Origin of the sequence: Vibrio sp. 1-2 (7-a) (assembly GCF_013048515.1) — a bacterium.
In the GTDB taxonomy this organism is placed as follows: Bacteria; Pseudomonadota; Gammaproteobacteria; order Enterobacterales; family Vibrionaceae; genus Vibrio; species Vibrio diabolicus.
The window spans coordinates 57,672-115,342 of record NZ_VHSQ01000004.1 but is presented as its reverse complement, the minus strand read 5'-3'; the positions used below and the strand labels follow the sequence as shown (position 1 = coordinate 115,342).

Sequence of the window (57,671 nt, the reverse complement as noted above, 5' to 3'; positions counted from 1 at the left end):
AATTGTTTCAAGCAATAATACAGCTATTGCAGCAATAATAAAATATATTATTAAGTTGACACTGAATATTTTTCTTAATTCAAAATCATCCGATTTTCCCAATGCAAACGAAAAAAAACGTTGGGTTGTAGATGCCATGCTCGTAGCTAAGACAGAACAAAGAGCAACAATACCTGCGACTACGCTATAAATACCATAATCGACAACGCCTAGCCCGTCTAGCACAACTCGCATACTGTATAGAGTAATTAAGACGATCAGTATTTGTCTGACATACAAGTATAATGTATTCTTTGCTATTGTTTTTTTGTCAGTTTTGTATGTCATGGTGTTATTAATCTTTCATGCTAAGTATAAGTTCATTAATCTATTAACTTTCAGTTAAAACATAACTTTTAAGTCATAGCTCTTACAATATCAATAACACTATGCAGTGAATCTTCAATCCTATCGAGATCAGTTTTCTTCAAAGATGACAAACTTTTTTTTATATCTGTTGTAGATATATCTTCGGTTCTAGGCAGGTAAATAACATTACAATAATCTGTTAAGTAATCAAACTTCCCTTTCCAATCATCGCCCATTGCAAACACATCAGCTTGAAAATGCTTAACATCATTAAGCTTTTGCTCCCAGTTGTGTTCAGGAAATACTTCATCTACATACCGACAAGATGCAACTATCTCAGCTCTCTCATTATATGAAAAAAAAGACCTCTTCCCCTTTAATTCATTAAACTCATCAGATGATATACCAACAACTAGTTTATCTCCGAGTTTACTCAATCGCTTTAATAACCTAACATGCCCAACGTGAAATAAGTCAAAAGTTCCATATGTAATTACTGTTTTCATTTTTAAACCCAAATATAACTTGTTCTGTTGGTGTATATTTATTTTTTAGTGTTGAATGAAAATCGTGCCAACACAATAGCCGATCCTAATAGTCCTCCAAACAACATTCCTAAGATACAAATCAAAGCTCTTTTGGGACTATCTTTTAACTCAGGAACAACTGCAGGATCTATTACACGAAAAACAAACTCTTCTTGTACTTCTGCTAACATTAAGCTCTTTGTTTGTTCTTCAATTAACTTGTAAAACGTGCTTTGCATATCTGCGACAGCAGTTTTTTGCAACTGTTTGTTTAAATAGGCAAGATTCTGCGACGTTTCTTTAATTGTTCTCTCTCTCATGACTTTATTAATATCTTCTATGAGCCAATTAACCCACTGCTCGGCGACATAAGGAGAGTAATATTTTATTGAAACTGTATATAATCCACTTTCTTCATTTTGATTAATGCTAAAAATTTCTTTACTAAAAACTTCAAATGCTTCTTGATACGTTGGTTTAGCTCCACGAAGCCCATCAGGCTTTCTAAGCCATTTATTATCAATGGAATCATAGACATCCTCATCTACTATCAATTGATTGGTGTTAATATCCCAACCCTTAACCGCCATCAGAGGCACTAACAAATCATGTTGACTTATAAATTGCTCTATAAACAACCTTGATTTCATCACCTGCACTGCCAACTCTGTTTGCGAACTTTCTCCACTACCTAAATTAACACCAGCCAATGCAGCAAGCCCACCTAGCTGACCAGCCATTTTGGATAATCCACCACCATTAGTGCTTTCTGAAGGAGCCAATAAAGCATCAGCTTTATAAATATTCGGCAAACTTAACGCTAGAACCAAAGCTCCAATTGTAAATAAAAGGGTTACTGAAAGAACAATCCACTTGCCCTTCCACAATGCATTAAACAATTCACGAAAATCAACTTCATTATCCAATTTAGAAGCATGATACTGAGGGAAAGCCGGATAACTGCTATTTCGTTCTTTTTGTGATTCCATTGTGTTCCAAATCCTAAGGTACTACGCATAAGTCTAAAGCAAACTCAACTTGGCAGGTTAAAAACTGACGTAGTATCAATGTAAATTAGGTGAGATAATCAGAGCCTGAGACTATAACCTCCCAAGCCCTAACTACTATTACTTCAACGCATTAATCGCAACACCAGTTTGGTACAAGATCTGCGTTGCTGCAGTCCACGTGCTTAATGCATCACGGTAATCGGTATCAATTGGCACAACGATAGTATCGCCAGCTTTTAATCCCTCTTGGTTGTTCCCGAACCAATAACCAGAAGAAGGCTTGTAAACAGAACCGTCTGCACGCACAACAAAAATACGATCTTCGTCTGCTTGTTTTTTAGCACCACCCGCTTTGTTTAGGTAATCGTCCACATCGAGTTTGTTGTCTAACAAGTAGGTAATTGGAACCTGAACTTCGCCCATGATTGATACCGTGTTGCGGAAGGTCGGAACAAAGAGGAAGTCTCCGTCCTCGAGCATAAAGTCCGCTGAACGCTCACCCTTTAAGATACGGTTTAACTGTACCACCATACGGCCAAGTGCTTTGCTGCGACTTGCTTCCTCAACAAATGCTAACGTTTTTTCTGGGTCTGAAATTACAGAACCTATATTACTATCTGCTCGAAACGTTTTCTTAGCGGTTTCTTTACGCATATCCGCTGCGTATTGATTTAAGAGCTTCTGCTCTTGTAAGCGTAATGCTTCACGCGTAAATATTGCTCCTTGAGGGTGAGCAAACTCGGTTAGACCGCCCGCTCGCTCCAATAATTCATTCAGAGTTTCCCCTTGACGCACGGTATAGGTTCCAGGGAAACGAACTTCACCCTGTAAAGTGACTGTACTTTGTAGCTTCACATTTGGCTTTTCTAGGATGTTCAAACGATCTCGGCCTACGATAATTACATCGTCCGAAGCACTGCCTTGGATTGCTTTACGCAAATCAATACGTTCAACATCAATATACGCACGCTCATCCGCACTATTAATCGCGGTTCGCGCTAGTTCTGCATTAATTGTGAATGCGTTGTAAGTCAAACCACCGGCTGCTTCAATAAGCGTTGATACCGTCATTCTTGGAGTGATCGGGTAGCGTCCTGGGTGCTTCACTTCACCAAAGACTTCAGCAATTTGAGGGGCTAGCCCCAAACGAGACTGTTGCTGAAGTTGTAACAACACTGGGGCAAGTAAAGTGCGACGAGTATTTTGCTTCAGCTTTTCAAAGTCTTCCTCTGTAATCTCTTTACCACGGAAAATGATTTTAGCTGGTTTCGCCTGCTCTGTGGCGTTCTGGTTGTTCAGCATACCGTTTTCTGAATGCGAAACGGCAACAGAAGAGCTCATCACTTCTTGCTCTTTCTGTTGTTCCAGCTCAGCTTGCTCTTGCGCTTGCTCCAATGTTTTTGCTTTTGAAACAGCCTCTTGTGTTGCCAATGTATCCAAATCTTCGTTATTAAAGCGGTTGAAAACCAATATACGATCTCGTGATTGTAACTGGAGGTTGTCTTGGCTACCTGGTGATAGAATTGCGTTGGCTAAACTTAGTTGGAACACTTCAATATCACGCTGTGGATTAATCTCTCTTACCACAACGGCATAGTTAACATCAGCTGTAGAATTAAAAGCTGAGTCAACAGATTTGAAAAGATCGGCAACACGAAGGCCATTGCGCCATTCCACATAGCCAGGATGACGAACATCCCCCTCTATCTGCACGTAACGAGTAAGCTCTTCGCTTTTTTTCAAGATCTTGATGGCGTCGCCATTTTTAACTTTACTCTGTCGATCTTGCGTTTTATTGAAATCAAGCGTCAAAGCCTCACGAGCGCCATGTGAAGCGTAGCGTTTTATCTCCAACTGCTCGACATGAGCATTCGCAGTAAAACCACCTGCCATCTGAATAAGTTGTTGGTAAGTTTCACTGGCCTTGACTTCATAAATTGCCGGACGGTTGATCTCGCCTTCTATAGACACGGTATCGTTAACGGAACCAATTAAAACAACATCATCCGGTAGTAAGCGCACATCATTACTTGCATCACCTTTTAGTAACAGGTCATACATATCCAATTTACGAATGATTTTACCATCACGCTTTAGCTGGATATCTCTCAGCGCCCCACTTTCACCAAAACCGCCGCTGTAATAAATAGCTTGTGAAATTGTCGTTAATGCGCTAACCGTGTAGGCTCCTGGTTTATATGCATCACCCATGACAAACACTTGCATGGTGCGTAATTCACCCAATGAGATATCACTGCGCACACCAATCATTTGCTCTTTTACACGTTGCGTCAGAGAGTCTCGAACATCAGAAAAGTGCATGCCAGCAACATTTACCGGCCCAAGTGAGGGAAAGTTGATTGTGCCCGCACGATTTACGCGTAAACGATGCGTTTCATTCTCCTTACCAAACAACTGCACAATGATTTCATCACCTGCACCCACGGTGTAATTTGCTGGCACAGGAACATCACTGATCGGAGCAAAAGTGCTTGGAGAACCAGCAAAAAGATCTAAACCAAAACGTTTAAGCTCTTCCTGCTCACCTTTTTTGAGCCATTGTTCTTCGATATTGGAAGATACAGCGCCACTAGATTCAGCTCTAGGTTTGATTACTTGCGGGTTTTCGTAAGGAGACTTGTTTGAAGATGAACTAGAAGGAATGGAGAAACCATATTTACTCGCCAAGGCCTGTTGTTGGTCGGCGGGTAGATTTTGAAACATTTTTATTTGTTCTGGAGTGGGTGTTTGTGCCATTGAATAAGACGCAAACGTACTTGCCAATATAAAAGCGGCAATAGAGAAATATCCTTTAAACATGGTATGTCACTATAATAATTGAATAAAAGACCCTAGCCCCAAGTTTGAGCTCTAGGTATTTAAATTAGAAACGGTGCTGAAAACCCAATGTAATCGAGTTAAGGCGAACTTGGTCTTCAGAGACGTTATCAACGAACTCAAATATCACCGCGCTTTGGTTATTTAAAGCGTAGTGCATACCTAACCCAAAACTAAATCCTTGTTCTTTGTGAGAACCTACATTTTGTAGATCAAGCTGAACGCTTGAATACCCAGCTAAACCATAAAGTGCAACTCGCTCTGAAACCGGCATATTCAACTTAACAAAGCCGCTCAAAACGCTATCAACGGCAAGACCACTGTCACGTTGAACTGATGTCCCATAACGTCCTTCGAGACCAATGTAGTCATTAAAGAAGTACCCGGCTTGCGCACTAAGAAGAAAAGGGCTTCCCTCTTTCACGGACTCAGAAGGTGAGCTTTTCAATTCGGCATTTGAGTAATTTACTAAAGCACCAGCGTAAAAATCTGCAGATGCTGAAAAAGAACTCAGGCTTAAGCCCAGTACACTAAGTATTCCTAAACAATGCTGTTTTCTTATCACGTAAAAGTTCCTAGTACTGGTAATAATATGGGCTGCCAAAGCAAAGTTAAGCGTGCTATGCAGGCCATTAAATACTGAAGAGTTGGCACGCTACCGCCCTGAGGCGTTGAGCGTAAGCCACTGTATCGCTTTCTATATGGTGTAAGTAAAAACGACCTATTGACTCCAAGCCTCTAGTGCTGGAGGAAATAGACCGACAAATTATGCACTCTTGATAGTTTATCAGCAAGCAAGGGAGCAAGATAACCGCACAATGTCACGCTGGTGTTAGAAATGAGATCGTAAGCCATAGCAAAATAAGAAACTATTTACATGCTAAGGCTTTTTTATCTAGAATATAATTTGGAGCATTTTTTATGCTACCAAACATCGATGTTTTTATACCGGATATACAAGGATTAATAATGAAGAATACAGCTCTAGCTATTCTTATGGCTCTAAGCGCATCAACTGCATTTGCAGCAGAAGAAGCAGGTTCAGCAGGCGCAGCTTCTGCATCTGCAACAGGCACAACAGCTGTAGCAGTAGGTGCAGCAGCAGCAGTAACTGTAGTAGCAGTTGCAGCGTCAGATAGCGACTCAACATCTACTTCAACATCTACTTCTACTTCTACTTCTACAAACTAATTTCGTTTTGTAGATAGAAGATAATCGCCCTGAATGACTCAGGGCGATTTTATTTGTAAGAGGGAATAATGAATATCTTCCGAACGTTTAAATGGATACAACCACTCCTCACTCTTCTGCTACTAAGTTTACTCTTTGGCTGCACACAGAAATTCAATGATGTTTCAGCAACCGTCCAAGAAGCTTACGGTAACTACATTGATGTAGAGATGACACCAGAAGAAATAAATGCTGTTCCATATGCCAGTGCCTACTTGAAACTTGGAAATCAAAAACAGGTGTTTGTTGTTTTAGCTTTCGCGGAACGAAACCCACTCAGTGGTAAAAAACAACTAAAATGGGTAAGCGCCGATAAAGCAATGATCGTTACGGAAAATGGACATATTGTCAAAACGATTGGTCTACAGAGTGGGGACTTAGCGGGCGTTTACGGTGACGTTCCAGATTTTTCTTTAGATTCAACCTCTGTCAACTACGCACTCTCATACGATTGGGCGACACAATACCGTTATGGCTTTCCAGCAAATGTAACGCGCTCTTACTCAGGCCAAGAAACGTTAACAACACCTATTTCTAGCACTATAACCAACGTATATAGAGAAGTTGTTGAGTTTAGTAGCCTTTCTCAAGCGGTCGAAAACTACTATTGGGTCAATGAACAAGGTCAGGTCGTTAAAACCTTACAACACTTAGGGCCAAATATGATTCCGGTTGAGTTAACTATTTTGAAGGGATATAGCAAATCATGAGCAAGCAACTACTCACATTATTCGGTTTGGTCATGCCGCTTTTGAGCATGCCTAGCTTAGCTCAAACAGAAACCTCTGCTATGCAACCATTAAATGTTGAATTACTAGAAGCAGGCAAACAGCTACAGTTCCAAGAGCCGGCTCGTCTAGAAAATGTGTTAGCACTAGCTAAGGAGCAAAACACCTCGCTGCAATACTCTCTTGGTACGACTTTGTTTGATAAATCAGAACGCGCCGAGAAAACCTCTACCGCTTTAAAAAACTCGGTGCTCAATCAAATGATTCAACACAATTTGGTTGCACACCCATTCTACAAATTCATTAAGAAGCAAAGCTTTGCTCCACGCTTACTGTCCGCGATCGATGTTGATAAAATTCGACTAAATAAATTCGACAACCCACTGTTGCGCGGCAATTACCTACTCGCAAGCCCTCTACGCGAGGAGAAAGTATATTACTTAGGAAACCTAAGTAGCGTGTATTCCGTTAAGGCGCAAGCAGGTATCCCTTTACAAAGACAAATAGAGAATTTGAAAAGTAACATTGGTGCGTTATCAACACCGCCAGTGTTGATCTACCCAGATGGTCATGTAGTTAAGCCGCATCATGGAGCTTGGTTAGCAACACAATATTACTTACCACCTCTGACATTGGTATATATCCCATTTGGTGAGCTTGAATACTCCGAAATGGACCAAGATATTGTCCGCCTACTCACTCAACTGATACCAAATGCTACAAAGAGACCATAATGATGCCAATTAGAAAAAGCTTAACCCTTTCTTTAATGGGCCCAGCATTGGTTTGGGCTCAAGAGATGCCGTTTGAGGCGCCCCCTTTACGACCATCCCAAACAGACTTCGGTGGCGTTGGTTTAATGCAAATGCCAACCGGACGTATGGCTCCTGAAGGGGAATTCAACTTTTCTGTCACTGGAAGTGATGAATACCTTTTTTATAATGCAACATTACAAGTTATGCCTTGGTTGGAGACGACTATTCGTTATACTATCGTTCACGACGTTCTTTACAGTGACCAATCAAGCTTTTCAGGTGACAGTGATTACACAGATAAAGGCATCGACTTTAAAGTTCGCCTATTAGAAGAATCCAAATACTTACCTGAGTTGTCTTTCGGCATCCGTGACTTTGCAGGCACTGGCTTATTTGATGCAGAATTTATTGCAGCAACCAAACGTTACTCAAACCCAAACTTAGGCACTTTTGATTTTACTCTTGGTATGGGCTGGGGGTACTTAGGTACTCGAGACAACATTTCCAACCCGGTCTGTAAAGTATCAGACAGATACTGCGAACGCCCGTCCGATTTTAAAAATAATGGTGGCAGCGTGGATTTTGAACGTATGTTTAAAGGCCCAGCAGCATTGTTTGGTGGTATTGAATACCAAACCTTACACGCCCCCCTTCGCTTTAAGCTGGAATATGACAGTAATGATTATAGTGAAGACTTTCCGGTTAACTCCTCTTGGGCGAAAACGAAAGTAGATATGACCCCCCATACACCATGGAACTTTGGTGTGCTCTATCGTCTAGGAATGGTCGATTTTCGTTTAAGTTATGAACGTGGAGACACGCTGGTCGCGGGCTTAACGCTAAACACTAATTTCAATGACATGCCATCATTCTGGCGAGACACACCAACACCAGAAGTAGAAAGCAATCAGCCAGAAGAACTGTCTGATGTTGACTGGGAACGTGTAACAGAAGATTTAGACAAAATTGCAGGTTACCAAAACACGCGCATTTATGTTGATGACAACACCGTAACTGTCGTTGGTGAGCAGAAGAAATATCGTGACCGTACAGAGGCACATGAAAAAGCGGCAGCTGTACTCCATAATGAAATGCCTGACGATATTGATACCTATGCGATCAATGAACGCAGCCGAGGCTTAGTCGGCGAACAAACGATTATTTCCAAAGAGAAATATCGCGACTTTACACAAGTTAATTACATCAATCCGAAAATAGAAGATGCAACCGAAAAAGCTAGCAATAAGCCTAGTGGAGAATCTGTCTATGATGGTTTTGAACGTTTTGATTGGGGTTTTGCACCTAAGCTTGTTCAAACTCTCGGTAACGCAGAAGATTTCTACCTCTTTAGTGTAGGGCTAAGCGGTAATGCCTCATACTGGCTGACGGACAACCTTGAAATTGGCGGTTCGTTATACTGGGATTGGTATAACAACTACGATAAGTTTATCTATGTCACTCCACCTGATGGCACTACCGTTCCTCGTGTTCGCACCATGTTCCGCGCTTACCAAAATGAACATGCTGTAACCATGTCAAACCTACAATTGACTTGGTTCCAAGAGTATTCCGATACCATGGATCAGCAATTCTACGCGGGTTATCTGGAGAGCATGTTTGCTGGAGTCGGTACCGAGTTTCTTTACCGACCACAAGGAGCTAACTGGGCGATTGGCGCTGACGTCAACGTAATTTCTCAACGTGATCCACAAAGTTACTTTGGTGTTTACGATGAGAAATGGCAAAACGTGCCAGAATATGGACGTCCGTTCCAAGTTATTGATAAAGGCTTCACTGGTTTTGTATCTGGTTACTACTACCCTCAATGGGATTTCCTACAAGATTTGATGATCCAAGTCGATGTTGGTCAGTTCCTAGCTGGTGATATAGGTACACAAATCAATATTTCTAAGCAGTTCAAGAGTGGCGTAATTGCTGGCGCCTTTGCCTCATTTACAGACTTGTCTGCGGACGAATTTGGTGAAGGTAGCTTTACTAAAGGTTTCTACTTGTCGATTCCGTTTGACATCATGACCGTTAAGCCAAGTAACAATCGTGCGAACTTTAGTTGGCAGCCTCTTACTCGTGACGGAGGGCAGAAGCTCGGCCGCAAATACAGCTTAATTGAGTTAACCGACGAACGAAATCCTTGGTATCAAAGGCCTAACCGTTCGGATGTGGAATAATAAAGTAATCAAGGGAGCTGCGGCTCCCTTTTTCATATCTAGATACTGAGCAATAGAAGACTCAAACCTATCTTCCTGCTTCCAATAGCGCTACTTTTCGTTTCTTGCTAGAATTCCTGAGAAAATTTTAATCTATGGTGGAAGTTCTATGATCATCGTAACTGGTGGCGCTGGCATGATCGGCAGCAACATTGTTAAAGCACTAAACGAAGCTGGTATTAACGATATCCTGGTTGTCGACAACCTAAAAAATGGCAAAAAGTTTAAGAACTTAGTTGATCTGGACATCACAGATTACATGGATCGTGACGACTTTCTGACCCAAATTATGGCGGGCGATGATTTTGGTCCGATTGAGGCAATTTTCCATGAAGGTGCTTGTTCTGCAACGACTGAGTGGGACGGCAAGTACATGATGCTAAACAACTATGAGTACTCAAAAGAGTTGCTTCATTACTGTCTAGATCGTGAAATTCCATTCCTATACGCTTCTTCAGCAGCCACTTACGGCGATACAGATACTTTCGTTGAAGAACGCGAATACGAAGGCGCACTGAATGTATACGGTTACTCGAAACAGCAGTTTGATAACTACGTTCGTCGTCTATGGCAAGACGCTGAAGAACATGGTGAGACTCTTTCTCAAATCACCGGCTTCCGCTACTTCAACGTATATGGCCCACGTGAAGACCACAAAGGTAGCATGGCATCAGTTGCGTTCCACCTAAACAACCAACTTAACGCAGGTGAAAACCCTAAATTGTTCGCGGGCAGCGAATCATTTAAACGCGACTTCGTTTACGTTGGTGATGTCTGTAAAGTAAACCTGTGGTTCTTAGAAAACGGCGTATCAGGCATTTTTAACTGTGGTACTGGCCGTGCTGAATCTTTTGAAGAGGTAGCAAAAGCGGTTATCAAGCATCATGGCAAAGGCCAAATTGAAACCATCCCATTCCCTGAGCATCTAAAAGGCGCTTACCAAGAATTCACACAAGCCGATCTGACCAAACTGCGCGCCGCAGGCTGTGATGTTGAGTTCAAGACGGTTGCAGAAGGCGTTGCCGAATACTTAACTATCCAAAACCGTTAAGCACCACAAGGTGGCAGAACCATAACCTGCCACCTTTACTCAAGTGCAATAGCCTGTATCATTCCTTAATATCTTTTTTCTCATTTAAACCACTTCGCCAGTACACGAATAGGTAACTAGACACGCCATGACCATAAAACGTGATGACTTCGACCCTAAAGCATATAACCCTGAGTTTAAGCGCCACTTCCTGTCGCCTAAGTACTGGGGCACGTGGTTAGGTGTTATCTTATTTTTACCTTTATCATTAATGCCACTAAGTTTACAAAAGTGGTTGGCGAAAACCATTGCCAAAAAACTGTCTAAATCCCACAAAGGGCCAGCTCACCGAGCGAGGGTTAACTTTGAGCTGTGTTTTCCAGAAAAGTCGTTCCAAGAACGTGAAGCTTTGATAGAAAAAACACTCTACACAGCGGCCATGTTCTTTTTTCGCTTCGGGTTACTAAGTTTACGCTCACCAAAGTGGCTTCAGAACCGTTGCCAAATTCGCGGCCTAGACATTTTACGACAGCACATTGATAACAACGAAAATGTGATTTTAATGGTTCCCCACTCTTGGGCAATTGATGTGCCTGCTATCTTGCTCGCTTCAATGGGAATGCCAGTTTCTGCAATGGCGAAGAAACAAAAGAATGATGTTGCTGACTGGCTGATGCACAAGCAAAGAGTTCAATACGGTGGCCGTGTTTATGAACGCTCCGGTGGTATTAAACCTTTTCTGAAATCCATTCGAGATGGCTACATAGGGTATTACCTACCAGATCAAGATCACGGCCCAGAGCATAGTGTGTTTGTCGATTTTTTTGCCACACGTAAAGCAACGCTACCTGGTTTAGGCAAAATTGCAAAACTATCACGCTCAAAAGTATTGCCTCTATTTGCGTCGATGAACACAGAAGACGGTACGTTTGATATTGAGATTTTACCGGCGTTTGAGTTGGATCAAGGCGAAGAGCAAGACGCTCGTACCTGTAATGAAGCCATTGAATATTTTGTCGGTGATAAACCCGAACAATATATGTGGGTACTGCAGTTACTGCACTCTCAAGAAGACGGCAATAACTATTACAATATCTTTAAGCCTAGATATGATACTGATTGGCAAGTAAATAAATGAAAAATATTTTAATTATTGGCCCTGCGTGGGTCGGCGATATGGTAATGTCGCAATCGTTATATATCGTATTAAAGCAACGTCATCCAGATAGCCAAATTGACGTTATCGCTCCAGGATGGTGTAAACCGATTCTTGAGCGTATGCCAGAAATCCACCAAGCGATTGAAATGCCTATCGGTCATGGTGAATTTAACTTATTAGGCCGCAGGGAAATTGGTAAATCATTACGCGAAAAGCAATATGACCACGCCTATATCTTGCCTAAGTCAGCGAAATCAGCACTGATCCCATGGTTTGCCAACATTCCTCTTCGTACTGGCTGGAAGGGAGAAATGCGCTATGGTTTATTGAATGACTTACGCCCTAACATGAAGTCTTTTCAGTACATGGTAGAGCGCTATGTAGCGTTAGCTTATCCAAAAGCAGAAATGGTGGACTCTAATTCTCTTGGCGGGCTTGAAACCTTACCTCGCCCACGCCTTGCAATCAACGCGGCAGAGCAACAAGCCACGCTCAAAAAGTTCAACTTAACGCAAGACCAACCAATCATTGGACTGTGCCCAGGAGCAGAGTTTGGTCCTGCCAAAAAATGGCCCGAAACACACTACGCTGAGGTTGCGACGCAAATGGCTCGATCTGGGCATCAAATCTGGTTGTTTGGTTCTCAAAAAGACTTAGAGACTTGTAACAATATCCGCGCACTTGTCCCGACGCAATTCCATAAGAACATTCATGTTCTAGCAGGACAAACCAGCTTAATTGAAGCGGTCGATCTACTTGCTGCATGCAAGACTGTTGTCGCGAATGACTCTGGCTTAATGCATGTGGCAGCTGCGGTTGGTTGCAATGTTGTTGCCGTGTATGGCTCAACTTCACCGAAGTACACACCCCCACTCGCAGAAAAAGTGGAGATTGTTCATACCGATATTGATTGTCGCCCTTGTTTCCAGCGCGAATGTCAATACAAACACCTTAAGTGCTTGACAGTACTTTCGCCTAAGCAAGTGCTAGATAGCATCCAAAAACTTGACGCCATTACGATAAGCTCATGTTAGTTCGTATTGTTTATACCTTACTACTCGCCCTAGCGTCACCGCTGCTTTTATTTGGTTTGTACAAGAGCAAACCAAATAAGCCTCAGTTTGGCTCTCGCTGGAAAGAGCACTTTGGCATAACTCCCAAGCTAAAAAGCAACGACAAACCTATTTGGATACATGCCGTATCTGTTGGTGAAAGCATAGCAGCGACACCTTTAATTAAAGCCCTTAAGGAACAAAACCCCGAACAATCTATTCTAGTTACTACAACAACGAGTACGGGAGCTGAACAGATTGCTAAGTTGGGTGATTTAGTTGAACACCGCTATATGCCAATTGACTTTGGGTTCGCTATCAAAGGTTTTCTTAAAGCAGCACAACCAAAACAGATGTTGATCATTGAGACTGAGCTGTGGCCAAACACGCTTCACAATGTTCACAAAGCGGGTATCCCTATAACTGTCGTGAATGCGCGCCTATCTGAAAAATCGTGTAAGAACTACGCCAAAATACAGCGGCTTTTTAACCAACTTCATCCATGCCTAACTCAAGTACTCTGCCAAACAGCTTCAGATGCCGAGCGCTTTGAACGCTTAGGCGTCGAGAAAAAGAAACTATCCGTTACCGGTTCTATTAAGTTCGATATTCAAATATCAGAGCAAGTGAAACAGCAAGGACAGCAGCTTCGAGCCCAGCTTGGAGACGATCGTCCGATTTGGATTGCCGCTAGCACCCACAAAGGCGAGGACGAACAGGTATTAGATGCACATAGACAAGTTTTAAAATCTCATCCAAATGCTTTACTCGTTTTGGTTCCTCGCCATCCAGAACGATTTGATGATGTATTCACGCTTTGCCAACAGCAAGGCTTTAACACTGTGCGTCGTACTTCAACGCATGCAGTAGAGACAAATACTCAAGTATATCTCGGCGATACTATGGGTGAGATGCTAACGTTGATGGGTGCAGCAGACATCTGCTTTATGGGTGGCAGTCTAATCGGAGATAAAGTCGGTGGACACAATGTGTTAGAGCCAGCAGCTCTGGGAGTACCTGTAATCACCGGACCAAGTTATTACAATTTTACAGAAATTGTTAATCTTCTTAAAAAACATTCGTTCTGCAATATCATTACAAAAGTTAACGAACTCAGTAACTTGATAGATAATCACTTTTCATTAAGTACAAACTCTATAAGTTTGCATAGTGCAAATTTCATCGCTAATTATACAAATGTTGTGAATAAAATAGTAACAATAATCTTTGAGAAAAAATAATGAAAAACATCATTACGTATAAGAGAATTCAATCTAATTATGAGAACGTATGTTACGTAAACTCAATTTTCGCACTTTTTTTATACTTATATATTAATAAAGGGGGCCATAATACACTGTTCGTTAGCCATATTGACTTCCAGGCTCTGTTAGCGAATAGTAAGTTAGATAACGTAGTCATTGTTAACACTAAGCTCAACAAAAATTGGGACTCTTTTCTTTACAAAATGGGACTTCTACAATATGACATTACAACTCTAATTAAAAAGAAAAAGTTTTTTGGTCACGATCACCTAACCTATGCGTTTCTATTCGATTTATCTCATGGCTCAGTTCTAGAAGATGGTGCTGGAAACTATAATGGCCCAATACCATTCAAAAAAAGAGTAAAACGCGCTTTAAAAGGCAGAGTTGTCTCTCCTTTGGGCTATGGAAATAAAATAACTAGCATCTATTTATCAAAACCAGAACTTGTAGACTCTCAATTACAAAGCAAAACAAAAGTCTTCGATGTTGTTGATATGTTGGACTACACCAGAAATTTTAGTTTGCAGATGATCCTAACGCACAGCTTCGAGTCTCTTAGTGGAAAAAACATTTTATTTACTCAACCTATCAGCGATCTGGTGACGGAAGATGGAAAAATAGAGCTGTACAAAGAAATTGCTGAGAAATATAACATTACAGTAATAAAGCCACATCCTCGCGAATGTACAGATTATACTAAGCACTTTTCTTGTTTGGTTCTAGATAAATTTATACCAGCTGAAGTTCTTATTTCTCCAGATGATAAAAATATTCATCTTTATACTTTGAACTCAACCTCTGTACTGAACCTAAAAGAGGTCAATGATAATATACAAGTTGATTTACTTGCACAGGATCTACACGATTTCCTTACTCAATGGAAAACAGACAAAAACCTGAAATAAGAAAATTTGAACCATTAAGTAATATAATGCCTTGTAACAAGGCATTATATATCAGTTCGTTTTGCCCATAAAAAACTCAGCCAATTCAAAATCCAACTTCTGATCGATATCAAAAGAGACTCGGTTATCCATGACATAGGCGTATGACTTAGCGGTATAATGAATTTTTTTTTGTTCCAGCAGATCTCTGGCATCAAAAATGTATATCGCTCCATTTAGTCGGTAAAACTCTCCGAGGTCTTGTGAACGATTAAGTGCTTCTGGCCTCAAAAATCCCCCCATCGAACCATCTTCCGGAAGCGTGTTCGACCATAGCGGGGAGTGCTCACATGGTGTAACAGAAACCACTGACAAAGCTTGCTTTTCTATGAACAACTCCAGAGCTTCATTAATGTGCTGAGTGGTGCGTAAAGGGGATGTCGGTTGTAACAAGACAAGTATCTCATCACCTTTACCAAACTTTTCAAGCGTGTAAATCAACACACTTTCTGTTTTCGCTGTATCAGAAGCCAAATGTTCCGGCCGCAATTCAGGAACTTCAGCCCCGAATTGTAATGCAATATCTGCGATTTCTTGATCATCAGTACTCACCAAGACTTTGTCGATGTATGGGCAATTATTCGCAGCATCAATAGACCAAGCAATTAAAGGTTTACCGTTTAGCGGTAACACATTTTTTCTAGGCAAGCGCTTACTACCCCCACGAGCAGGAATGAGCGCAATTACTTTTTTACCATCGATCACTACAGTACACCTAACGTATGAATATCTGCTTGAGCGCGATTAAAATCATCCATTCTACCAATGTCAAGCCAGTACTCGTGAATTGGAAACATGAGTACATTTTCACGTTCATTCATATGTTGCTCAAGTAAAGTCGGCATATCAATATGATGATTTTTCGGTACGGATTGGATGACTCTCGGAGATACAACGTATATTCCGGCATTAACAAAAAAACGTTGGATTGGTTTTTCTACCATGCTGGTAATTCTATTGCCATCGCCATTGATGACACCATACGGGATCTGATAATCATATTCACGGACACACATCGTTGCATCAGCTTGATTTTCTGTATGGAACTCCAGAAGTCTCTGAAAATCAACTTTCGTTAAGACATCGCCATTCATCATTATTAATGGCAGGTCTGCTGGTAAGTCCTTAGGTAGCAAACCCAAAGCACCGCCAGTACCTAACGGAGACTCTTCATAAACGTAGGTGATATTTACCCCGAGCTTAGAGCCATCACCAAAATACTGCTCAATCTGCTCCGGCATGTAATGAGTAGAAATATAGAAATTAACAAAACCAGCCTTAATGAAGCTTCGAATAACCGTTTCTAAAATAGGCTTACCACCAATTTTGAGCATTGGCTTAGGACATGTATCAGTCAGAGGTTTCAACCGAGTCCCGAAACCACCAGCCATGAGAAAAACGGGATTTTGATAGGTTGGTTGGCGTAGCGCACCGTGCAAAGTTTCTAAACCAACCACTTTTCCGTTTTTTATCAATGGAATAGAAAGAACGCTACGGCTCTCCATTGCTGAAATTAACTCTTCACGAGGGGTGTTAATATTAGCCGTCAATGGGTTAGTGTTCATCACTTGCGCTACATCAGCAGTCAAAGGCAAGTTTTTAAGCAACCCACGACGAATATCACCATCCGTAACGACCCCCAAAAGATGGTCATTATCGTCAACAACTAGCACAACTCTCAACGCTTCATTGTTTATAATTTCTAACGCATCAAGTAATGAACTGGTTGGCTTAATTAAAACATTTTTCCAACAATGACTCATGCTTAACCTATTTTCTAAATCATTTAAAACTTTTCATTGTTACCCTATATGGGTAACAGATCGTATCCATTGGCACATTTTGAGTGATTGTCGCTCCAGCACCTACAATAGAGTTTGTATCTATTCGGACGTTTTGAATCACCGTAGCCCCAGCTCCAATATAAACATTATCGCCAGTCAGAACTTGACCACACAGTGTTGAACGAGGGGCCAAATGGTTAAAAGATCCAATATCACAGTCATGCTCAACTATAACGCCAGTATTCACTATTGTATGGCGACCAATTCTGGCTCCGGCTTGAATAATGGCACTGGAAAGAATTTGCCCCCCCATATGAACTTCCGCAAAAGGAGATACTTGAGCAGAAGAGGCAATCACTGTTTCGAACTGGTACCCACTCGCTGTATAAAACTGAGTTAGCTTGCTTCTTAAGCCCGATTTGGGGAGAGCACCAATGCCATTGACTAGCAAAACTTCGTTACAATCAAACCTAAAGACATCTTCGTCTTTGCGAAAATGGGGTAGCTCGTTAAAAATGCCGCGCTCACTCAGCTCATCCGGGCAAATAACCGCCAAGATCTCTCTTTGCTGCTGTAGAAGTACATCCACTAGTACACTAGCGTGACCACCTCCACCAATAATGACGAGAGGCTTCAAGCTCTTTTTATTCAAAGATTAAATCTCCTGCTTGATAAGCCTTACTGGCTGGCTTATCCAGTAGTTCCCAAAATTTATAAGGAGAAAGGCCCGTGCCAGGGCGTTTTATAGTCAGGTTATCCTGAGTAAAAACTTCACCTACAGCGATGTTCGTCGCTGCAATCAAGCTCTTCCTAGCTACCGCTTTGTTCTTTACCTCAGAAACCGTTGGGCTTTTCACTCCAACACCTAACGCAACTTCCACCTGACGAATAGCTGAAACCATTGCAGTCAACTCGCTCGGCTCGAGCGAAGCTTTATGATCTGGCCCTTCCATATTCTTATCTAAAGTAAAGTGTTTCTCTATTAGTACCGCTCCGCGAGCAACAGCCGCAATTGGGATTGTGATACCTTCACTATGGTCAGAATAGCCAGCGGGTAGTTCAAAGGCGTTAGCAAGAGTATCCATAGCCTTAAGGTTTATCTCTTCCATTGGTGCAGGGTATTCTGTCGTACAATGCAGTAGCGTCACTTTTGCTTTTAAGGCTTTTTGCCCCACTTCAGAGGCATAAGCTTTTTGAAAATTTAGCTCACTTGGCGTGGCATTTTGATCAGCAGTGTAACCAAAAGCAATCACTCCCAAAACAGCTTCTATTTCCGAGAGTGTAGCCATTCCTGTAGAAACAATGAGATCACAACCTGTACGTGCATGTTCTAAAACTAGAGGGGCGTTAGTAATCTCGCCCGACGGTATTTTTAATCGGGTAAGATTCAAATCGTTAACAAGGAAATCTAGACTCTCAGAGTCAAAAGCTGTCGATAGAAACTCAATACCGATTGACTGACAATGCTCTACTAGTTGGTGATGAACATCATAAGAAAGTTCTAACCGACTAAGCATCGCAAGTTGAGACTCTTGCTTTTGCGTATTTGCTACTTGATATTCAGCTTGCTTTGCTTCAGCTGTAACTAAGTTTTTAGCTTTAAAAGTTTGAAACTTAACAATATCAGCACCAGCTTTATGCGCCGCATTGACTAGCTCAAATGCCAACGTCTCATCACCATTGTGATTTACACCAGCTTCAGCAATTATTAATGTCATAGAGTCTCTTTATATCGTCTTTAAATCTACAATGGGATAATTATACATTATCAAAATCTAGGTCGAAAAAGGCTTTACTCGGCTCAAAACGCAAAGTCTTAATCATGTCAATCACCTGCCCGCTTGTATCGCCTTGCCCATAAGGATTTAAGACAACCTCGTTGCTATCGCTTTTGTAAGCTCTCTGCACAGCCGCACTTATTGAAGCAGAAATATCTATCTGATTAGGCTTACAATTTAGGACACTCTTGGCGGCCAAACGCCCTTTTTGTCTTGAACCAATATTAACGGTAGGTACATCAAAAGCAGGCACTTCGATAATCCCACTCGAAGAATTACCAATCACAGCAGCTGCATGCTTTACCGCACTCAAGTAACGTACTTGCCCAAGAGATGGAATAGCTAATACACGTTGTGGGTTAGCTTGAGCATATTGTTCCAAAATAGGGATAATACGTCGTCCTCCATCATCAGCATTCGGATAAGTAAGGATTACTTGATGATTGGGAAATTCATCTAATGCGCCTAAAAGCGCTTGAAAGCTTGCCTCAGGCTTCTCATCACCTAAGGTCACTGGGTGATATGTAACCACAAAAAATGGTTGAGTTAGGTTAAAGGCAAGTGACTTAGCAAGCTCATCTACCGTCATAAACGTTGCGCGTTTTAGGTGGTCTAGACCGATAGCACCCACATTTTTTACTCGGTCGGGCGACTCACCTAACTGAATAACACGCTGCCTGTAATCCTCTGTGGACGTAGCATGCAAATAGCTTAATTTGGTAATGGCATGGCGTATTGCATCATCATACGCTCCTTCAGTGATCTCCCCACCGTGCAAGTGAACAATAGGGATACGCAGTATCATTGCCGTTTGTGCTGCGGCAAGAGCTTCAAATCGGTCGCCTAAAATGACCAATACATCAGGTTGCAGTCTTGAAAGGGCATCAGCAAAGCCAAGTACTCCTAGTCCCATACTTTTCGCGGTCCCAACTGCCGAATCGGATGAAAGTAGAATCTCAATTTTTTCATCAATGACAAAGCCATCTTGCTCTATTTGATGATAAGTTTCGCCAAACTCTGGCGAAAGGTGCATACCAGACACCAAAAGCTGAAGTTTCAACTCAGGATCATCTTGAATATCCTTTAGAAGCCAGTAAAGCAGCCCGTACTCTGCTCTCGTCCCGGTAAACACGGCGACTTTCTTTTGCTGCTGTGTCATGTTTAATCTTGCCTTAACGATTTAGTGCAACTGGAGTGCTTGGTAAGTTAATTAAATGCGCCTCGATGAACTCTGAGTGACTTAAATCACCTCGCAGTGCATTTTCAAACATCGGCAAACGATGCATCAACTTCCAAATTGGACGAGTCATCACGCCCGCGGCATTAGTCTCTTGTAATATCGCTTCTCGCGATTCGATATCCGGACAAATGATCGCATTGAGCCAGTAGTTTGAGTGTGCGTACTCAGGCTCAGTCACAAACTGAACATCGCTACCAGAGAAGAAAGCTTGATACTGCTTTGCTAACTCACGCTTTTGTGCCAAGTACGTTTCTATCACTTCCATCTGCGCACAGCCAAGTGCAGCATTTAGATTTGGCATACGATAGTTAAACCCAGGTTCATCGTGATAAAACTCATAAGGATGAGGTACTTTCGCGGTCGTAGTCACATGCTTAGTGTGTTGGCCTAACTCTTTGGTCTTACACAACACTATACCACCACCACCTGTCGTAATAATCTTATTGCCATTAAAGCTAACCGCACCAAAATCACCAATCGTTCCAGTGTGTTGACCTTTATAAAAAGATCCTAAGCTTTCTGCCGCATCTTCAACCAAATTAAGCTGCCACTTGTGACAAATCGCAATCAATTCATCTAACTCAACGGGATGACCAAACGTATGCATGGGCACAACAGCCCTAATGCGTTGACCCGTTGTTTGATGAAAACACCCTTCCTCTGTAAGCTTTGCGTGTTCCATTAAGTAAGCATCAACCGCTTTAGGGCACAAACCAAGGCTAACTTTTGAAACATCAACAAAAATAGGCTCGGCCCCCATATGATAAAGGGCATTGCAGGTAGCCACAAAAGTGAGGGCCTGAGTGATCACCAAATCACCACGTAGCACACCTGCCATATACAGCGCAGCATGCAATGCAGCAGTACCATTAACAGTTGCTACCGCTTTTTCACTGCCAGTGTATTGCTCTATTTTCTGTTCGAATTGATCAACAAACTTACCGACGCTTGATACAAAAGTACTGTCAATAGTCTCCATCACATACGCTTTTTCATTGCCTTGGAAAGCTGGCGCGTGTAATGGAATAAAGTCTTCGGTTTTATACGTATCTTGCACAAATTCAACAATCGATGTTGGATTCATCATTCGCTCCGCTTACATCTTGCTGTCTAGGTATTTTCCCGTTTCTTTGTGGCCAAAGTCGGGAATCATGGTAAAGAACAATTCTACAATTTGCTCCTTGCTCCACTCACGTTTATCTTTCATCTCAGCAATGCTTTGCTCGAACAAAGTCAAAAGAGCTTGTTCGAAAAGAGGTTCATTTTTGATGATGCCTAAGTTTTCAAAGCGTTCCATATCAAGGACTTCTTTATCCGTGAAGAACTCCTCAAAATCTTTCTCACCCGTAGTATCACTTTCTGTAAACAAGCAAGGCCATTTACCTTGCTCAGGTAAAGTTTTCGCCAGTTCACGAGCCTCATCTTCACTGCTACAGAGATATGGTTCATAACCCAATTGCTCTAGATATTTCACTGCAATATCAGCAAATGAAATTAAGTGAAGCGCTTCACTCAATTTAGGGAAAAAGATGTCTCGGTTTTCACCAAAAATACAAGACATCAGGCAGAGCTCACCCGACTCTTGTGGCGTTACGAAATAGCGCTTTATGTCATTAGGAGCAACAATAGGTTGACGCTTTTGAATACGTTGATTGAAGCCGTGCAGTAAAGAGCCGTCAGAAAATGCGACATTGGCAAAGCGAGCGGTTGAAATCGACATTTGCTTACTTCTACGCATCAAGAACATCTCCATAATGCGCTTAGACGCTCCCATCATATTGACTGGATTTGCCGCTTTGTCTGTCGATACACAGAAATATTTCTTCGCTCCAGATTCTATTGATTGCTGGATGGTCTTATCTGTATTGAATACATTCACGTCGATCATACGCATAAGTGTGAAAGGATCTTTTTCACTGCGCACGTGTTTCAGCGCTGACAAGTTCAGCACGTAGTCAAACTGCCCATCCGATTTGATAAACGCATCGTACTCAATGGAACCAATATCCAATGCGAATGTTTGAAAATCGCCATCAATGTAACCAAAAGAGCTACGAATATCACGAACCAACTCAACCATATTATTTTCACTAATATCAACAACATGAAGTTTCTTTGGGTTACGTTTAAAAATCTCTTTCGTGACCGCTTGACCAATAGAGCCCGCCCCACCTAAGACAAGAAAGCGAGATTCAGAGACAATCTTTGACAATTCAACTTCTTGATTTGAGATGTCTTGAGTGAATAAAGCATCGGTACGACCGATAAGAGAGAGAATATTGCTCATATTTAGCCTTGAAAATCTGGGTGTGGCCTAGCTATAAAGTGTAGCTAGCTCTTGAAGTGAACGTTGCTCTTCTGCATTTATTTTAGAGGCATTAGCTTTAACATCAATCTGTTTTCCTAAACTGCTCGCTAGCTCATCAAATGTAGAAAAACTACAGAGTTCAACATTTTGTGCATCTTTAAAGAACAGTTCATTGTGGCTTCCTTTCGCCACATAAACCTTACCTTGCCCCCACTTCATCAGTTGACGGGCGGTACTAGCTCCGCCTCTAGGTTGAAGCACAAGATGGGTGCACGACATCACAACAGCCGTGTAAGCTAGTGGGGGAAGTGAAGTTATGACAGACACATCGACTGTTTGCTTCTTTATCTTTTGCAAATAGGTTAAATAAAGATCTAAAAGAAGACGTTTTCGCCACTGCTTTACAGGCCACATCACAACAAACTTGTATTCCGTGTGCACTCCAGCTTTTATGAATGCACGCAACATCGCTCTAATGTTTTGATATTTAAATGCATTAGGTTTAGTACCTAAAAGGATACTTTTTTTCTTATTTTTTTCGTCTGCATAAACAGAAATCGCCAGAGTCTCAGCAGATTTAGTGGGTAATGTGTCGAAGACAACACTAGAATCAACAAGACAAAAATCACACCTTTCTAATACTTGGCTCAACTTCTCACGAAACGCACTATTTAAAGCAATAAACTGCTCTTGTTGACTTAAAACCCAAAGATCATTCTCTGTAATGTTAAGCTTAACATCTGCAACTAAGCGTCCATGTTTATCTTTGCACCAAAGCCATCTGTCAACCTCATCATCCGTGATAAACATATAACACTTGCTCTTCATTTGTGGACTAAGCTCGAGAACCTCTCGAATTTGAGCAGAGTTAAGTGCACTCAGAGAGAAATAAGTTATCGTTGAAGCGTTCAAAAAAATAGAGTTGTTCACCTTCTCGTAAGAAAAGTAAGTGACTCCATCAATTTTCTTAGGGTACTGAGATTCAATATCACCACATCCGAAAATGACGACACCTAACGTCTCGTGATTAATGCCAGCTTTCTCAATTAAGGCATCAATAAACAGAGGGGAAAAGTAGTCTGTGCTAGACACTAAAAAAATATGTTTAATCTCGTTGCTTTGCATTTTTACAATTCCATGCGCCCTAAAACATTTTTTATAGCATTAATAACATAAGACTGCTCACTATCACTCATATTGAAGTACAGTGGTAGTCTTACCAAGCGCTCACTTTCTTGTGTCGTATATATATCACTGCCGACAAACCGACCAAACTGTTGGCCAGCTGGTGAGCTATGCAATGGAATATAGTGAAACGCAGAAACTATGCCCTCTTCACGAAGCATTTCAATAAACTGGCTTCTCAATTCCAGATTTTCCAGTTTCAAGTAGAACATATGCGCATTGTGCTGACATTCAAAAGGAACAGTTGGCACTTCTATATTGTGTTTTGCGGCAAGAGGCGTAAGCTCATCTAGATATTTTCGCCAAATTTGTAGCCGTCTTTGGTTAATCCCTTCAGCTTCTTCAAGCTGTCCCCAAAGGTATGCTGCTTGTATCTCACTTGGAAGCAAACTACTACCAAGATCAACCCAAGTATATTTGTCTACCATGCCACGGAAGAACAAGCTTCGGTTCGTCCCCTTCTCTCTGACAATTTCTGCACGCTCAACAAAAGATTGGTCATTAATAAGAAGTAGTCCACCTTCACCACCGGACGTATAATTTTTCGTCTCATGAAAACTATATGCACCTAGATGGCCAATTGCCCCCAACGCTTTCCCTTTGTAAGTAGACATCACACCTTGAGCCGCATCTTCAATAACAATGAGTTTATACTTCTCTGCAATACTCATGATCGTGTCCATCTCACAAGCAACACCAGCATAATGTACAGGTACAATAGCAACCGTTTTTTCAGTGATTGCAGCCTCAATTTTGGTTTCATCAATGTTCATCGTATCTGGACGAATATCAACAAACACCACTTTTGCACCACGCAGTACAAATGCATTCGCAGTGCTAACAAAAGTGTAGCTTGGCATAATCACTTCATCACCAGGCTGAATATCGATCAGCAAAGCGGCAAGTTCAAGCGCATGGGTACATGAAGGCGTTAACAAAGTCTTAATACAGCTCGCTCTGTTTTCAAACCAACTCTCGCATCGTTCAGAAAGTGGCCCATCTCCCGAGAGTTTACTTCCTTGGATAGCTTGCTCAATAAAGCTAAGCTCTTTACCTACAACTGGGGGCTTATTAAATGGAATCATTAATCTATCTCTCTGGGGTTACAATCAATAGAATTTCATTCTAAATTTATTGATCGGCAAGAAATCTCGAGCTTGGTTTTCTTCCTTCACTACTGCTTTGGTGATTTTCAACAAGCCTTTACCACAAATTACAACGGGGCAGCCATTTTCAACAAATATCACTTTACCAACATGCCTATGCTCACAAACCACATCCTGTACTACTTCAGCATCCAAGACCACCACTTTATTCTCATCAACATTAGTAATAGCTCCAGAATATGGGTACCCTACAGAATCAATAAATCGTTTAATGTATGTAGAACTTTGATTCCAATCGATCTCATAATCAGATTCGTCTCGCCATATTGAATATGTCGCTAATGACTCATCTTGTTGTGAGGATTTTATTTCTCTTCCGGAATGTAAACTATTAAATATCAAATCTGCCAGTTTTATATAATTGAGGTTATTCACTTCAATTGCATCAGATAATTTTATTGGATAGTCAATAAATGAAGTAGCTTGTGCAATAATATCACCTTTATCATACTCATCTGAACCAAATAGAGCTGTAACACCAATTTCATGCTCACCATTAATTAAACTATTCACTAGCGGAGCAAAGCCTCTATATCGAGGTAAAATAGAGTCATGGAAAACAATTAACTTGCTATCTTCGATACTTCTAATCATCCAGCGCCATGACACTGCTAACACATAGGATTCTTGAGGTATTGTGTAAGTGTCATTATGATAATAATACTGAACACCGTAGTTGATAGCTAATTGTCTCAAATTTTCACTATAATCATCTTTAATATTTTTATCTTTTCCTATAACAAGAAAATCAACAATTTCTCGATATTTTTCAAATAAAAGGGTAGCAACTTCATACCCTTTTTTAGTCATCGCATGTAATACTATTTTTTTACACATAACAATACCTGAAGCTTGGACTCGTTTTGGGTAATCTCTATTTAGCTTGATGAGCAATCATCACAAATAATTTTATTTAAGTATTGTCCGTAGTCATTTTTTAACATTGGTTGAGCAAATTGGATAACTTGAGAAGTTGATAACCACCCATTGCGCCACGCAATCTCTTCTAAACAGGCAACTTTAAGACCTTGAACATTTTCAATGGTTTGAACAAACGAAGAGGCTTCATGCAGGCTTTCATGTGTTCCAGTATCTAACCAAGCAAAGCCGCGCCCTAGTAATTGAACATTCAGGTCACCTTGCTCAAGGTACATTTGGTTTAGCGTCGAAATCTCTAACTCACCACGAGATGAAGGTTTGACTTTTTTTGCCAATTCGACGACTCGGTTATCATAAAAATATAGCCCAGTGACAGCATAATTGGATTTAGGCTTTACTGGTTTTTCTTCAATCGAAATCGCCTGCATATTGGCATCAAATTCTACAACGCCAAATCGCTCTGGATCTTTAACCTGATAACCGAATACCGTCGCACCACGGCTCTTCATCGCAGCTTGCTGAAGAATAGGAGTGAACCCTTGTCCATAAAAGATGTTGTCACCCAGCACTAAACATACTGAGTCATCGCCAATGAATTCTTCGCCAATGATGAACGCTTGAGCTAAGCCATCTGGACTTGGTTGAATCGCGTATTGCAACTCAATGCCAAACTCTGAGCCATCACCTAATAGGCGCTGAAAACCCTCCTGGTCTTCTAGCGTGGTGATGATTAAGATTTCACGAATGCCCGCAAGCATGAGTACTGACAACGGGTAGTAAATCATTGGTTTGTCATAAACCGGCAGCAACTGCTTAGAGACACCACGTGTAATAGGGTAAAGGCGAGTGCCCGAGCCGCCTGCTAAAATAATGCCTTTCATTATTCGCCCGCTCCTAGTCGCTCAAGACTGTATGAGCCATCAAGCACACGCTGCCACCATTGTGGATTATTGAGGTACCATTCCACGGTTTTGCGAATACCGCTTTCAAACGTTTCTTCTGGCGTCCAGCCAAGCTCTTGAGCGATCTTGGTGGCATCAATTGCGTAACGCACATCATGACCAGGTCGATCTTTGACATAAGTGATCAAAGATTCATAAGACTCGACCCCGGCCGGCTTGTCTGGTCGCAACTCTTCAAGCAAAGCACAAATGGTTTTCACCACTTCGATGTTTGCTTTTTCGTTATGGCCACCAATGTTGTAGGTTTCACCGACTTCACCTTCGTTGACCACTTTGTACAGCGCGCGTGCATGATCTTCCACAAACAGCCAATCTCGGATTTGCATACCATCGCCATACACAGGCAACGGCTTGCCGTCGAGGGCATTTAAAATCATCAGAGGGATCAACTTCTCTGGGAAGTGGTACGGGCCATAGTTGTTGGAGCAATTAGTGATAAGTGTTGGTAAACCATAAGTACGTTGCCAAGCGCGAACCAGATGATCGCTCGACGCTTTAGATGCGGAATATGGGCTGCTCGGCGCGTATGAAGTGGTTTCGGTGAACAAATCATCCGTCCCCTCTAAATCGCCGTACACTTCATCCGTAGAAATATGATGAAAACGGAATGCTGATTGGCGCGCTTCATCTAGGTTCGACCAATATTGACGCGCCGCTTCAAGCAAATGGTAAGTGCCCATCACGTTGGTCTCAATAAAAGCAGCAGGACCATCAATAGAACGATCGACATGAGATTCGGCGGCCAAATGCATCACCATATCGGGTTGATGCTCTGAAAAAACGCGGTCTAGTTCAGCTCGGTCACAGATATCCACTTGCTCGAAGTAGTAACGTTCACTCTCTGAGACATCAACCAGTGACTCTAGATTCCCTGCGTAGGTCAGTTTATCTAAATTGATAACGGTATCTTGGGTGTCACGAATGATATGTCGGACAACAGCTGACCCAATGAAGCCTGCTCCACCGGTTACTAATATTTTCATTACAAATGTTACCTACGTTAATTTGTGTGCTATCAGATACACATGAATACTTTATGATTATTGTAGTTTATAGACTCACTCGAGCATCGTTAGACTCAAGAGGGCTTACTTAGAGCAATTAATGCAAAATAATAAAAAACTCAATTAAGATTGAGAAGCATAACCGTCCTGCAAATCCTCAAAATCGGATTCTTGCCAAATAATCTGTCGCTTTAAACGCTCTTTATTAAATGAACGCAGAAGTCTATTTAGATTTTGGTGCTTCCAGTCACCAGAAGTTTCAAAACGGCACTTATCAAAATCGATAATCCATACCTTATCTTTGTCGTCGATCAAGATATTGTGGATATTCAAGTCGGTATGGTTAACGCCAACCTGATGCATCTTGGCAATTTCTTGCCCTATTTTCTGATACATTTCTGCCGATAACGATTGTTCTTGCAAGATATTGACCAGATCTCTGGCGTTCGGGATTCGCTCACTTAATAAATCAGCGTGATAGAAGAATCCTGACTTTACGGCTCTTGCTCCAATTGGACGAGGAACGTGCACCCCAGCCTCGATTAGCGCCAATAAAAGCTGAAACTCTTGCGCACAACGGGTGTTATCCCAGCCAGAGAACCAATAATGATCGTTAACCAACTTCCCAAACAAACCGCCACGACGGTAATGACGCAGTGCCGCCTGCATACTCTCTAGCTGGATAAACCATGTCGTCCCTCTACCCGTCGCGCTGCCAACTACCTTGTCTAAGGACTGCCAGTATTCCGCATCAAATATCGGTTGGCTAGGGTCTGTAAGGATCTCGTCATCAAACCAGATCATTTGGTTGTTGTTTTGATACTGTTGAGTCACGCGCTTACCCTCTAGCCTAAATATCGGCTGGCTAATATATACAACCAAGTAAATCCGGCGAACGCCAATGTAACCATAACGGCAGCAGAGCCTATGTCTTTAGCTCGACCACTGAGTTCATGCCGCTCAATACCGATACGATCAACCACAGCCTCAATAGCTGAATTCACAAGCTCTACAATCAAGACTAACACCACGACCCCGATCATTAAGATACGCTCAACCATGCCGACATCCACTAGCCAAGCCAAAATCACAGCGAAACTCAACAGAGCCAACTCTTGTCGAATGGCGGCTTCATGCTTAAAAGCCGCTTTTAATCCTTGGATCGAATAACCCGTCGCTTTAACGATGCGCTTTAGCCCGGTATTACCCGGCTTGCCAGATTCTTGCGATTGATGCGGTGTTATCTTTGACATTGCAGAACACTTATCAGTACTTAGCTATATTCGAGCCGTGTATTTTACATTTATTGGGGATGTCTGCATAATTTACCTGCTTCTATTCATCGAATCAGACAATAATTATGTTCACTTCTGCCCCATCGTCATTATGCATCTTGCGTTTGTCCGCTATTGGAGACGTTTGCAATACCATCGCCACCGTTCAAGCTATTCAGAAACACTGGCCTTCGACCCAGATTACTTGGATAACGGGTAAACTTGAAGCCCAGTTATTAGCCGCCATTGATGGCGTAGAAGTGATTGTTTTTGATAAAAAAGCAGGACTCGATGGCTACAAATCGCTTTGGCGACAGCTGAAAGGCAGAGAGTTTGATGCGCTATTGCATATGCAGTACGCGATTCGAGCGAGTGTCGCGACGTTGGGCATTAAAGCGAAATACAAACTTGGTTTCTCTTCTGATAGAAGCCAAGATTTTCAGACGCTATTTACCAATGTCAAAGTGCCTTCCCCGCAATCTCTGCATGTCGCAGATGGCTTAATGGCCTTTGCCCATCAAATTGGGGTACCAAAGGCAGAACTGGACTGGGTACTTTCTTATTCAGATCACGACCAAGCTTGGGCAGAGTCTCATATTTCTCGTAATAAACCTAACCTGCTGATTGTGCCTGGTGCGAGCAAAGCTTATAAAAACTGGAACGCGGAAGGTTATGTGGATGTGATTCATCACGCCAGAGCTAAAGGCTGGAACGTGATTCTGGCAGGTAGCCCAGCTCAAGTTGAACTGGATCTGGCTGAAGCCATTCAATCTCGCTTGGAAGAACCGTGTCTAAATTTAGTTGGACAAAGCTCAATTCTGCAAATGCTTGCGTTAATAGATAAGGTTGAAATGGTCATCGCTCCCGATACCGGACCAGCACACATGGCAAATGCCATGAAAACGCCAATCATCGGGCTCTATGCACACCATAATCCGCTGCGAGTGGGACCTTACCGTTATCTAAAATACGTTGTCTCGGTTTATGAAGAAACGATCTTTGCGGAAACAGGCAAAAACAGTCACGAGTTAAGCTGGCGAACTCGCGCTAAAGATGAAACGGCAATGAACCGCATTACCAACACTCAAGTAATGAGCATGTTCGATCAAGTCTTAGAAGATTTGTATCCTCAATACCAGTAAACTTACTGTCTTGATTTGTTAAGAAGGAAATGACCTTGTCCAAACCAACCTTAGCCGTTGCCTTAATTGTAAAAAATGAAGAGAAGCACTTACAAGCTTGTCTAGACACAGTAAAAGATTGGGTCGATGAGATTGTCCTTCTAGACTCGGGCAGCACCGATCGCACCGAAGAAATCGCCCGACAATACACAGATAAGTTTTACACCAACCTAGATTGGCCAGGTTTCGGTAAACAACGCCAACTTGCGCAGCAATACGTTACGGCAGACTACGTTTTGTGGCTTGATGCGGACGAACAAGTCACTCCAGAGCTAAAAGAAAGTATCTTACACGCGGTATCAGCCAATAAGCCGAACGTTTTATACAAGCTTAATCGACTAAGCTCAGCGTTTGGTAAGTTCATCTACCACTCTGGTTGGTCTCCAGACTGGATTGTGCGCTTATATCGCACCGAATATACGCAATATAATAATTCGCTCGTTCATGAAAAAGTTGATGAGAAAAACTATCAAACTGAAAAGCTGGATGGTCGACTGCATCACTACACTTACGAGCACCTTCATCATTACATCAATAAAACCACTGGTTACCTTAAAGCCTGGACGGATGAACGTGAAGGTAAAAAGAAAGCGGGGTTAACGACCGCTATCGTTCACGCTCTTGCGAGCTTTTTGAAGATGTATGTGCTCAAACGAGGCTTCCTTGATGGCAAGCATGGCTTCATTCTAGCTTGGCTAAGCATGCACTCTACTTTTGTAAAATATATCGACCTCTACTTACGTGAACAGGCAAAAAAATCATGAAAACGACTTTAATTATCACCACTTACAACTGGAAAGAAGCATTAAAAGCGGTGTTAGAAAGCGTGAAACGTCAAACCGTTTTGCCTGATGAAGTCATCGTTGCAGATGACGGTTCTCGAGACGATACCAAAGCAATGATCGACCAACTGCGTGACGGCTTTCCAGTACCACTTATTCATAGCTGGCACGAAGATAATGGCTTTCAACTTTCAATGAGCCGCAACCGTGCGATCGCAAAAGCATCAGGTGACTACCTCATCATGATTGATGGCGACATGGTGTTATCTCAAACGTTTATTGAATCACATAAGCAAGTCGCAAAGCCAAATTGGTTTGTGCAGGGTGGGCGTGTGTTAACGGATGAAAACTGCAGCAAGGCCATCATGGAAAACGGCTTAGTGCCTTCTATCTTCAGCAAAGGCATTCGTAATCGTAAAAACTGCATCACCAACGCTTTGCTATCGAAATGGTTCTCTTACGAGCGCAATAACGATAAAGCCACTCGCGGTTGCAACATGGCGTTTTGGCGACAAGATGCCATCGAGGTGAATGGCTTCAACCAAGATTTTGTTGGATGGGGACGCGAAGACAGCGAGTTTGTTCATCGCATGTTGAATGCGGGTAAGTCACGTCTTTACCTAAAATTCGCAGGTGTAGGCTACCACTTGTATCACGTAGAAAACTCTCGTGCGTCACTGAGCCAAAACGATGAAATCTTAGATAATACCATTAAAAACAAGCTTAAGCGTTGTGAGAATGGTGTTGATCAGTTTATTTCAGAGGATTGCAGCGATGAATAAAAAGGTTATCTATCCTGGAACTTTCGATCCAATTACCAATGGCCATTTAGATTTAATCGAACGCACAGCAAAAATGTTCGACTCAGTAACAATTGGAGTTGCAGCTAGCCCTTCGAAAAACACCATGTTCTCATTGGATGAGCGTGTAGAACTGGTCCACCAATGCTGTCAACACTTAAGCAATGTCAGCGTTGTCGGCTTTAGTGGTTTACTTGTGGATTTCGCCAAAGAACAACAAGCTTCGATCCTAATCAGAGGACTTCGCACAACAATGGACTTTGAGTACGAGTTTGGTTTGACGAGTATGTACCGTAAGTTACTACCCGGACTAGAAAGTATTTTTCTTACCCCTTCAGAAGAGTTCGCGTTCTTGTCCTCAACAATAGTAAGAGAAGTAGCGATTCATGGTGGAAATGTCGCCCAATTCGTTCCGAGCCCTGTAAACACAGCCATCTTAGAAAAACTACGTTCAGCATGAAAAAGTTAAAGTATTACTTATCTAACGGAATACTCGCTTATTTACCTTCTTTTTTGTTTCGTTATTCCGCAAAAAAACTATTAGCACAAGCCCCAAGTTATGATGAAGAGTACTTGCGTGAACGCGTTAATTATTACAATAAACATACCACGAGCTTCGAACTGACTCCTCCAGACCTTACGAAAGTAAAAGACTTTAAAAAAACGGGCGGCAGCGCTTATTACTATGATCTATTGAAGGTTATTAAATGCTTCCCCAAAAAGGCTGTCTTCAAATATGTCAATGGCGATGTCATTGATGTACCAAACGAGCCGAGTTTTTTAAAAAGTCGACCTATTAAAGGAGAGAACACCAACTCGGTCCTACTAAAGCTAAACGCCGTTAGACACTACTTTTTTGTGGACAAAGACAAGCCGTACCAAACTAAAAAAGACATGATTGTATGGCGTGGGACGGGATTTCGACCAAATCGAAGAAAACTACTTTCTCGTCATTTCCATAATCCTCGCTGTAATATCGGTCGAGTGGATACGCAGGATAAAGATCCAGAACAACTGAGCTACGTGACCCCTTCAATGAGTATCTCAGAACAACTTGAGTACAAATTCATTTTGAGCTTGGAGGGAATGGACGTCGCAACCAATCTTAAGTGGATCATGTCCTCCAACTCTTTGTGCTTCACCCCTAAGCTGCGCTATGAAACATGGTTTATGGAAGGAAAACTAAAAGCGGGTGTGCACTTTGTTCAAGTCAAAGATGATTTTTCTGACCTAGATGAAAAAATGGACTACTACTTAGAACACCCTGACAAGGCAGAAGAAATTATACAGAATGCTCATCAGTGGGTTGAGCAATTTAAAGACACCAAACGAGAAAGGTTGATTTCTCTATTGGTCGCAGAGAAGTATTTTAATCTTGCAGAAACGAAGAAAAGGGTTACCTAAATCTATTAGGTAACCCTGAAATAACTAGTAGTTGTACTTAATTTTATTGATAACACGCTGAATCATGTTAAGGGGATTAAAAGTCTTTTTCCCCTTACGTTTATTAGCAATACTAGTCAGGTTATCTTCTCTTTTCGCTACCACTATTGGGCTGATGTAACCATAACAACCACTTAATTTGGGAATCGCTAACCACTTGTCAATTGGCACAGCATAAGCCGTTTTTCTCATGCTGCTTAATAGATCTCTAGCTCTTAATGGTGTAATGCCATAACACACGGTTGGAAACGGCTTCTTTTCTTTTACATCTGATATTTTAAAAGGTTTTTCTGGGTCTAAAATGTAGCAGAAGTTAGTAAAATTCACTAAGCCACAACTTTGGATATAAGATAGTACGTCATCAGCAAGTAATCTTGATGCTTCACCGATGAACTCAATATTGTCTTCAAGAACAATCGCAGGCGTTCCAGACGCAACAATCAATTCCCATGCTTGAGAGTGTGTCTTAAAACAACCAATCTCTCCAGCCATGATCGCTTTTTGGCGAAACTTATGAGAGTAACTTTCATACTCTTTCTCTAGCTTAAGAAGATCATCATAAGAATCTGAGTAAACAAATTCAAAATCGATACCCTTTAGGTAATTTTGAATGCGATTTACTCGCTCTTCATTTCCAGTTGTAATAACAAACACTTTCAATGGTGTATTACTGCTTAGTTCCACCGTTAAACCCTCAGCTGATTTAGTGCAGCTCAATATAGTATCTACCCCTATAATTATTAGCAAGGATACTCATTGTTGAGCGTGAACTATCAATAACTCTCCAAGCCTATTATTTCTGACACTCACTACAAAAGAAGGTATTACGCTGCCCTATTTTTAGCTCTTGAAGTCGTTCGCCGCATTCTGGGCATGGCTCTCCGGCTTTTCCGTAAACTAATAACTCTTGTGCAAAGTAACCCGGCTTTCCATCGGCTTGCGCAAAGTCTTTCAGCGTAGTCCCACCTTGCGTAATGGCAATCTCAAGTGTCATTTTGATATTTTCAACAAGTAACCCCCACTCTTGAGAAGTCAGCTTACCTGCAGGCCTTGAAGGGTGAATTCGAGATTTAAACAACGACTCATTCGCGTAGATGTTCCCGACACCAACCACGACTTTGTTGTCCATGATGAACTGCTTGACGGCGACACGCTTATTTTTAGCTTTCTCCGCTACATATTCCGCATTGAACTCTTCAGTTAAAGGCTCAGGCCCCATGTTTGCTAGTACAGCATGTGACTCGCCAGGAGCACACCACAGCCATGCCCCAAAACGACGCGGATCGTTATAACGCAGTATTTTTCCACTGCTTAGTTTGAGATCCACATGATCGTGCTTTGCTGGCGGAAAGTCGGCATCTAGGACACGTAAAGACCCCGACATGCCCAAGTGAACAATGGCTGTACCTGTGTTTGTCTCGATCAGTAAGTATTTCGCGCGACGGCTAATCGCACGGATCACCTGCCCTTCCAATTTTTTAAGCTCTATAGGAATATCCCAGCGCAATTTCGGCGTTCGAAAAGTAAACGACTGGATCGTTTGTCCAACCATGTGGGGGCTAATTCCCATACGACTGACTTCAACTTCTGGCAACTCAGGCATTAGATTCTCCAATTCACCGGCTAATAGTTCTCGCTGCTAGCATAATCGAAAAGAAAAACGATAAATAGGGAAGCTTATTAGGGGTATAGACGCAAAAAGGCTTTACTCTGGCATAAGGTAGTTTTCATCGACGGAGATAGCGACCCATTTGTCTTGCCAGGTTTTAAATAGCCAAAAATCAGGTAAACGAAAGAAAGTTACCCGCTGCGGCTCTTCGAGATCCTGATACCAAACTTCTACCGTTTCAGGTATCGTCAGGTTAGGTTTTAAATGATCGAACTGTTCCGAGGTAAGCTCGGTCCCTTCCAATGATTGCCAGCGTGATACAAGTTCACTGATCGGTGCATCGACTTTGACGTTAGATTGCCACCGTCCATCATGCAGTTCGAACTCCCAGCCACTATAGTACAAAGACTCCACCGTATAATCGGAGCGAAGTACATTTGGGTAGGGGTCTGCTTGGTCTGTTAATAGGTAAGTTTTGATCCACATCGGCGCATTTAAGATCACTATAAACGCGATAATGCCCAGAATAAGAATATTGTTCCATCGGCGGCGACGAGCCGGACTCACACGCATAACCATCTCTACTCTCTTATAGTTATGAGTAAACTACCAAAGAGTATTGAGCTTGACTAGAACAACGGTGTGCAAGTGTGTAGAGAAGTGATGGCAAAGCGGTAGAGAGCGATAAATCAAAAATTCTAGTGTAGCGTCGGACCGATAAAATGACTTCAGCAGTGCTTTATAATCCGATAACGTACTGAACACTTTTTTCAGCACTTTTTTATTCAGGTAATAAAAAACCCAACTCGAAAGTTGGGTTTTTCAATTCATCAAAGAGACTGAAACCAATTATTTGATTTTTGCTTCTTTGTACATAACGTGCTGGCGAACTACTGGATCAAACTTTTTGATCTCAAATTTGCCTGGCATGTTACGCTTGTTCTTATCAGTTGTGTAGAAGTGGCCTGTACCTGCAGAAGATACTAGACGGATTTTCTCACGAACGCCTTTCTTTGCCATTGCTTATTTCCTCTTAAACGTTTTCGCCACGTGCACGCATGTCTGCAAGAACAGTATCAATACCTTTCTTGTCGATGATGCGCATACCTTTAGCAGATAGACGTAGTTTAACAAAACGTTTTTCGCTCTCTACCCAGAAACGATGAGTTTGTAGGTTCGGCAGAAAACGACGCTTAGTAGCATTTCGTGCGTGTGAACGGTTGTTACCCGTTACTGGACGCTTACCAGTTACTTGGCATACTCGTGACATGAATGTCTTCTCCAAAATCGTTTCAGCTCGATATCAACCTTGGTGGCCGAACCTCTCTATCTCTCGAAAAGAAGTTAGAGGTTAAGAACCGCTATGGAAAATCCATACAAGGCTATCAAAGGTCGCGCATTATACTAACTTGATATGCATTGCTCAAGACCCGAACAGATCCTTTTTACAGGTTTTCGTGATCTTTTTTTAGACAGCAGATTTTTTTAGCAGTCCAAGCTGAATTCAGTTAAAAATTTAGTGGCGTGGATGATAGCAGATTTTTAGCAACTAACAACCTAAAAAACGCACAGTTATATCCAGCCTCTTTCAGCAAAAGAGACACTTTCCCCATCTCCGATGACGAAATGGTCCAAAATACGAATATCCACCAATGCTAATGCGTCGGTGAGACGCCTTGTAATCCTTCTGTCAGCTTGGCTCGGCTCAGCAACGCCTGAAGGATGATTGTGCGCCAAAATCAAAGCCGCCGCATTATGATGCAGAGCTCGCTTGACGACTTCTCTCGGATAAACCGACGCGGCATCCAACGTTCCTTCAAATAAAATTTCATCTTTTATCACTCGGTGCTGGTTATCGAGAAAAAGAATATAAAAAGCCTCTCTTTGCCGATCCCTTAAAATAGAAGACAGATATAACTTAGTTTGGTCGGGACTGGTTAAGGCATCACCACGCTTTAGCGTCTCCGCCAAGTAGCGTTGCGTCATTTCTAGTACCGCTTGCAACTGAACATACTTGGCTTGCCCCAATCCTTTGTGACGACAAAACTCTTGCTCTGATGCTGAAAATAGTTGTCTGAGCGAACCAAAGTCTTGAATAAGGAAGTCTGCAAGCTCAATCACGTTCATTCCGCGGGTGCCTGTGCGCAAGAAGATGGCCAGTAGCTCAGCATCGGTCAATGCTTGCGGTCCTCGTAGCAACAACTTCTCTCTGGGCATGGACTCAGTTGGCATAGCTTTCAGTATCATCTGATGTCTCTTTATATGGAAAGTGCCCCTATTCCACAAAACAAAAAGCGAAAGTCGAGTATGACTTTCGCTTTCTTCGTACCATCAGTGCTTTCAATGCAACTTCACAGTTCATCAGAGTTTAAAGTTGCCAACCAAGCCGTGAATTTCTGTTCCAGATTGTGATAGCTGCGTGCTGATTGACTCGGCATGCTGCAACGTCTCATTAATGTTGTTCACGATCTGTTGAATAGCCACTAAGTTTTGGTTGATGTCTTCTGCAACCGCACTTTGCTCTTCGGCGGCAGACGCGGTTTGAATACCCATATCTCGAATCGTACCGATAGAATGATGAACACCAGAAAGAGATTGCTGAATGAGCGCCGATTCTTCCGCCGTTTTTACACCTCGTTTTTGGCTCACCGACATCGTACTGACCGCTCTTGATACACCATTTTGTAGCTGCTTGAGCATGTCGCCAATTTCATGAGTACTATTTTGTGTACGACTGGCTAACGAGCGAACTTCATCCGCAACGACGGCAAACCCTCGGCCTTGCTCACCCGCTCTAGCCGCTTCAATCGCCGCATTTAGGGCCAACAAATTCGTTTGCTCGGCTATCTCGCCAATCACATCCAGCACTTTGGTTATTTTTTCGGTCTGTAAACTCAACTCAGAAATTGCATCTGACGTGCTATCTATCTCCGTCACGAGTTCGGTAATGCCTTCTATTGCTTGCTCGACCTCATGCTGAGCGGCGGTGACTTGACTGTTGGCATCCTCAATCGCCTGTGCAGTCGCATTGGTATTGCTGGCTACTTCTTTCGCTGTCATGCTCATTTGTGTCACTGCCGTCACGACTTTGTCCGTCTCTAAACAGTGATCCTGCATTTGACCGCTCGCTTGGCTGGTCTGAGTGTTCAGGCTTTGAGAAACGGTCTGTACTGTCGTCGCAGAGCGGTGGATATCCTGCATCAGTGGGTGCAGCTTATCCATAAACTCATTAAACGCGGCCGCCACTTCACCGACTTCATCCTGACTTTCGACTTTTAAACGAGCCGTTAAGTCACCGCCGCCTGCGGCTACATCTTTCAATGACGCCGCGACATGTTGTAATGGCTGAATGCCTTTCGACACCACGATACTGGTGAGAACACTGGTAATGATCAACCCAACAACGGAAATCAACACGGCAGATAACGTATGCTCTTTTAGCTCTTGAGTCTTTAACTCTCTGTGCATCGCAACTTGCTGGTCGATGTCATCAATATAAACACCAGTGCCTAAAACCCAGTCCCATTTCGATAAATATTCTGCATAGCCTAGCTTAGGCGCTTGTGCGTCAATGGTCGGTTTGTGCCACGAGAAATAGAGGAACCCATCCCCTTTTTGAGAAGCATCAATCAAGCCCGCGATAACTGCGACCCCATTTTCATCTTTTAAGTCGTAAAGGTTTTTACCCTCTAAAGAAGGTTTGATGGCATGTAACGTATTCACACCTTGAGAGTCGTAGGCAAAAAAGTAACCATCGCTTTCAAAGCGCATGGCTTTCAGAATTTCTTTTGCTGCCTCTTTATTACTTCCATTTACATCCGTGTCGTATAACGGTTTTATCGCCGTCACGCCCATCATCATGTAGGCTTGTAGCTCTTTCTTCTTCGTTTCGATGAGCTCTTGTCTGTCTCTTGCCAGCTCCGCTTCCAAACTTTTACTGCTGTTGATGTAATACACCACTGAGATCAACGTGGTGATCAACAACAGCGGAATTAGGGTTATCAGCAGCAATTTGTTTCGACTTTTCAACACCATGGTTTCCACTACCTCTTTTTCTTTTCAGACTTGCAAACTCCGCGCAACTTGTCTGTGAGGTAGGCGAGAATTTTCCCTTCCTCGGTCAGATTAATACTCTGGAGTTTGATGTGAATTATCTTCTCGTTATATATGCTCGGGCGGTCAGACTTTGAATTGTGTTAAAATCCGGTCATCAAATTGGAGATCTCACATGCAAACACTAGCAGGAAAGAAAATTCTACTCGGCATCAGTGGCGGTATTGCTGCGTATAAATGTGCGGAGCTAACCCGTCGCCTCATAGAGAGAGGAGCGCAAGTTCAAGTTGTAATGACGAAAGCAGCAAAAGAGTTCATTACCCCTTTAACCATGCAAGCCGTTTCGGGCCGTCCTGTCTCGGACAGTTTATTAGACCCAGCGGCGGAAGCCTCTATGGGCCATATTGAATTGGCCAAGTGGGCAGATTTAGTGCTACTAGCGCCAGCGACCGCGGACTTAATCGCACGTATGTCTGCAGGTATGGGGAACGATTTGCTTACCACGCTCGTGCTCGCGACGGATTCTCCTGTTGCAGTTTCTCCTGCGATGAATCAACAGATGTATCGCAATATCGCAACCCAAGAGAACATCGCAACGTTAGCGCGTCGCGGTATGCACATCTGGGGCCCCGCTGCAGGAGAGCAAGCCTGTGGCGATGTGGGCCCAGGTCGAATGCTGGAACCAATGCAGCTAGTGCATCTATGTGAACAGTTCTTTCAGCCAAAATTGCTAGAAGGTAAGTCGATACTCATCACCGCAGGCCCAACTCGCGAAGCGATTGACCCAGTGCGTTACATTACGAATCATAGCTCCGGGAAAATGGGCTATGCATTGGCGAGCGCCGCAGCGCAGATGGGAGCAAAAGTCACCCTCGTGAGCGGTCCTGTCAGTTTAAATACGCCTGTAGGTGTTGAGCGCATTAATGTTTCCAGTGCACAAGAGATGCACGAAGCCGTTATGACACACGCAAACAAGCATGATGCGTTTATTAGCTGCGCTGCCGTTGCGGACTACCGCCCACAAACGATCGCGTCTCAAAAGTTGAAAAAGACTGAAGACAATGACGAAATGGTCATTAATATGGTCAAAAATCCTGATATTGTTGCTTCTGTAGCAGCAATGACGGAGAAGCGTCCGTTTACCGTCGGTTTTGCGGCTGAAACCAATGATGTAGAGACCTATGCTCGAGGCAAGTTGACAAAGAAAAACCTCGATATGATCTGTGCGAATGACGTTTCGGTTGCAGGGCAAGGATTTAACAGCAACGACAACGCGATTACCCTGTACTGGCCTGAGGGTGAACTTGCGCTCGCTTTAGAATCAAAAGAAGCATTGAGCTTTAAAATTCTCGAAAAAATGCATCACTTGATGTAACTAACGTTTGAAAACCCTGCCAACTTTTCACAAAAGCTGGCATAAATTTGGTACAAACATGACAACTAAGGGTGTTAAATCTCCCATTCCACCCTTAGTGGTCTAGTTTGAGGCGAAATAGCGTCTTATAATCCCCTCCGCTCAACTTTGTATTTTGAAAGGAAGTAACTAATGGCCGGCAGTAAAAAATCCAACCGTCGTGAAGAGATCTTACAAGCATTAGCAGAAATGCTTGAATCAACAGAAGGCGCTTCACGCATTACTACGGCAAAACTGGCCAAGCAAGTCGGCGTTTCAGAAGCCGCGCTGTATCGTCATTTCCCAAGTAAAGCGCGCATGTTCGAAGGGTTGATTGAGTTCATTGAAGAAGCCTTGATGACACGTATCAACCGTATTCTAGACGACGAAAAAGATACTCTAGAGCGTATTCGTATGGTGATGCACCTGATTTTGGCGTTCTCTGAACGTAACCCTGGTCTGACACGCATTTTGTCGGGCCATGCTCTAATGTTTGAAAATGAACGCCTACGTGAACGCATCAATCAACTCTTTGAGCGCATAGAAACACAATTGCGCCAGATCCTGCGTGAACGTAAGATTCGTGAAGGGAAGTCTTTCCCTGTCGAAGAGCGCATCCTAGCCGCGCAAATTCTGGGACAAGTTGAGGGGAGCCTAAACCGCTTTGTGCGTAGCGACTTTAAATACCAGCCGACTGCAAACTTTGACGAGTACTGGGCGCTTTTGAGTGCACAAATAAAGTAAAAGACTATGAGTAAAGACAAATACACGCAGCCCGAGTTTTCTCTTTCACTTCTTCACCCTCGTAACTGGGGCGTATGGCTTGGGTTTGGTCTGTTGGCCATCCTCGTCAATATTCTTCCTTATCGGCTGCTGCTTTCATTAGGTCGTTCACTCGGTAAACTTGGCATGCGCTACGGTAAAAAGCGTGTCCACGTTGCTCAACGTAACTTAGAATTGGCCTTTCCAGACAAAACACCTGAAGAGATTCAACATATTGTTGAAGAGAACTTCAAAAATACCGGTATGGCACTCATAGAAACCGGAATCACTTGGTTCTGGCCGACTTGGCGCTTTAAAAAACTTATCGTCGAGAAAGATCTCGGCGCACTGCGTGAAAAAGCCAAAGAAGGTAAAGGCGTCCTACTTTGTTGTGTCCATGCTCTTAATCTAGAGATCACTGCGCGTGCTTTCGCCGTGTTAGGCGTGGCCGGGTACGGCGCGTTTCGTCCGCATAATAATCCTGCTTATAACTTTATCCAGTATTGGGGACGGACACATAACGGCAATAAACTGATTGATCGTAAAGATGTAAAAAAAATGATTCGTGTTTTACGCAGCGGTGAGCGTCTGTTCTATTTACCGGATCACGATTACGGTCGCAAAAAATCAGTATTTGTGCCCTTCTTTGCCGTAGACGATGCGTGTACGACAACAGGCACGAGCATTCTGGCGTATACCTCAAAATGTGCGATCATCCCAGGCTCAGGGTTTCGCAATGACGAAGGAAAATACGACATCATCGCCGATAAGTGCATTGAAGCCGATTATCCACAAAAAGACGAAGTCGCCGCTGCCGCTTATATGAACAAGTATGTGGAAGAAGTCATTTTACGCGCTCCAGAGCAATGGATGTGGCTCCATAAACGCTATAAAACCATGCAAGATGAGCATGTCGAGAAAGGCATTCGCTATAAGTAAGTGGTCAAGGCGATAAATCCAAAAACAAAAAAGGGCAGATGAATATCCATCTGCCCTTTTTACTTTTTCAGAAAAATAACAAATTAAATGCCGTATTCCGAGCGATAGGCTTTAACTGCTTCCAAGTGCCCAGCAGCGTCACCTTTCTCTTCTAAGTAAGTCACAAGATCACCCAAACTTACAATTGAAATCACGGCACAACCAAAGTCACGCTCAACTTCTTGAATCGCAGAAAGCTCGCCCTTGCCCTTCTCTTGGCGGTCGATAGCAACCAGTACACCAGCAAGGTCTGCGCCATTTGCTTGAATGATTTCCATCGATTCACGAATCGCAGTACCTGCTGTGATTACGTCATCCACTAGCATGATGCGACCTTCAAGCGCTGAACCCACAAGGTTACCGCCTTCGCCGTGATCTTTCGCTTCTTTACGGTTGAAGCAGTAAGGCGTGTCGATATCGTGGTGATCCGCCAGCGCGACTGCTGTTGTCGTCGCGATTGGGATACCTTTGTACGCCGGGCCAAACAGCACATCAAACTCAATGCCAGAATCAGCGAGCGCGGCTGCGTAAAAACGGCCTAGACGTGCGAGATCACGACCAGTATTGAAAAGACCAGCGTTAAAGAAGTACGGGCTTTTACGGCCAGATTTCAAAGTAAACTCACCAAACTTAAGAACTTCTTTCTCAAGTGCAAACTCAATAAACTCACGCTGGTATGCTTTCATGGATTTCTCTCAATTTTCTTTTCGTGTGGGGATCAGGTCCTAGGACCTAGTAATATGCAAAAAAATAGCTTCCTTTCGGGGAAGCTATTTAAATAAATCATTAATTTTCTAACGCTGCCTTCTGCGCTGCGACAATTTCCGTAATGCCGATTTTCGCCGACTCGAGCAATGCCATCAGCTGTTCGTGACTGAACGGTTCACCTTCTGCGGTGCCCTGAATTTCAATCATCTTACCTTCTTCGGTCATTACAACGTTCATGTCGGTGTCTGCCGCTGAATCTTCAACGTACTCAAGGTCACACAATACTTCATCGCCTAGCAAGCCGACAGAAACCGCAGCTACGTGGCCTTTCATTGGATTCGCTTTTAGCTTACCGCTATCCACTAGGTGTTGGAATGCATCGGCCATTGCAACACTTGCGCCGCTGATAGATGCAGTACGCGTACCACCGTCAGCTTGGATAACGTCGCAGTCAACGGTGATCATGAACTCACCCATGGCTTTTAGATCGACAACGGCACGTAAGCTTCGCGCAATAAGACGCTGAATTTCCATCGTACGGCCGCCTTGTTTGCCACTTGCCGCTTCACGACGAGTACGAGAATGTGTTGCTCGAGGTAGCATGCCGTATTCAGCTGTAACCCAGCCTTTACCTTGACCTTTTAGCCAACGTGGCACAGATTCTTCGACGGTCGCATTACACAACACTTTGGTGTTACCGAACTCAACTAGCACTGACCCTTCAGCGTAAGCTGTGTAGTTACGAGTAATTTTGATAGGGCGAACTTGATCCGCCTTGCGATCGTTTGGACGCATGGGCATCTACCTTAAATATGAGGAGAAGACGATTTGGTTGGGCGAAGATTATAACGGAATCGATTCCGGATTCATAGGTTACGCCGCTGGCACAACATAAACAATCCATACACCCCGCGCACCTATCGACGCAGCGTGATACACTCTTGAAGTAATTTTCAAAAAATGAAGACAGGAAAATTCGATGATTTACAGTATGACAGCGTATGCACGCAAAGAAGTAAAAGGCGACTGGGGTTCTGCGGTATGGGAAATCCGCAGCGTGAACCAGCGTTATTTAGAAACATACTTCCGCATGCCAGAACAATTTCGTGGATTAGAGCCCGTTTTACGCGAGCGTTTTCGTAAGCGCTTAGCGCGAGGCAAAGTGGAATGTAATCTGCGTTTTGAAGCAAACCCTGCCGCAAAAGGTGAGCTTAGCATCAACGAAGCGCTTGCTAGCCAGGTAATTAAGGCCGCTGAACAAGTCATGCACATGACTGGTGAACTGAGCCGAATCAATCCATTTCAAGTCATGCAATGGCCGGGGGTAATGGAAACGCCAGAGCAAGACATGGATGCGGTAAATAAAGTGCTACTAGAAGCGTTTGATGGCGCAATGGATGAATTTATTGAAGCGCGAGCCCGTGAAGGCGAGAACATGAAAGCGCTGATTGAACAGCGTTTGAACGCCATTTCTGCAGAAGTCGTAAAAGTGCGTGCGCGCATGCCAGAAATTTTAGAATGGCAACGTGAGCGACTATTCTCGAAGTTCGAAGACGCTAAAGTGGAACTGGATCCGTCTCGTATCGAGCAAGAGTTGATTTTGCTAGCGCAAAAATCGGATGTTGCTGAAGAGCTCGATCGCTTGGACTCTCACGTAAAAGAAACCACAAACATTCTGAAAAAAGGTGGCGCAGTGGGTCGTCGTCTGGACTTCATGATGCAAGAGTTCAACCGTGAATCGAACACGCTAGCGTCGAAATCCATCAGCACCGACATCACCGCATCGGGCGTTGAACTGAAAGTTCTGATCGAACAGATGCGTGAGCAGATCCAAAATATTGAATGATCTAAAAGTCATCGAGTATTGAAACAAAAAAGCCCCGCTAGTGCGGGACTTTCTTTTATTCATCTTTTTCCAAGGTTCTATTATCAACGTAGGGCCAATAATGATGCCCGACTCTGATGAGCAAGGTTGCCGCAGCTAAGATAAACGCTGCCAGAGATAACCACACAACCAAAACCGCATCCAGTTCTTTCATTCCTAGTGTGATATAGCGGGCGATCGCCATCATCGCGATATAGATAGGATAGCGTACCGGAATTTTTCCGTTCATCACGAACTGCTGCACCATGGCGAGCACTTCCAGATAGATAAACATCAAAAGAATATCCGTGAGTAAGACACGCTTCTCGACAAATACGTGTACAAACTCTTGCATCATGGCGTACAGCGTCGCCAAGGTAATAGAGACTAATAATACCGCCTCCAAAATATGGAAGATTTTCAGGAACGGTCGACTAAAGGATTTCGGTAAATTCGACGGCATGGTCCATTATCCAGACAAAGAAGATAGGCCTTGAGTTTAGCATGCAACGATCTTCAATCAATCATAATACTCAGGCGTCAATCAACACCAAGACCTAACATAGACCTATAAAAATGCTCCGCTTATTTGGCGGAGCGTTTTTGTGTTATAGGACCTGTGGCATCACTTACGCCACTTGCTGCTTTTTTTCAGCCAGGCGCTTTTTCTTCCGATATTTAGGGTGGGTGATCGGAATCGCAGATAGGAGTTTCTTGGTGTACTCGTTTTGCGGGTTTGCATAAATTTCTTTCGCGCTGCCTGCTTCTACCACTTTACCAAAATACATCACGGCAACTTTGTCAGAGACGTGTTTCACCACAGAGAGATCGTGAGAGATAAAGATGATCGCCAAGTTCATCTCTTGTTGCAGTTGTAGTAATAGGTTCAAGATTTGTGCCTGTACCGACACATCTAACGCAGATACCGATTCATCACAAATCAGTAATTTAGGCTTCAATGCTATCGCGCGAGCAATACCGATACGCTGACGTTGGCCGCCTGAAAACTCATGTGGATAGCGGTTGACTGCCGTTTCTGGCAAGCCCACTTTGATTAAAAGCTCTTTTACCCACTGTTTGCGCTCGGCTGGCGTACCGATTTTATGAATAACAAACGGTTCTTCTAGAATCATACCGATGGTATGACGCTGATTGAGTGATTCCATTGGGTCTTGAAAGACGATTTGCATGTCTTTACGCAGCGATCGCATCTCTTTGACAGACAGTTTAGTGATGTCTTTACCTTCAAAGAAAATCTTACCTTCCGTTGGCTCGTATAACTTTAAGATCGTGCGCCCAAGGGTGCTTTTACCACAACCTGACTCACCAACTAGTCCCAGTGTTTCACCTTCAGAAACAGACAGTGAAACCCCGTCTACCGCTTTGATGGTGTAGCCTTTCTTGAACAGCCCTTTACCAGAAACAAAGTGCTGCTTAAGATTTTCAATTCTTAATACTTCTTTTGCCATAACATCCTCTTTTATGACTCGTTCACTTTGCCCAGTTAACTGGCAAACATACTGGCATCAATAGGCTTGATATCGATCATCTGCTTCGGCTCATTATCTAAGCTCGGCATCAACCCCATCAAACGCTCTGTATATGGGTGCTGCGGGTTATCAAACAACTCAAAAATTTCTGCTTTTTCGACAATACGCCCACCATACATCACGGCAACATCATCACACACTTCTGCCACAACCCCGAGGTCGTGAGTAATGAAGATCATCGCCATGCCCGTTTCTTCCTGAAGCTCGTTCATCAGTTCAAGGATAGACGCCTGAACCGTAACATCCAACGCCGTAGTCGGTTCATCACAAATCAGAATATCCGGCTTACAGGCCAACGCCATCGCGATCATTACACGCTGGCGCATACCGCCAGATAGGTTATGGGGATACTCATTCAATCGTTTCTCTGGCATTGGGATTTTGACTTTTGCCAGCATCTCGATCGAGAAAGCCTCCCGCTCCTTTTTGTCGAGCTCAGGTCGATGAAGTTCAAGCACTTCACATATTTGGCGACCAATGGTGTGTACTGGATTTAGCGCCGTCATCGGATCTTGGAAGATGATCGAAATGCGATCGCCACGCATGGCGTACATCTCTTCCGCAGGCAAATCAACTAGGTTGGTGCCGCGATAATTCACTTCACCTTTGATGATGTTGCCATATGGCTTAGGTAAAAGACCCATGATCGACATTGAGGTTACGCTCTTACCACTGCCTGACTCTCCCACCAGACCGAGTGTACGTCCAGCTCTCACATCAAAGTTCACACCATGCAGCACCTTCACTGGTCCATCATCGGTGGTGAATTCAACTTCGAGATCTTTAACACTTAGGATTACATCGTTTTCCATAACCAATCCTTACAGCTTATAAGTGTCATCTACGACGACGACAGGTTCAAAAGCTTTGCCTGATTTCATCGCTTGTTTGGTTTCTTTCTTGATATCGCTATCAATCCAGTAAGTGCCATCCCCAATGATGCCACCACTGAACAACGCCTCTGTCATGCGATTCATTGGCTTATCAGGAAACTTTAGCCAGCGCCAGTGACCGTAGCGGACATAAGGAATCATGTAGCCTGTTACGATAACGTGCGCATCAATGATGTCACGCTGAATCTCATGACCTAGCTGGATCTTTTTATCCATATCCATGCTAAAACGATACTCGATGATCTTTTCATCCAGCTCTGGCGTGCTGTAGTTTGTGAAAGAGTTAGTTTGCGGCTTGTTCGCATTGACTGAATGGAAGTACTCCCAATACGTTGGGATCTCGGAAGTCCCCATATCTAAGAAAGCCAAATCGTGCTTTTTCTCACGGACGTATTTGAACATGGATGAGCCATCAACCAACTTGAGCTCAATATCCAACCCTGCTAGCTTGGCTTGCTCACGCAAAAATGCAATACGAGGAGTATGAACAGGTGTTCCGTAGGTCAGCTCGAAGCTTAAACGCTCACCTTTATCATTGACACGAATACCATCGGAACCAATTTTGTTAAAGCCTGCGGCTTCGAATGCCTCGGCCGCTTTTGCTGGGTCAAATTTCGGCGCTTTCGCGTCTGGTAGGGTGTATTTACCATGGCCATAACCGGTCGGGTTTGGCTTACGGGAGTAGTCACCACGCATGATGTTTTCAATCATGCCATCAAAATCAATTGCGTAAGTAATGCCCTTGCGAACGTTTAAATCATCCAGTAGAGGCATCGCGGTGTTCATCCATACGCCGCCCGCACCGACTGGAAATTGGTTGTAACCCCAGAACTTTTGAATGTAGCCTTTTTGGTACGGTTCTGTGTTCGATTTATCGTGCCATAGACTTGGCAGAACCAGACCAAATGCATCCAACTTACCCTTTTCAAAATGCTTCATCGCAATATCGCTATCGCGGATCACTGTGATGCGAATCTTGTCGACATTGTAGCGATTTTGGTAGTACTTATTGCTGTAACCCCACCAATCTTCACCAACATGTTTGAAAGTCACACTTCTACCTTTTTTGATATCATCTAGGTAGTACGCACTGGTCGTTGGTTCACTCTTAAAGTTGTAGTAACGGACAAAGTTGTCGTGAATACCATCACCATTTTCGTCCTTTGAAGGATTGGCATAAAAGTGTGCGGGACGAGGGCGTAAAGCCCCCATTCTTAGCAATAATTCTTCCGGATTGAACTCTTTCGCGGCCTTAACAGCAAACGTATGAGCGTCGTACTTAATAACGTCCGCAATGGTTTTGTTGTAATAATCGTTGTACCAAGGTTCTAGGATATCCTTAGAACGATAAAACTTAAGCATGAATACAAAATCGTCGGCAGTCACAGGCTTGCCGTCCGACCATTTGGCTTCTGGATTGAGTTTGAAATAGACGGTTTTATTGTCGCCAGCTAACGCCCACTCATTAGCAAGTTCAGGGATGAACTCTAAAGTGTCTGGGTGTCGAACCACCAATCCAGGGGTTTCATCCAAGATAAAGGAACGCAACCCCGCATTGGCGTCTGGGCCAACACTACGTAACGTCTGTGGAAAACTTGACATGAAGGTGCGATAGGTCCCTCCACGTTTCGCTTCAGGCGAACCATATTGAGGCTCATCCCAGTTTGTTTGCCAGTTTAAGTCAGTCGGAAGCGTTGCTGACATTGCACCAAAACTCAGGGCGCTCAGCGTGGACGCTAAAAATAATTTCTTCATAAAACTTCCCTTTTTATGTTTTGCTCACAATGCTCGCTTAAACATAGCGTGTGAATTTTTTCGGGTCGAAGGCCGCTCGAATGGCTTCACCAATAAAGGTCACCATTACCAGTACCAACACAATGGAAGTAACCACTGAAGCAACAATCCATGGCGAGTCTAAGTTTGACTTACCTTGTTGTAGCAGCTCACCCCAACTTGGCGTTGGTGGCATAAGACCTAAACCTAGATAATCCAAAGCGGTCAGCGCAGTGATGTTTGCTGCAATAGTGAACGGCGCCAATGTCACGATCATCACCATCGTATTCGGTAGGATGTGATTAAACAAAATACGTCCCGTCGATGCCCCTAAAGCACGTGCCGCCATTACGTATTCTCGTGCCGCTTCTTTATAAGTCATGGTCCGCATGTACCATGTCATACCCATCCAGGTGAAAAGCACGTTAATAGCGACAAAGAGAGCGAACGTCGGTTGAACGATTGAGACAAGAATCATAATGACGTACAAAAACGGTACCATTGACCAGATTTCGATAAGTCGCTGTACAAACAAGTCAAATTTACCGCCCCAAAAACCCATAGCACAACCAACTGCGGTACCGATCGCGTAGGAAATTGCCATGGTGAGCAACGCAAATCCCATTGCCGTTCTGAATCCGTAGACAAGTCGCGCCAAAATATCGCGACCTATCACATCTGTACCTAAATAATGCTTGTTTTCGGCACTAGGCGCTGTTGGCGGGAAATCACCACTAAAATCCTGTTCATATGGGTTCCATGGCACAAGCGGCAAAATAACAAAGTTGTCGCTCCCTTCGGCCTCAAACGCTTTTTGCAGTACGCGATAATCCGCTTCGCTGGATGACTCTTGGCCGAATTCACTGCCTAAACGGACATCACTGACAACAGGAAAATAGTAGCTACCATCGTACTTGACGACTAGCGCTTTACTATTAATCAGAAGTTCAGCAAAGAGCGACAGGATCAACATGATTGAGAGAATGACAAACGACCAATAACCTCGTTTGATCTCTTTAAAGTGGCGAATTTTCTTTTGAGTTAATGGACTAACTTTAATCATGTTACGCTCCAAACTTCACACGTGGGTCGACTAAAGCAACACAAATATCTGAAATAATGTTACCAATGAGCAGCAACAGCGCATTAATGGCGACAATACCCATAACAACAGGGTAATCACGCTCCATGATTGATTCGTAACCCAATAAACCAATGCCATCAATATTGAAGATAACTTCAATCAGGAAGGCACCGGTCATGAAGAACAACAAAGAGTTACCAAAGTGACTCGCGATTGGGATTAAGCTGTTACGCAACGCGTGCTTACGAACCGCCTTTTTGAAAGGTAAGCCCTTCGCGATAGCTGTACGGATATAGTCTGAAGAAAGATTTTCCATCAGGTTGTTTTTCATCGTCATTGTCAGTGTTGCAAAGTCGCCAATGAGGTAACAGATTAAAGGCAACACCGCGTGCCACATGATGTCCTTGGCGCGTTCAAAGAAAGTTTCGTAATCGTCGAAGTCATCGCCGACAAAGCCTCCCATAGGAAACCATTCCAAGTGATAACTAAATAGCGTGATGAGCAATACACCCACCACATAGCCAGGCAATGCATAGCCCACAAAGATGAGTATTGAAGAAGCGGAATCAAACACAGAGCCGTGCTTGAGCGCCTTGTAATAACCAAGAGGGATCGAGATAAAATAACTGATAAAAAAGGTCATGCCGCCATAAAATAACGACACAGGTAAACGCTCTGCAATCATGTCAGAGACAGGTTCGTAGTAACGTGTTGACTCACCAAGGTCTAGCACGACCAAGCGACTTAGCCACTCCACATACGCTTCTGTCACTGGCTTATCCAGACCGTAAAACGCATTTAGCTCAGCGATTTGATCATCAGAAAGGGCGGTATTGCCACCAGCAGACGTCATTGATGCGGCACCATCCCCTTGAGACTGCATTTGTGACAACATGCGTTCAACAGGTCCGCCCGGCACGAAACGAGTGATAGCAAAGATAAGAATAGTTATCCCGAGAAACGTTGGTATCACCAACGCCAAACGGCGTAAAAAGTACGACAGCATATACAACTTGCTCCTTGTCTACTGTCCAGTTCAGGCGGAGTGAAAGAGGAAGTTCCCCGCCCAAAGTGGTGCATATTTATCTCGTAGTAACTAAAACTGTTGAAACACACTCCCTGCGTTTCAAGAACCAGACTTTTCTACTACTGCAATAATTTCAGCGTCATATTTATCTTGAATCCACATCAGCTTCAAGTGTTTGAAACCAAAACATGACAAACTTCCTCCGAAGTCGAAAAACAGAAATGTTTTTGTAAAAAATTATAAAAAACCACAAAAATAATTCACACAGAATATCAATCTAGGCTGTTTAGAGCCAAAACCCTACATAAAAATGCAAATACATGGAATAAATAGACATATCCACCACATCTATATTTGACCTAAAAATACGAGTGAGCCCTTTTACAGCAATGGGTATCATATTTTGATACCACCCTATAAGTTCGAGTCACCAAAGTATGGATTCGATATAAAACTCATCTCAGAACAATTCACTGGAAAAATATCTTTTTTCAGATTCAATTACCCACTAAAAAACCATAGGCAAGATAAGTCATTAAAGTTTATAAGAAACACAAAATACGGTGTTTTATTGAAATTTGATGTCGCCTTGGTAAGGCTATTTAGTTTTTTATTCCGTGTTTTAAACTAACCCTGGTTATTTACATCTTTTTTACATTTAAGCATCCCCGTTTACCACTGGTTTGACTTCCTTTTTTCATCTCGGTTATACATTGGCCGAACGTTAACGAAATATTAACGTCACAATTGGCCGCTATGCGGCCAGACATAGGAAATAATAATAATCGGAGCAACAAGGATGTATAAAAACACAACCGCTTTATCTGTTGCGATAAGCCTTGCGTTGGGGACAGCAGCAGTCGTAGCCCCAGCAACAGCACTGGCAGAAGAGCAACAAGTTGAAAAACTTCAAAAGATGAAAGTTACTGGTTCGCGTATCTCCACGACGGATATGGAAGGTCCTTCACCAGTTACTGTTATTAATAGTAAAGATATTGAATCTAAAGGTTTTAACAGCGCGCAAGACGTGTTGAACAGTTTGACTCAAAACACCGGTGGTGTAATGGCTCAAACGAACTCTTTCTCATTCACACCTGCAGCACAGTCAGTCAACTTACGTGGTCTTGGCGCTTCACGCACATTGATTCTTATCGATGGTCGTCGCCTTCCTCAATACCCACTGGCTCAAGATGGCACATCTAACTTCCAAGACATTGGTCAAATCCCTGTTGCCGCTATCGAGCGTGTTGAAGTAATGACTGATTCAGGTTCCGCTATCTACGGCTCCGACGCGATCGGCGGTGTCGTAAACTTCATTTTAAAGAAAGACTTTGATGGCGTTTCTGTAAAAGTACGTGCGGGTGACGCAACAGATGGTGGCTACCAAAATGGCCGTTTAGACGTTGTTGCAGGTAAAGATTTTGACGATAAACGTATTCTCTTCGTTGGCCAATTTGCGGGCAACGAAATGCTTAAGCAATCTGACCGAGATGATTGGGCTGGCGATGACGGTTCTAGCCGTTCTCAGCTAAGTGGTTACTCTAGCTACGGTGCAAACTTTGAAGGCGCAAACGGAACACTTCTAACACCAGCTGATGCTGGTTCTTCATGTAAAGAAGTCGTTGGTGATGCCGCTATTGAACGAGCGGATGGCAAGTGTGGTGTTAACCGCTCTGCATACCGAACGTTGAAACCAGAAAATAAACAAGTAGACCTGCTTTTACGTGGTGAAATGGACATTAACGACAATGTCACTGCCATGGCAGAAGCCCGTTTTGGCTACAAGTCTACAGAATCTGAATTCGAACCTAACCCTTACAGCGTAGAAGTTGATGCCACTCACTTCCGCGGCGAAGGTGAATACACTCGCCGTATGGTCGAATTTGGCCCACGCGAAAGTAACACTGAAGCCGATTCTTTTGGCTTAACCTTAGGCTTGAACGGCCTGCTTGCTGATACGTATGATTGGGATCTATCAGCTGGTTACTCAGAGCAAAGCGTTGAAACAAGCAACCCAGCAATCTTCCTAACTCTTGATCAAGCAGTACAAGATGGCGACGTCGATCTTCTAGGGCCTATCTCTCAAGACGTTGTAAACAAATACAGCGGCACATCAAGCAAAGAAGCCTACTCAAAGCTTTACTCTGTTAACGGCTCACTGGCTGGTGATTTGGTTGAACTGCCTGCTGGTATGTCTGGCTTTGCTGTTTATGGTGAATGGAACCGTACTGACTACAATGAAACGATTGATGCGACAACAGCAGCTGGTGGTTTCTCTGGTCTAGGCGGAACATCAGGTGGCGGTGACCGTGATCAGATTGGTCTTGGTGTCGAAGCCCTAATTCCTATCATTGAAGATTTGGAAATGACTGTCGCTGGTCGTTATGACCACTACTTCGACGACTCGGCAACAGGCGGAGCCTTCACTCCTAAAGTCGCACTAGCATACCGTCCTACTGACACTCTATTGCTTCGTGGTAGCTACGGTCTAGGTTTCCGAGCTCCTGACTTGAAACGACTATTTGGTGATCAAACTCGAGGCTTTGGTTCTGGTTTTGACCCTGTGCTTTGTGCCAACGCTGGTGGTAGCGGCCCACAAGATAAAGATAAGTACCCAGAGTGTGATACTCAATACTTCGATACGCTTAACGGCCCTAACTCTGAGCTGAAAGAAGAAACAAGTACAAACATTAACTTGGGTCTAGCTTGGGAACCTGTGGATGACCTTGGCGTAACCGTTGACTGGTACCACATCAAGATGGAAGACGTCGTAACAGCACCAACTTACCAAGACGTAATTAACGATCCAGGTAAATACCCAGGCACAGAAGTAGTTCGTAATACAGACGGTACAATCAAGTCCGTATCTTACGGCCCAGTCAACCAGTCATATGAAGAGCGTTCTGGTGTTGACCTTGCTGTGAAATATGCTTACGACACTAATGAGTTCGGTTCATTCAATACGCGCGTAGCTGTAACTAAGATCTTGATTGCTGAATATCAAGAAAACGACAGTGAGCCAGTAACGGATGAAAGAGATTTCATGCCTGAATACACCGCAACGTTAAACCTTGGCTGGGCATATGAAGATGTCGCTATCAACCTATTTGGTAAATACCGTGACCGTATGTGTTCAAGCTATGCGAACCGTTACTACTTTGATGACTGTGACTCTGCTAAGAAAGCTGGTTACAAAGCAGAAATCGCTAGCATGACAACATGGAACCTAACGGCTTCTTACCAATTCAACGAGAGTGGTCGTGTAACTCTTGGTGCTATCAACATGTTTGACAAGGTACCGCCTGCCGATCCTCTAAATGATACCTCTCCATTCTATGCAACTGGATATGACGATCCAATCGGCCGTCAGCTTTACATCGAGGCATCATACGACTTCTAAAAAATATTTGGCGCGGGTTTTCCGCGCCCTTTTCGACTGACTAAAACACTGACAAGGATGCAACCATGAAATTCAAGGAATTTGGTCTCAGTGCCATAGCTGCAGCATTGCTTACTATCAGTAGTAGCTCTGTAGCGGCCAACTCTGGTGCTGTCGTTTCCACACAAGCAAAAGCAAATCAATCTTCAGAAGCTTCGCAACAAAAAATCGACAACTATGCCGAAAGCACTGAAGGCATGTTGGCAGAATACAAAGGCTTACTTCGTCAAATCGACAGTATGAAAGTCTACAACGAGCAAATTAACCGTATGGTTCAATCGCAGCAAGGCGAGTTGGACTCATTAAATAACCAAATTGCTCAAATCGATCAAACGGCAACAGAAGTGGTGCCACTTACATTAAAAATGATCGATGCACTCGACGAGTTTGTGACTCTCGATCTGCCTTTCCAGAAAAAAGAGCGTAATAAACGTGTCCAAGAACTGCGTCGCCTCATGGATCGCGCCGACGTAACAACTTCAGAGAAATTCCGTAAAGTGATGGAAGCGTACCAAATTGAAGAAGGCTTCTCTCGCTCAATCGAATCTTACAAAGCTAGCCTAGACCGAAATGGTGAAACCGTGACTTACGATTTCCTACGTATTGGTCGCACAGCTCTTCTATTCCAATCTCCAGACGGTGGTGAGACAGGTATGTGGAACCAACAAACACGTCAATGGGAAACATTACCAGAAAGCTACCGCATCGCGGTACAGCAAGGCCTTCGTATCGCGAAGAAGCAAGCGCCACCAGCGCTAATCAAACTGCCTGTATTTGCTGGGGAGGAATAAGAGATGAAAGGATTCAAAACTCTAGCCGCTGGCCTACTAGCGAGCTTATTTATGGTTTCTGGCGTACAAGCAGAAGCGCCTAAAAACTTATCTGAACTACTTAAAAACGTAAAATCAGAAAGCATCGTTGAGTCGAAAGAGAACAAAGCCCGTGAAGCTGAGTTCAAGAACAATCGCGATAAGCAAGCGGCATTATTGCAACAAGCTCGCGAAGAGTTAGCTGCGCAGCAAGCACTGGGCGATCAACTTAAAGCAACCTTTGATGAAAACGATAAGCAGCTAACTGAACTAACAGAAACCCTACGTGTTCGCTCTGGTACTTTGGGCGAAATGTTTGGTGTGGTCCGCCAGTATGCGGGAGAGTTTAAGGGCTTATTTGCAGCCTCTCAAAACGCTGTTCAATTTCCAGAGCGTGACGCTCTACTAACGAAACTGGCTGAAAGTAAAGAACTGCCGTCAACACAAGAGCTAGAAGCTTTCTGGCATACCATTCTTCAACAAGTGGTTGCTTCTGGCGAAACTGCAACAACCCAAGCAACGGTTGTTTATGGCGAAGGTAAAGAAGCGGTTCGCGATGTCACTCTCGTCGGTGAGTTTAACGCGATTGCCGATGGTAAGTACGTCACTTATGTACCTCAAACAGGTAAGTTCGAAGAACTCTCTCGACAGCCTCGCACCAATATTACACGTCATGTTGCAGGATTTGAGTCAGCGTCAAACAGCTATGAGCCACTGTTTATTGACCCATCCCGTGGTGTCATTTTGTCTCTACTTGTACAAAGCCCTACCGTTCAAGAACGTATTGATCAAGGTGGCATTGTAGGTTACGTCATCCTTGGTATGGGTGCAGTTGGCGCTATCATTGCTCTTGTTTGCTTCCTACGCCTTCAAGTGATTGGCGGTAAAATGCGTAAGCAAGCGAAATCAGAAACCGTGATTCCTGGCAACCCATTGGGTGAAGTTATCCAAGCTTACCAAGAGCACAAAGGTGACAACCTTGAAGATCTGGAAGCGAAGCTGGACGAAATCATTCTACGTAACGCTCCAAGCATTGAACGCTTCATCAGCTCAATCAAGCTATTTGCTTCTGTAGCGCCTCTACTTGGTCTACTGGGTACGGTAATGGGTATGATCGGCACATTCCAAGCCATTACTCTGTTCGGTACCGGCGATCCTAAACTGATGGCTGGCGGTATTTCTGAAGCTCTTGTTACCACTATGCTAGGTCTGGTTGTCGCAATTCCATTGCTGTTCCTTTACACCATCGTACACAGCAAAGGTCGTCGTTTGGTTCAAACTCTTGAAGAACAGAGTGCAGGCTTCATCGCTCGCTATCAGGAAAAACTGCATAAAGCCGAAAGCTAAGGAGGCGTTATGTGGTGGTTAGTTGGAGAACTTGAATCAATTAGGCGCTTCTTGGGAATGGGTGGCGATGTACTCGTCGCCATCTTCATCCTCAGCTTTATGCTGTGGGCAGTATTGTTAGAACGTTGGTTCTATTTTGCTGCCGTCGCTCCAAAAGCCATGAAAAAAGCCGTTGGCTCATGGCAAGGACGCTCAGAGCATCAAAGTTGGAACGCTAAGATGATCCGACAAGAAATCGTTTCTCGTCAGGATATTGAGAATAAAAAGGGACTACCAATCGTGAAAGTATTGATTGCACTTTGTCCCCTACTGGGTCTACTCGGCACCGTTGTCGGCATGATCCAAGTATTCGACATATTAGCGGTAACAGGAACAGGAAGCCCTCGAGCAATGGCCTCGGGGATCTCAAAGGCAACAATCCCAACTTTAGCCGGGATGGTGGCTTCTCTATCAGGACTGTTCTTTAGTTCACGTCTTGATCATTTAGCCAAAGTCACAACGCAAAAGCTGGAAGATAAGCTAAAGCATATTGCCTGAGTAAATGGAATTAGAGGTATAGGTCATGAAAAGACGCTATAGCAGTGATAGCAGTGATGAAACCGCTATCGATATGACACCGATGCTCGACATCGTATTTATCATGTTGATCTTCTTTATCGTAACAACATCGTTCGTAAAAGAAGCAGGTCTGGAAGTAAACCGTCCGACGGCAAGCTCAGCGCAAACCGTTAAGAAAGGTAACATCATGGTCGCAGTTGGTGCGGCGGGTGATGTTTGGGTTGATAAACGCCGCATCGAAGTGGACGCGGTTCGCGCGAACATTGAACGTCTTCGAGCAGAAAGTCCTGATGGCGCAGTTGTTATCCAAGCCGACACTGAAGCAAATGCTGGCGTAGTCGTGAAGGTTATGGACCAGATCAAAATGGCAGGTGTAGAAAGCATCTCCATTGCCGCAACCAATAAGGATTAAGCTTATGCGGTATCTGGCCTCAATTGCACTGGCGCTCATTGTCTCCCTCGGGTTGTTCTGGGGGATGGACAAGCTAGTAAACAAAGAGCGCCACGAGTTAGTGTCGAATGATGACCTGCGTATGGTCGAGTTTATTCGCATTAAACCAGAAGAAAAAATACAGGAGAAAAAACGCGAACTTCCAAAACCACCACCACCTAAGCGTCCGCCGCCGCCGCCAGAAATGAAAGTGACAGCGACAGTAAAACCGGTGATGGAGCAGACCCCAATGGATATGCCAAAACTTGACCTACCCGTAAATGTTACAGGTGGCTCGGTGCTTGGACATTATAGCCAGGGTGGAGGTGCACAATTAGCGGGTAGCGGAGGTCCGACCCCTCTTGCAACATTCCAACCTCAAATGCCTAGAAAGGCTGCGAAAGCAGGAATTGAAAAAGGGGTTGTCTTACTAGAGTTTACTGTAAACGCACGTGGTGCCGTAGAGGACATCAAAGTTCTTAAAGAGCAACCAC

General features: G+C 43.4%; 58 protein-coding genes (2 of these 58 cut by a window edge). 24 read left to right on the top strand and 34 right to left on the bottom strand.

The features are described 5' to 3' along the window. The 5 genes from FKN08_RS13030 to FKN08_RS13010 form a co-directional block, all read right to left on the bottom strand. On the bottom strand, positions 1–327 hold the 5' end (the start) of the coding sequence (locus tag FKN08_RS13030; protein WP_170892278.1) for a polysaccharide biosynthesis protein. Its footprint begins 1,197 nt before the window's first position; 327 of the gene's 1,524 nt are visible here — the first part of the coding sequence; the start codon lies at positions 325–327; the stop codon falls past the left edge of the window. Between the two features lie 68 nt (positions 328–395). Beyond that, on the bottom strand, positions 396–854 hold the full coding sequence (gene tagD, locus FKN08_RS13025; RefSeq protein WP_170892277.1) for a glycerol-3-phosphate cytidylyltransferase: 459 nt from the start codon (positions 852–854) through the stop codon (positions 396–398). Between the two features lie 38 nt (positions 855–892). Then, entirely contained in the window at positions 893–1,864 is a 972-nt protein-coding gene (locus FKN08_RS13020) for a Wzz/FepE/Etk N-terminal domain-containing protein (protein WP_170892276.1), read from the bottom strand. 138 nt (positions 1,865–2,002) lie between these two features. Continuing rightward, on the bottom strand, positions 2,003–4,705 hold the full coding sequence (locus FKN08_RS13015) for an SLBB domain-containing protein (RefSeq protein WP_170892275.1): 2,703 nt from the start codon (positions 4,703–4,705) through the stop codon (positions 2,003–2,005). Between the two features lie 64 nt (positions 4,706–4,769). Then, positions 4,770–5,288 carry a porin family protein gene (locus tag FKN08_RS13010; RefSeq protein WP_170892274.1) on the bottom strand — a complete coding sequence of 173 codons (519 nt, stop codon included), beginning with the start codon at positions 5,286–5,288 and terminating at the stop codon, positions 4,770–4,772. 404 nt (positions 5,289–5,692) lie between these two features. Between FKN08_RS13010 and FKN08_RS13005 the strand changes: the two genes are divergently transcribed. From FKN08_RS13005 to FKN08_RS12965, 9 genes are all read left to right on the top strand, one after another. After that, the gene (locus FKN08_RS13005; protein WP_005535462.1) at positions 5,693–5,914 is read left to right on the top strand and encodes a hypothetical protein; all 222 of its coding nucleotides are present in this window, start codon (positions 5,693–5,695) and stop codon (positions 5,912–5,914) included. 68 nt (positions 5,915–5,982) lie between these two features. Further along, a complete protein-coding gene (locus FKN08_RS13000; RefSeq protein ID WP_170892273.1) occupies positions 5,983–6,663 on the top strand; it encodes a YjbF family lipoprotein in 681 nt (226 codons plus the stop codon). After that, on the top strand, positions 6,660–7,415 hold the full coding sequence (locus FKN08_RS12995) for a capsule biosynthesis GfcC family protein (protein ID WP_170892272.1): 756 nt from the start codon (positions 6,660–6,662) through the stop codon (positions 7,413–7,415). Before FKN08_RS13000 ends, FKN08_RS12995 begins: the two co-directional genes overlap by 4 nt. Then, on the top strand, positions 7,415–9,622 hold the full coding sequence (locus FKN08_RS12990; RefSeq protein WP_170892271.1) for a YjbH domain-containing protein: 2,208 nt from the start codon (positions 7,415–7,417) through the stop codon (positions 9,620–9,622). Before FKN08_RS12995 ends, FKN08_RS12990 begins: the two co-directional genes overlap by 1 nt. A 148-nt stretch (positions 9,623–9,770) precedes the next feature. Further along, positions 9,771–10,712 carry an ADP-glyceromanno-heptose 6-epimerase gene (gene rfaD / locus FKN08_RS12985; RefSeq protein WP_048626024.1) on the top strand — a complete coding sequence of 314 codons (942 nt, stop codon included), beginning with the start codon at positions 9,771–9,773 and terminating at the stop codon, positions 10,710–10,712. A 127-nt stretch (positions 10,713–10,839) separates the two neighbouring features. Then, positions 10,840–11,829 (top strand): lauroyl-Kdo(2)-lipid IV(A) myristoyltransferase, encoded by a 990-nt coding sequence (gene lpxM / locus FKN08_RS12980; protein WP_170892270.1) that lies wholly within the window; start codon positions 10,840–10,842, stop codon positions 11,827–11,829. Beyond that, on the top strand, positions 11,826–12,884 hold the full coding sequence (waaF, locus tag FKN08_RS12975) for a lipopolysaccharide heptosyltransferase II (RefSeq protein ID WP_170892269.1): 1,059 nt from the start codon (positions 11,826–11,828) through the stop codon (positions 12,882–12,884). The genes lpxM and waaF overlap by 4 nt, the downstream gene beginning before the upstream one ends. Next, entirely contained in the window at positions 12,878–14,143 is a 1,266-nt protein-coding gene (waaA, locus tag FKN08_RS12970) for a lipid IV(A) 3-deoxy-D-manno-octulosonic acid transferase (RefSeq protein WP_170892268.1), read from the top strand. Before waaF ends, waaA begins: the two co-directional genes overlap by 7 nt. Next, positions 14,143–15,075, top strand: coding sequence for a glycosyltransferase family 52 (locus FKN08_RS12965; protein WP_167427004.1), 933 nt, complete (start codon positions 14,143–14,145; stop codon positions 15,073–15,075). The genes waaA and FKN08_RS12965 overlap by 1 nt, the downstream gene beginning before the upstream one ends. Before the next feature lie 51 nt (positions 15,076–15,126). Here FKN08_RS12965 and FKN08_RS12960 read toward each other — a convergent pair whose 3' ends face one another. The 14 genes from FKN08_RS12960 to FKN08_RS12895 form a co-directional block, all read right to left on the bottom strand. Beyond that, a complete protein-coding gene (locus FKN08_RS12960) occupies positions 15,127–15,819 on the bottom strand; it encodes an acylneuraminate cytidylyltransferase family protein (RefSeq protein ID WP_006742512.1) in 693 nt (230 codons plus the stop codon). Continuing rightward, on the bottom strand, positions 15,819–16,877 hold the full coding sequence (locus tag FKN08_RS12955) for a nucleotidyltransferase family protein (protein WP_017449102.1): 1,059 nt from the start codon (positions 16,875–16,877) through the stop codon (positions 15,819–15,821). The genes FKN08_RS12960 and FKN08_RS12955 overlap by 1 nt, the downstream gene beginning before the upstream one ends. A gap of 19 nt (positions 16,878–16,896) precedes the next feature. Then, a complete protein-coding gene (locus tag FKN08_RS12950) occupies positions 16,897–17,550 on the bottom strand; it encodes an acetyltransferase (protein ID WP_167427005.1) in 654 nt (217 codons plus the stop codon). Continuing rightward, entirely contained in the window at positions 17,543–18,616 is a 1,074-nt protein-coding gene (neuB, locus tag FKN08_RS12945; protein ID WP_006742515.1) for an N-acetylneuraminate synthase, read from the bottom strand. The genes FKN08_RS12950 and neuB overlap by 8 nt, the downstream gene beginning before the upstream one ends. Positions 18,617–18,656: 40 nt before the next feature. After that, a complete protein-coding gene (gene neuC, locus FKN08_RS12940; RefSeq protein ID WP_025816926.1) occupies positions 18,657–19,835 on the bottom strand; it encodes a UDP-N-acetylglucosamine 2-epimerase in 1,179 nt (392 codons plus the stop codon). Between the two features lie 13 nt (positions 19,836–19,848). Next, positions 19,849–21,000, bottom strand: coding sequence for a LegC family aminotransferase (locus FKN08_RS12935; protein ID WP_170892381.1), 1,152 nt, complete (start codon positions 20,998–21,000; stop codon positions 19,849–19,851). Positions 21,001–21,012: 12 nt separating this feature from the next. Further along, entirely contained in the window at positions 21,013–22,203 is a 1,191-nt protein-coding gene (locus FKN08_RS12930; RefSeq protein ID WP_006742518.1) for a UDP-N-acetylglucosamine 4,6-dehydratase, read from the bottom strand. A gap of 27 nt (positions 22,204–22,230) precedes the next feature. Beyond that, the gene (locus FKN08_RS12925) at positions 22,231–23,349 is read right to left on the bottom strand and encodes a hypothetical protein (protein ID WP_170892267.1); all 1,119 of its coding nucleotides are present in this window, start codon (positions 23,347–23,349) and stop codon (positions 22,231–22,233) included. Positions 23,350–23,351: 2 nt separating this feature from the next. Further along, positions 23,352–24,494, bottom strand: coding sequence for a dTDP-4-amino-4,6-dideoxygalactose transaminase (gene rffA / locus FKN08_RS12920; RefSeq protein WP_006742520.1), 1,143 nt, complete (start codon positions 24,492–24,494; stop codon positions 23,352–23,354). Between the two features lie 24 nt (positions 24,495–24,518). Beyond that, a complete protein-coding gene (locus FKN08_RS12915; RefSeq protein ID WP_031818724.1) occupies positions 24,519–25,412 on the bottom strand; it encodes a formyltransferase family protein in 894 nt (297 codons plus the stop codon). A 41-nt stretch (positions 25,413–25,453) separates the two neighbouring features. Further along, on the bottom strand, positions 25,454–26,335 hold the full coding sequence (gene rfbA, locus FKN08_RS12910; RefSeq protein ID WP_167427009.1) for a glucose-1-phosphate thymidylyltransferase RfbA: 882 nt from the start codon (positions 26,333–26,335) through the stop codon (positions 25,454–25,456). Next, complete coding sequence (gene rfbB / locus FKN08_RS12905; protein WP_170892266.1) at positions 26,335–27,399, bottom strand: dTDP-glucose 4,6-dehydratase; 1,065 nt, start codon at positions 27,397–27,399, stop codon at positions 26,335–26,337. The genes rfbA and rfbB overlap by 1 nt, the downstream gene beginning before the upstream one ends. Positions 27,400–27,543: 144 nt before the next feature. After that, positions 27,544–28,254, bottom strand: a complete 711-nt coding sequence (locus tag FKN08_RS12900) for a 3-deoxy-D-manno-octulosonic acid kinase (RefSeq protein WP_170892265.1) — start codon at positions 28,252–28,254, stop codon at positions 27,544–27,546. Positions 28,255–28,265: 11 nt separating this feature from the next. Further along, entirely contained in the window at positions 28,266–28,673 is a 408-nt protein-coding gene (locus tag FKN08_RS12895) for a diacylglycerol kinase (protein ID WP_170892264.1), read from the bottom strand. Positions 28,674–28,780: 107 nt separating this feature from the next. On the opposite strand from FKN08_RS12895, the gene FKN08_RS12890 reads away from it, so the two are divergent. Genes FKN08_RS12890 through FKN08_RS12870 form a run of 5 tightly spaced genes read left to right on the top strand, consistent with a single transcriptional unit; the run spans position 28,781 to position 32,861 of the window. Next, the gene (locus FKN08_RS12890) at positions 28,781–29,836 is read left to right on the top strand and encodes a glycosyltransferase family 9 protein (RefSeq protein ID WP_170892263.1); all 1,056 of its coding nucleotides are present in this window, start codon (positions 28,781–28,783) and stop codon (positions 29,834–29,836) included. A gap of 35 nt (positions 29,837–29,871) precedes the next feature. After that, positions 29,872–30,639, top strand: coding sequence for a glycosyltransferase family 2 protein (locus FKN08_RS12885; protein ID WP_170892262.1), 768 nt, complete (start codon positions 29,872–29,874; stop codon positions 30,637–30,639). Then, complete coding sequence (locus tag FKN08_RS12880) at positions 30,636–31,439, top strand: glycosyltransferase family 2 protein (RefSeq protein WP_170892261.1); 804 nt, start codon at positions 30,636–30,638, stop codon at positions 31,437–31,439. The genes FKN08_RS12885 and FKN08_RS12880 overlap by 4 nt, the downstream gene beginning before the upstream one ends. Continuing rightward, positions 31,432–31,917 carry a pantetheine-phosphate adenylyltransferase gene (coaD, locus tag FKN08_RS12875; RefSeq protein WP_012841191.1) on the top strand — a complete coding sequence of 162 codons (486 nt, stop codon included), beginning with the start codon at positions 31,432–31,434 and terminating at the stop codon, positions 31,915–31,917. Before FKN08_RS12880 ends, coaD begins: the two co-directional genes overlap by 8 nt. After that, a complete protein-coding gene (locus FKN08_RS12870) occupies positions 31,914–32,861 on the top strand; it encodes a glycosyl transferase family 90 (RefSeq protein ID WP_006742527.1) in 948 nt (315 codons plus the stop codon). The genes coaD and FKN08_RS12870 overlap by 4 nt, the downstream gene beginning before the upstream one ends. A gap of 24 nt (positions 32,862–32,885) precedes the next feature. On the opposite strand, the gene FKN08_RS12865 is transcribed toward FKN08_RS12870, so the two are convergent. The 7 genes from FKN08_RS12865 to FKN08_RS12835 form a co-directional block, all read right to left on the bottom strand. After that, a complete protein-coding gene (locus tag FKN08_RS12865; RefSeq protein WP_154647399.1) occupies positions 32,886–33,584 on the bottom strand; it encodes a glycosyltransferase family 25 protein in 699 nt (232 codons plus the stop codon). Positions 33,585–33,693: 109 nt separating this feature from the next. Then, complete coding sequence (gene mutM, locus FKN08_RS12860; RefSeq protein WP_134647600.1) at positions 33,694–34,503, bottom strand: bifunctional DNA-formamidopyrimidine glycosylase/DNA-(apurinic or apyrimidinic site) lyase; 810 nt, start codon at positions 34,501–34,503, stop codon at positions 33,694–33,696. 102 nt (positions 34,504–34,605) lie between these two features. Beyond that, positions 34,606–35,082: a hypothetical protein gene (locus FKN08_RS12855; RefSeq protein WP_164666573.1), complete on the bottom strand. Its 477-nt coding sequence runs from the start codon at positions 35,080–35,082 to the stop codon at positions 34,606–34,608. A 276-nt stretch (positions 35,083–35,358) separates the two neighbouring features. Then, positions 35,359–35,529, bottom strand: coding sequence for a 50S ribosomal protein L33 (rpmG, locus tag FKN08_RS12850; RefSeq protein WP_004410866.1), 171 nt, complete (start codon positions 35,527–35,529; stop codon positions 35,359–35,361). 13 nt (positions 35,530–35,542) lie between these two features. Next, entirely contained in the window at positions 35,543–35,779 is a 237-nt protein-coding gene (gene rpmB / locus FKN08_RS12845) for a 50S ribosomal protein L28 (RefSeq protein WP_005384783.1), read from the bottom strand. A gap of 302 nt (positions 35,780–36,081) precedes the next feature. Continuing rightward, positions 36,082–36,756, bottom strand: coding sequence for a DNA repair protein RadC (gene radC / locus FKN08_RS12840; RefSeq protein WP_170892260.1), 675 nt, complete (start codon positions 36,754–36,756; stop codon positions 36,082–36,084). A gap of 114 nt (positions 36,757–36,870) precedes the next feature. Beyond that, positions 36,871–38,544 carry a methyl-accepting chemotaxis protein gene (locus FKN08_RS12835; RefSeq protein ID WP_085343399.1) on the bottom strand — a complete coding sequence of 558 codons (1,674 nt, stop codon included), beginning with the start codon at positions 38,542–38,544 and terminating at the stop codon, positions 36,871–36,873. A gap of 193 nt (positions 38,545–38,737) precedes the next feature. On the opposite strand from FKN08_RS12835, the gene coaBC reads away from it, so the two are divergent. The 3 genes from coaBC to FKN08_RS12820 all read left to right on the top strand — a co-directional run bounded on the left by coaBC (position 38,738) and on the right by FKN08_RS12820 (position 41,656). Then, positions 38,738–39,937, top strand: coding sequence for a bifunctional phosphopantothenoylcysteine decarboxylase/phosphopantothenate--cysteine ligase CoaBC (coaBC, locus tag FKN08_RS12830; RefSeq protein WP_065646539.1), 1,200 nt, complete (start codon positions 38,738–38,740; stop codon positions 39,935–39,937). Between the two features lie 171 nt (positions 39,938–40,108). Then, positions 40,109–40,699 (top strand): nucleoid occlusion factor SlmA, encoded by a 591-nt coding sequence (gene slmA, locus FKN08_RS12825; protein ID WP_005395778.1) that lies wholly within the window; start codon positions 40,109–40,111, stop codon positions 40,697–40,699. 6 nt (positions 40,700–40,705) lie between these two features. After that, positions 40,706–41,656 carry a Kdo(2)-lipid IV(A) acyltransferase gene (locus FKN08_RS12820; RefSeq protein ID WP_047009418.1) on the top strand — a complete coding sequence of 317 codons (951 nt, stop codon included), beginning with the start codon at positions 40,706–40,708 and terminating at the stop codon, positions 41,654–41,656. Between the two features lie 83 nt (positions 41,657–41,739). Here FKN08_RS12820 and pyrE read toward each other — a convergent pair whose 3' ends face one another. Then, the gene (gene pyrE, locus FKN08_RS12815; RefSeq protein WP_170892259.1) at positions 41,740–42,381 is read right to left on the bottom strand and encodes an orotate phosphoribosyltransferase; all 642 of its coding nucleotides are present in this window, start codon (positions 42,379–42,381) and stop codon (positions 41,740–41,742) included. Between the two features lie 100 nt (positions 42,382–42,481). After that, positions 42,482–43,198, bottom strand: coding sequence for a ribonuclease PH (gene rph / locus FKN08_RS12810; protein WP_005395768.1), 717 nt, complete (start codon positions 43,196–43,198; stop codon positions 42,482–42,484). 184 nt (positions 43,199–43,382) lie between these two features. Here rph and FKN08_RS12805 point away from each other — a divergent pair, with 184 nt between their 5' ends. Further along, complete coding sequence (locus tag FKN08_RS12805) at positions 43,383–44,249, top strand: YicC/YloC family endoribonuclease (protein WP_046874112.1); 867 nt, start codon at positions 43,383–43,385, stop codon at positions 44,247–44,249. A 55-nt stretch (positions 44,250–44,304) separates the two neighbouring features. On the opposite strand, the gene FKN08_RS12800 is transcribed toward FKN08_RS12805, so the two are convergent. From FKN08_RS12800 to FKN08_RS12775, 6 genes are all read right to left on the bottom strand, one after another. Beyond that, positions 44,305–44,730, bottom strand: coding sequence for a phosphate-starvation-inducible PsiE family protein (locus FKN08_RS12800; protein ID WP_012841209.1), 426 nt, complete (start codon positions 44,728–44,730; stop codon positions 44,305–44,307). Between the two features lie 166 nt (positions 44,731–44,896). After that, complete coding sequence (locus FKN08_RS12795; protein WP_005394930.1) at positions 44,897–45,736, bottom strand: ABC transporter ATP-binding protein; 840 nt, start codon at positions 45,734–45,736, stop codon at positions 44,897–44,899. A gap of 35 nt (positions 45,737–45,771) precedes the next feature. Further along, entirely contained in the window at positions 45,772–46,629 is an 858-nt protein-coding gene (locus tag FKN08_RS12790) for an ABC transporter ATP-binding protein (protein WP_005394932.1), read from the bottom strand. Positions 46,630–46,638: 9 nt separating this feature from the next. Beyond that, the gene (locus FKN08_RS12785; protein ID WP_005394933.1) at positions 46,639–48,465 is read right to left on the bottom strand and encodes an extracellular solute-binding protein; all 1,827 of its coding nucleotides are present in this window, start codon (positions 48,463–48,465) and stop codon (positions 46,639–46,641) included. A gap of 37 nt (positions 48,466–48,502) precedes the next feature. Continuing rightward, complete coding sequence (locus tag FKN08_RS12780) at positions 48,503–49,546, bottom strand: ABC transporter permease subunit (RefSeq protein ID WP_005394934.1); 1,044 nt, start codon at positions 49,544–49,546, stop codon at positions 48,503–48,505. Position 49,547: 1 nt separating this feature from the next. After that, complete coding sequence (locus FKN08_RS12775) at positions 49,548–50,573, bottom strand: ABC transporter permease subunit (protein WP_005394935.1); 1,026 nt, start codon at positions 50,571–50,573, stop codon at positions 49,548–49,550. A gap of 820 nt (positions 50,574–51,393) precedes the next feature. Here FKN08_RS12775 and FKN08_RS12770 point away from each other — a divergent pair. The 6 genes from FKN08_RS12770 to FKN08_RS12745 all read left to right on the top strand — a co-directional run. Beyond that, positions 51,394–53,994 carry a TonB-dependent receptor gene (locus FKN08_RS12770; protein WP_170892258.1) on the top strand — a complete coding sequence of 867 codons (2,601 nt, stop codon included), beginning with the start codon at positions 51,394–51,396 and terminating at the stop codon, positions 53,992–53,994. Positions 53,995–54,059: 65 nt separating this feature from the next. Next, entirely contained in the window at positions 54,060–54,824 is a 765-nt protein-coding gene (locus FKN08_RS12765; protein ID WP_104971145.1) for a DUF3450 domain-containing protein, read from the top strand. Between the two features lie 3 nt (positions 54,825–54,827). Then, entirely contained in the window at positions 54,828–56,189 is a 1,362-nt protein-coding gene (locus tag FKN08_RS12760; protein WP_065275018.1) for a MotA/TolQ/ExbB proton channel family protein, read from the top strand. A gap of 9 nt (positions 56,190–56,198) precedes the next feature. Then, on the top strand, positions 56,199–56,726 hold the full coding sequence (locus FKN08_RS12755) for a MotA/TolQ/ExbB proton channel family protein (RefSeq protein WP_005379363.1): 528 nt from the start codon (positions 56,199–56,201) through the stop codon (positions 56,724–56,726). 25 nt (positions 56,727–56,751) lie between these two features. Then, positions 56,752–57,159, top strand: coding sequence for a biopolymer transporter ExbD (locus FKN08_RS12750; RefSeq protein WP_005379359.1), 408 nt, complete (start codon positions 56,752–56,754; stop codon positions 57,157–57,159). Positions 57,160–57,163: 4 nt separating this feature from the next. Continuing rightward, positions 57,164–57,671: the 5' portion of an energy transducer TonB gene (locus FKN08_RS12745; RefSeq protein ID WP_006741809.1), read on the top strand. It continues 125 nt past the right edge of the window; the window shows 508 of its 633 coding nt (coding positions 1–508); the start codon lies at positions 57,164–57,166; the stop codon falls past the right edge of the window.

Bases quoted from the DNA above. Each gene is read 5' to 3' on its own strand.
- rfaD (WP_048626024.1), top strand. From the start codon at position 9,771: ATGATCATCGTAACTGGTGGCGCTGGCATGATCGGCAGCAACATTGTT.
- FKN08_RS12925 (WP_170892267.1), bottom strand. From the start codon at position 23,349: ATGCAAAGCAACGAGATTAAACATATTTTTTTAGTGTCTAGCACAGAC.
- radC (WP_170892260.1), bottom strand. From the start codon at position 36,756: ATGATACTGAAAGCTATGCCAACTGAGTCCATGCCCAGAGAGAAGTTG.
- FKN08_RS12995 (WP_170892272.1), top strand. From the start codon at position 6,660: ATGAGCAAGCAACTACTCACATTATTCGGTTTGGTCATGCCGCTTTTG.
- FKN08_RS12935 (WP_170892381.1), bottom strand. From the start codon at position 21,000: ATGAATCCAACATCGATTGTTGAATTTGTGCAAGATACGTATAAAACC.
- FKN08_RS12775 (WP_005394935.1), bottom strand. From the start codon at position 50,573: ATGCTGTCGTACTTTTTACGCCGTTTGGCGTTGGTGATACCAACGTTT.
- FKN08_RS12820 (WP_047009418.1), top strand. From the start codon at position 40,706: ATGAGTAAAGACAAATACACGCAGCCCGAGTTTTCTCTTTCACTTCTT.
- waaA (WP_170892268.1), top strand. From the start codon at position 12,878: ATGTTAGTTCGTATTGTTTATACCTTACTACTCGCCCTAGCGTCACCG.
- rfbB (WP_170892266.1), bottom strand. From the start codon at position 27,399: ATGAAAATATTAGTAACCGGTGGAGCAGGCTTCATTGGGTCAGCTGTT.
- mutM (WP_134647600.1), bottom strand. From the start codon at position 34,503: ATGCCTGAGTTGCCAGAAGTTGAAGTCAGTCGTATGGGAATTAGCCCC.
- rph (WP_005395768.1), bottom strand. From the start codon at position 43,198: ATGCGTCCAAACGATCGCAAGGCGGATCAAGTTCGCCCTATCAAAATT.
- FKN08_RS12790 (WP_005394932.1), bottom strand. From the start codon at position 46,629: ATGGAAAACGATGTAATCCTAAGTGTTAAAGATCTCGAAGTTGAATTC.
- FKN08_RS12805 (WP_046874112.1), top strand. From the start codon at position 43,383: ATGATTTACAGTATGACAGCGTATGCACGCAAAGAAGTAAAAGGCGAC.
- FKN08_RS12780 (WP_005394934.1), bottom strand. From the start codon at position 49,546: ATGATTAAAGTTAGTCCATTAACTCAAAAGAAAATTCGCCACTTTAAA.
- rpmB (WP_005384783.1), bottom strand. From the start codon at position 35,779: ATGTCACGAGTATGCCAAGTAACTGGTAAGCGTCCAGTAACGGGTAAC.
- slmA (WP_005395778.1), top strand. From the start codon at position 40,109: ATGGCCGGCAGTAAAAAATCCAACCGTCGTGAAGAGATCTTACAAGCA.
- FKN08_RS12765 (WP_104971145.1), top strand. From the start codon at position 54,060: ATGAAATTCAAGGAATTTGGTCTCAGTGCCATAGCTGCAGCATTGCTT.
- FKN08_RS12755 (WP_005379363.1), top strand. From the start codon at position 56,199: ATGTGGTGGTTAGTTGGAGAACTTGAATCAATTAGGCGCTTCTTGGGA.
- FKN08_RS12855 (WP_164666573.1), bottom strand. From the start codon at position 35,082: ATGCGTGTGAGTCCGGCTCGTCGCCGCCGATGGAACAATATTCTTATT.
- FKN08_RS12880 (WP_170892261.1), top strand. From the start codon at position 30,636: ATGAAAACGACTTTAATTATCACCACTTACAACTGGAAAGAAGCATTA.
- FKN08_RS12915 (WP_031818724.1), bottom strand. From the start codon at position 25,412: ATGTGTAAAAAAATAGTATTACATGCGATGACTAAAAAAGGGTATGAA.
- tagD (WP_170892277.1), bottom strand. From the start codon at position 854: ATGAAAACAGTAATTACATATGGAACTTTTGACTTATTTCACGTTGGG.
- FKN08_RS12785 (WP_005394933.1), bottom strand. From the start codon at position 48,465: ATGAAGAAATTATTTTTAGCGTCCACGCTGAGCGCCCTGAGTTTTGGT.
- pyrE (WP_170892259.1), bottom strand. From the start codon at position 42,381: ATGAAAGCATACCAGCGTGAGTTTATTGAGTTTGCACTTGAGAAAGAA.
- lpxM (WP_170892270.1), top strand. From the start codon at position 10,840: ATGACCATAAAACGTGATGACTTCGACCCTAAAGCATATAACCCTGAG.
- FKN08_RS12760 (WP_065275018.1), top strand. From the start codon at position 54,828: ATGAAAGGATTCAAAACTCTAGCCGCTGGCCTACTAGCGAGCTTATTT.
- rfbA (WP_167427009.1), bottom strand. From the start codon at position 26,335: ATGAAAGGCATTATTTTAGCAGGCGGCTCGGGCACTCGCCTTTACCCT.
- FKN08_RS12835 (WP_085343399.1), bottom strand. From the start codon at position 38,544: ATGGTGTTGAAAAGTCGAAACAAATTGCTGCTGATAACCCTAATTCCG.
- neuC (WP_025816926.1), bottom strand. From the start codon at position 19,835: ATGACACAGCAGCAAAAGAAAGTCGCCGTGTTTACCGGGACGAGAGCA.
- coaBC (WP_065646539.1), top strand. From the start codon at position 38,738: ATGCAAACACTAGCAGGAAAGAAAATTCTACTCGGCATCAGTGGCGGT.
- FKN08_RS12795 (WP_005394930.1), bottom strand. From the start codon at position 45,736: ATGGCAAAAGAAGTATTAAGAATTGAAAATCTTAAGCAGCACTTTGTT.
- FKN08_RS12990 (WP_170892271.1), top strand. From the start codon at position 7,415: ATGATGCCAATTAGAAAAAGCTTAACCCTTTCTTTAATGGGCCCAGCA.
- waaF (WP_170892269.1), top strand. From the start codon at position 11,826: ATGAAAAATATTTTAATTATTGGCCCTGCGTGGGTCGGCGATATGGTA.
- FKN08_RS13020 (WP_170892276.1), bottom strand. From the start codon at position 1,864: ATGGAATCACAAAAAGAACGAAATAGCAGTTATCCGGCTTTCCCTCAG.
- neuB (WP_006742515.1), bottom strand. From the start codon at position 18,616: ATGACATTAATAATTGCTGAAGCTGGTGTAAATCACAATGGTGATGAG.
- rffA (WP_006742520.1), bottom strand. From the start codon at position 24,494: ATGATTCCATTTAATAAGCCCCCAGTTGTAGGTAAAGAGCTTAGCTTT.
- FKN08_RS12890 (WP_170892263.1), top strand. From the start codon at position 28,781: ATGTTCACTTCTGCCCCATCGTCATTATGCATCTTGCGTTTGTCCGCT.
- FKN08_RS13015 (WP_170892275.1), bottom strand. From the start codon at position 4,705: ATGTTTAAAGGATATTTCTCTATTGCCGCTTTTATATTGGCAAGTACG.
- coaD (WP_012841191.1), top strand. From the start codon at position 31,432: ATGAATAAAAAGGTTATCTATCCTGGAACTTTCGATCCAATTACCAAT.
- FKN08_RS12895 (WP_170892264.1), bottom strand. From the start codon at position 28,673: ATGTCAAAGATAACACCGCATCAATCGCAAGAATCTGGCAAGCCGGGT.
- FKN08_RS12965 (WP_167427004.1), top strand. From the start codon at position 14,143: ATGAAAAACATCATTACGTATAAGAGAATTCAATCTAATTATGAGAAC.
- rpmG (WP_004410866.1), bottom strand. From the start codon at position 35,529: ATGGCAAAGAAAGGCGTTCGTGAGAAAATCCGTCTAGTATCTTCTGCA.
- FKN08_RS12955 (WP_017449102.1), bottom strand. From the start codon at position 16,877: ATGAGTCATTGTTGGAAAAATGTTTTAATTAAGCCAACCAGTTCATTA.
- FKN08_RS13000 (WP_170892273.1), top strand. From the start codon at position 5,983: ATGAATATCTTCCGAACGTTTAAATGGATACAACCACTCCTCACTCTT.
- FKN08_RS12750 (WP_005379359.1), top strand. From the start codon at position 56,752: ATGAAAAGACGCTATAGCAGTGATAGCAGTGATGAAACCGCTATCGAT.
- FKN08_RS12930 (WP_006742518.1), bottom strand. From the start codon at position 22,203: ATGAGCAATATTCTCTCTCTTATCGGTCGTACCGATGCTTTATTCACT.
- FKN08_RS12870 (WP_006742527.1), top strand. From the start codon at position 31,914: ATGAAAAAGTTAAAGTATTACTTATCTAACGGAATACTCGCTTATTTA.
- FKN08_RS12770 (WP_170892258.1), top strand. From the start codon at position 51,394: ATGTATAAAAACACAACCGCTTTATCTGTTGCGATAAGCCTTGCGTTG.
- FKN08_RS12800 (WP_012841209.1), bottom strand. From the start codon at position 44,730: ATGCCGTCGAATTTACCGAAATCCTTTAGTCGACCGTTCCTGAAAATC.
- FKN08_RS13005 (WP_005535462.1), top strand. From the start codon at position 5,693: ATGAAGAATACAGCTCTAGCTATTCTTATGGCTCTAAGCGCATCAACT.